This window comes from Streptomyces sp. NPDC043861, from assembly GCF_056435905.1.
In genome coordinates, this window is the sequence record NZ_JBWKDP010000016.1 from 112326 (window position 1) to 168404 (window position 56079).

Consider the following 56079-nt stretch of genomic DNA (forward strand, 5'->3'; position numbering starts at 1 on the left):
ACGGCGCGTTCGGCGGTGGCGGTCCAGAAGGCCGCACTCCACAAGTTAGTCATGTACGGGTCATACCCCGCCGGCTCTCCCGCTCGCACACCTGCATCCGGACACCGCCCCGGCGACCGGCGGGTGGCCGCCACGAAGGGACGACATACCGCGCGGTATGATTCGTCGGCCATGGAGATGAATGCTGCATACACCAGTCTTGTCGCGGTCGGCGACTCGTTCACCGAGGGCATGTCCGACCGGCAGCCCGACGGCTCGTACCGGGGCTGGGCCGATCTCCTCGCGGCACGCCTCGCTCGGCACACGCCCGGATTCCGCTACGCGAACCTCGCCGTGCGCGGCAAGCTCATGGGCCAGATAGTCGACGAGCAGGTGGACCGTGCGGCCGCGATGAAGGCGGATGTGGTGACGCTGGTCGGCGGGCTCAACGACACCCTGCGTCCGAAGTGCGACATGGGCCGGGTGCGAGGACTGCTGGACGAAGCCGTCGAGAAGCTCGCCCCCTCCTGCGAGCAGCTGGTCCTGATGCGCAGTCCGGGCCGCAACGGGCCGGTCATGGAGCGCTTCCGGCCGCGCATGGAGGAGCTCTTCGCCCATGTCGACACGCTCGCGGCGCGGCACGGTGCGCTGGTGGTGGACCTGTACGGCGCTCCGGTTCTCGCGGACCAGCGACTCTGGGACGCGGACCGGCTGCATCTGACCGCCGAGGGCCATCGCAGGGTCGCCGAGGCCGTATGGCAGACACTGGGGATGACCGCCGAGGACGACTGGCGGGCGCCGCTGCCGCCGGCGGTGCGTCCCGGATGGGCGGCCCGGCGGACGGCGGACGCGCGGTTCGCCCGGCGGCATCTGGCGCCCTGGATCGCGCGTCGGCTCACCGGGCGCTCGTCCGGTGACGGCCTGCCCGCGAAGCGCCCCGAGCTCCTGCCGTACGAAACCTCGGGAGAGAACCCGTACGAGGCCCCGCTCGCCGGGGGGCACTCGTAGCAAGGCACAAATCGGGGCGGGGCGCTGGCCTGCGCAAACCGCCAGTAGAATCCCTTCACGTGACTGCAAAGCCTCGCATCCCCAACGTCCTGGCCGGCCGCTACGCCTCCGCGGAGCTCGCCGTCCTGTGGTCCCCCGAGCAGAAGGTGAAGCTGGAGCGTCAGCTCTGGCTGGCCGTGCTGCGTGCCCAGAAGGACCTCGGGATCGAGGTGCCGGACACGGCGCTCGCCGACTACGAGCGCGTCCTCGACCAGGTCGACCTGGCCTCGATCGCGGAGCGCGAGAAGGTCACCCGTCACGATGTGAAGGCGCGCATCGAGGAGTTCAACGCACTCGCCGGTCACGAGCACGTGCACAAGGGCATGACCTCCCGTGATCTGACCGAGAACGTCGAGCAGTTGCAGATCCGCCTCTCGCTGGAGCTGGTGCGGGACCGTACGGTCGCGGCGCTGGCGCGCCTCGGGAAGCTCTCCGGGGAGTACGCGGAGCTGGTCATGGCCGGCCGTTCGCACAACGTCGCCGCGCAGGCCACCACGCTGGGCAAGCGTTTCGCGACGGCGGCCGACGAACTCCTGGTCGGGTACGGCCGACTGGAGGAGCTGCTGGGCCGCTACCCACTGCGCGGTATCAAGGGCCCGGTCGGCACCGCCCAGGACATGCTCGACCTGCTCGGCGGGGACGCGGCGAAGCTCGCCGAGCTGGAGCAGCGGATCGCGGGGCACCTGGGCTTCGCCCACGCCTTCACCTCGGTCGGCCAGGTCTATCCCCGGTCGCTGGACTACGACGTCGTCACGACGCTGGTGCAGCTCGCCGCGGCGCCGTCCTCGCTGGCGAAGACGATCCGGCTGATGGCCGGGCACGAGCTCGTCACCGAAGGCTTCAAGCCCGGCCAGGTCGGCTCTTCCGCGATGCCGCACAAGATGAACACCCGCTCCTGCGAGCGTGTCAACGGCCTGATGGTCATCCTCCGCGGCTACGCCTCGATGACCGGCGAGCTGGCGGGCGACCAGTGGAACGAGGGCGACGTCTCCTGCTCGGTGGTGCGCCGGGTCGCGCTCCCCGACGCCTTCTTCGCCTTCGACGGTCTGCTCGAGACCTTCCTGACGGTGCTGGACGAGTTCGGTGCGTTCCCCGCGGTCGTCGCGCGTGAACTCGACCGCTACCTGCCGTTCCTGGCCACCACCAAGGTCCTGATGGGCGCGGTGCGGGCCGGTGTCGGCCGCGAGGTGGCCCACGAGGCCATCAAGGAGAACGCCGTCGCCTCGGCCCTGGCGATGCGCGAGCAGGGCGCCGAGCGCAACGAGCTGCTGGACAAGCTCGCCGCCGACGACCGCATCCCGCTCGACCGGGGCCGGCTCGAAGCGCTGATGGCGGACAAGCTGTCCTTCACGGGCGCGGCGGGCGACCAGGTCGCGTCGGTGGTCGCCCGTATCGAGGAGATCACCAAGCAGCACCCGGTTGCCGCCGGATACGCACCGGGGTCGATCCTCTGACCCGGATCACCCCCGCCGAGCTGGAGGCCGCCCGCGACCGCCTCGTTCCCGATGTGGTCGCGGAAGGTCTCGCCGTCCTCTTCTGCGGTATCAACCCCGGCCTGATGACGGCCGCGACGGGCCACCACTTCGCACGCCCCGGGAACCGCTTCTGGCCGGTACTGCATCTGTCCGGGTTCACCCCGCGCCGGATGCAGCCGGCGGAGCAGGACGAGCTGCTGGAGTACGGGCTCGGCATCACCAATGTCGCTGCCCGGGCGACCGCCAGGGCCGACGAGCTCAGCGACGAGGAGTTCCGTGAAGGCGGCCGCATCCTCACCGAGAAGGTGGTGCGGCTCCGGCCCCGCTGGCTCGCCGTTGCCGGAGTCACGGCCTACCGGACGGCCTTCGGGGACCGGAAGGCACGCATAGGCCCGCAGGAGCGGACGATCGGCGGGACCCGGATCTGGGCGCTGCCCAATCCCAGCGGGCTCAACGCCCACTGGACGCTGCCGGCCATGGCCGAGGAGTACGGACGGCTCCGGACTGCCGCGGCGGTTGCCGAGCGGACCGGGAACCCCGGTACTGCGCGGGACCACGGCGCCTTCTGAGGCTCGGAGCGGTAGGCCCTGATCGGGGGTTTCCCCGCATACGCGGGATGCCTGCCACCGCGCACCCGTGGGCTGCTCACGGCGGATCCGTCTCGGTGACGACGGCCAACAACTGATACGGCAACTCGGTGTCCCACTTCGAGACTCCGAGCACCACCCAGAGGCCGTCCACCCGCCACAGATGTACGTCGGGAACCGAGTTGCTGAGCACAAGCCAGGGTTGCGGTATGTCCTCGCCGCCCTCGTGGCATCTGGTGAAGACCGGGAACAGGCTGAAGACCTGGGGTGCGCCCCACCGTTCGCTCAGCAGCAGCGCCAGGGCCTCACGCTCCGCGTCGTACTGTTCGCCGACGACCTCCATCCGCGACCGGTCGTCCCAGAAGTCCTCGCTCGTGCTCAGCTCGGCCGTGTGAAACCCCGGGCCGCTGTCACCCACGTCCGACCGGCCGGACTCCGCGGGGAAGGGCCGGGAGCGCAGCAGGTCGATGATCGCCAGGTGCCGTGCGAGGGTCATGGGTCCAGTAAACCTGCCGGCACTGACATGTGGCGTACCGTCAGACGAGCACCGGCGGTCCCGCGCATGCCCGCTCTCGCCGTGCCCCCCGGCATTGAGTACGATCCGGCAGACACGCGCACGAGCTGGAAGGACACACCGTGGGCCGGCTGACCGGCGGGGACCCGTCGCTGCTGCGGCGGATCAATTCCGCGGTGGTACTCCATGCGCTGCGGGGCGCCGGGTCGCGCACGCTCACCGATCTGACGCGCATCACGGGACTGTCCCGCCCCACCGTCGAGGGCGTCGTTGAGGGCCTGATCGAGGGTGGGCTCGTGAGGGAGAGCGAGCCCGAGGAGGGCGTGACCCGGCGGCAGGGGCGGCCTGCGCGGCGCTTCCGGTTCCGCGCGGAGGCGGGCCATCTGCTGGGGGTGGAGATCGGTCCGCACCGGGTGGCCGCGCTGCTCTCGGGCCTCGACGGCCGGATCATGGGCGCCGGGTCGCGCGAGGTGTCGGAGACCGCTTCCGCCGAGGAGCGGCTGGAGCGGGTCCGCGCCGTCGTCGCCGACGTGCTGCGCCGGTCGGGGGTGGCCCGTGGTTCGCTCCGGGCGGTCGGGGTGGGAACGCCCGGCATCGTGGAGGCCAATGGGACCGTACGGCTGGGCACGGCGTTGCCCGGCTGGACGGGGCTCGCCCTGGGCGAGCGGCTGAGGCGCTCCTTCCGCTGCCCGGTGCTGGTGGAGAACGACGCCAACGCGGCGGCGGTCGCCGAGCACTGGAAGGGCGCCGCGACGGATTCGGACGACATCGTCTTCGTGCTGGCGGGGCTGAGCCCCGGCGCGGGCTCGCTGATCGGCGGGCGGCTGCACCGGGGCTACGGCGGTGCGGCCGGGGAGATCGGTGCACTGCATCTGCTGGGCCGCGAGGACACCCCGGAGACGCTGCTGTCGACGACCGGAGAACCCCTGCATCCGCTGGACGAGCAGGCGGTCGCGGAGGTCTTCGCACGGGCACGCAGTGGCGACGCACAGGCCCGCGCGGCCGTCGACCGCTTCATCCAGCGCCTGGTGCACGACGTCGCGGCGCTGGTGCTTGCGCTCGATCCGGAGCTGGTGGTCGTCGGCGGCTGGGCGGCCGGTCTGGACGGCGTCCTCGATCCGCTGCGCGACGAGCTGTCGCGGTACTGCCTGCGGCCGCCCCGTGTGGCGCTCTCCATGCTCGGTGAGGCCGCCGTGGCGACGGGCGCGCTGCGGCTGGCGCTGGACCATGTGGAGGAGCAGCTGTTCGCGATCGAGGGAACGGTGACGGCCCGCCGCTGAACTCGGCGGGCCGCAGGTGCGGTCGGGACGGGTCGGCGCGCTCAGGAGGCGCGGCGGTGCTGTGCCTCGTGCCGTATCTCCAGATCGCCCGAGTCACCGAAGGTGAGCCTGCAGGTGTCCGCCCGGTAGGTCGCCACGGAGACGACCGCGGTACGGCCCGCGCTGAAGTAGCGCGTGGTGACCACGAGGACGGGCGCTCCCGGCAGCCGGTCCAGTTCCTTGGCGTCGTCCGCTCGCGCAGAGCCCAGCTCCACGGCACGGTCCTGGCCGTCGAGCGGCAGCTGCTGCAGCTCGCGCAGGACACCCCGGGCACGGGCCGTGCCGGAGGGGGCGTCGATCGCCGACAGCTCGGGCACGGAGCCGGCAGGAACGTAGAGCAGCTCCGCGGCGACCGGCTGGCCGTGCGTCTCCAGCATCCGGCGCACGGTGTGGACTTCCTCGTCGCCGTCCGTACCGAGCGCACGGGCCACGACGGCCGGCGGCAGGGCGACCGTGCAGTCCATGGGCTGCCAGGCGTCCGAGGGCGCACCGGGCCAGCCGTGCAGGGAGGTGGAGACGTCGACACCCATGCGGGGCGGGGCGACGGTGGTGCCGACGCCGCGGCGGCGCTGCAGCCGGCCCTCCAGCTCCAGTTGTTCAAGAGCCTGACGGAGAGTGGCACGGGCGACGCCGAAACGGGCTGCCAGCTCACGCTCGTTGGGCAGGATCTCACCGACCGAGAAGTCGGAGTCCAGCGCCTCGCCGATCACGGTCTTGAGGTGCCAGTACTTCGGCTCCGGCGCCGTATCGAGCTGCGTGGTCCCCACCCTGTCCTCCGCATCACCGTGTTCCCGGCGGATTTCCGTGCCCTTGTTTATTAAAGGTTCCTGCACTAACCCTGCGACCATAGGACTGCCCACAGTGTTGGTCAAGACCAATCCTGCCGTGCTGCGCCATGGAATCACCGTCTGCCACGACGCGTTCACAGAAGGTTCGTACGATGGCGGAAAAACAGTGGCCCCGTGTCCTCACGGACGCGGGGCCACGAGCGACGGCGGGACGGCGCCGCTATGCCTCGAGCGCGCTGAGCTTGTCGGGATTGCGTACGAGGTAGATGCACTGGATCCTGCCGTCCCTGACCTCGATCTGGACGACGGTGTCCGGCCGGCCGCCCGCGAGCACCAGCAGCGCCGGCGCTCCGTTGAGCTCCGTGACGCGGAACTCCGAGTCGGGCAGGGGCTCCTTGGCGACGGCGAACAGGAAGCGACCGACCTTGACAGCGGTCTCGATGACGCGGCGCGGTGCCTTCGACTTGCCTCCGCTGTCGCTCACCAGCTTCACGTCGGGGGCAAGGAGGCTCAGGAGCGAATCGAGGTCACCGCCCGACGCGGCGGCGAGGAACTGCTCGGTCAGGTCACGCCGTTCGGCAGGGTCGACGTCGTAGCGCGGCCTGCGCTCCTCGACATGGCGCCGGGCCCGCCCGGCCAGCTGCCGTACTGCGGACTCGCTGCGGTCGAGAGCGGTCGCGATCTCGGAATAGGGGAACCCGAAGGCCTCGCGGAGGACGAACACCGCCCGCTCCAGCGGCGAAAGCGATTCCATGACGACCAGAACCGCGAGCGACACCGACTCCCTGAGCACGGCACGCTCGGCGGTGTCGGGCACGGTGCGGTCGTAGTCGGTCGCGATCGGCTCCGGCAGCCAGGGCCCGACGTACGCCTCACGACGGGACTGTGCCTGCCGCAGGCGGTCGATCGCGAGCCGAGTGGTGATGCGTACCAGATAGCCGCGGGGCTCGCGCACATCGTCGCGCGCCTCCGCGGACCAGCGCAGCCAGGTGTCCTGGACCACGTCCTCGGCGTCGGCGAACCGTCCGAGCATGCGGTAGGCCACCCCCGTCAGCACGGGGCGGTGTGTTTCGAAGACGTCGGTCACGGTGTCGGCGGCCACGGTTCCATCCCAGCTCACGCGCACACGGATGTCCAGGCGATAAGCGTGCGTCGCTGGGCACACAGGCGTACCGCCTGCGCACAGAATGTGCAGGCGGCGGTCGCCCGTGGACGGCGGCCGGGAACTGGAGGCTTCTGTGCGGTACGCGGTGCTGGGTACGGGCGTGGTCGGGCGCACCCTCGCGGACGAGCTGGTGAAACTGGGCCACGAGGTACGGATGGGGTCGCGGGATCCGAACAATCCGGCGGCCGTGGAGTGGGCGGCGGCCAGGGGCCCGTCGGCGAGCCACGGCACGTTCGCCGATGCCTCCGCATACGGCGAGGCGGTGGTCTCGGCAGTCGGCGGCCAGGTGGCCCTCGCGGCCCTGCAGACCGTGGGCGAGGAGGCGCTCGCCGGCAAGCTGCTGATCGACGTCTCCAATCCGATCTCGTTCGACGACGGTCGACTGCGGCTGTCTCCCGTCGAGTCGGACAGCGTGGGCGAGCAGATCCAGCGGGCCTTCCCGAGGACCCGTGTGGTGAAATCCCTCAACACCGTCAACTGTGCGGTGATGGTGAATCCCGCGCTGGTGCCGGGCGGACATCAGATCTTCGTCTCCGGCGACGACGACCACGCCAAGGCGGAGGCGAGGGAGCTCCTGGGTGAGTTCGGGTGGCCGGCCGACCGGGTGGTCGATCTGGGCGGGATCGAGTCGGCGCGGGCGGTGGAGATGATGCTGCCCCTGTGGTTCGCGCTCTTCCGGAAGTTCGGGCATGCGGAGTTCAACTTCGAGGTGCGCAGGAGCCATTAGGCCGCGGACGGCCGAGACCGTGACAGCCAGCCCCTTGAACTCGATGCTACTGAGCGGTAATTGTTGCTGACAGGGCGTCTACACTCGGCGGGACGCCCTGTCAGGGCACGTCCATGGACCACGGCCGCCGGTACGGTCACAGAGCGCAGGGAGCAGCGGTATGGCCTCGAAGGTCTCGTTCACGTTCGATTCCCCGAGCGGAAGCCACACACTGTCCGTGGCGTACGAACGACGGGGCAGGGGCGAGCCGCTGCTGCTGCTCCACGGCATCGGTCACCACTGGCAGGCATGGGAACCCGTCCTTCCGCTCCTGGCCCCGGAGCGCGACGTCATCGCCGTCGATCTGCCCGGCTTCGGACTGTCCCCGGCACTGCCCGATGGCATGTCGTACGAGCTCTCGTCGGTCGCGCCGGCACTCGTCGCGTTCTGCGAGGCGCTCGGGGTCGAGCGCCCTCATGTCGCGGGCAACTCCCTCGGTGGGCTGCTCGCCCTGGAGTTGGGACGCGAGAAGCTCGTACGGTCGGTGACGGCACTGTCCCCCGCCGGCTTCTGGACGGAGGGCGAACGCCGGTACGCGTTCGGAACGCTGCTCGCGATGCGCCGCGGCGCCCGGATGCTGCCGTTGCCGGTGGTCGAGACGCTCTCGCGCACGGCGGCCGGGCGGGCGGCGCTGACCAGCACCATCTACGCACGTCCAGGACGCCGTTCACCCGAGGCGGTCGTCGCGGAGACGCTCGCGCTCCGTGACGCCGGCGGCTTCCACCAGACGCTCGGCGCCGGGCGGCAGGTCCTCTTCACCGACGACGTGCCCGGCCTTCCGGTCACCGTGGCCTGGGGCACCCGGGACCGGCTCCTGCTGCGCCGTCAGGGTGTCCGTGCCAAGCATGCGATCCCCGGCGCCCGTCTGGTGCGGCTGCCCGGTTGCGGACATGTGCCGATGAACGACGATCCCGCGCTCGTCGCCCGGGTCATTCTCGACGGCAGCCGCTGAATCCCCGTCGCCGGCCGTCGGGGACGGGCCGGCGCCGACGAGAACACTGGCCGACGCCTGCGCCGGACCGTACGCGCCGGTGCCGACGAGGGGTGCGGTGAGGGCGGCGGCGGAGACGGGGATCAGCCCGGAGAAGACGGTGGCCCGCTCGGCGCCGAACCGCTGTACGCCCATGCACCGGAGGATGAATGCGATCACCGTGGCGGTCACCGCCTGCCACCCCAGCGCCGGCGCCTCGGTGACGGAGGGCATCCGCAGGACCCACCGCCGTCGAGTACCGGCCCGGTGGCGGCCGATTGGAGCCCGGCGATCCCGCAGACCGCAGTGGACTGCAGCCCGGCCTCGACCCCGAGCGGGTCGTCCGGACGGGCTCGGTGAGGAAGTCGCCGGCTCCCCCAGCTGCGCCTGGGCCGGCTCGTCGCGTCCGAGGCCCTGACCGAGGAGATCGTGGCCCGTGAGCGGACGATGGACGTCGGCAATCCGGCGCTCGACCAGGCCCTGCCGGCCTACTTCGTGACGAGCGGGGCCTACGACCGTCGGCTGCGCCGCCGTCTGCGCGCCTACCGCGAGCGCCGTGACGCCCTCGTCTCGGCGCTCGCGGAGCACTTCCCCGGCACCGCGAGTCAGCGGAATCGCCGCCGGTCTGCACATCATCGCCCGGCTGCCCGGCCGTTACGGCCCCGAGCCCGCGCGGCTCGTACCGGGTCGCGCTGCGGCCGGTCGCGCACTGCACGGACCGTGGGACCGCGTATGCCGCCGACGACTGCGTACGGCTGGTTCTCGGCTGTGCGCATCTGTCCCCTGCGCAGTTCGAGGGCGGGGTGCGGCTCCCCGCCGACGCGGCGAGGGCCGCGGGGGGTAGCACCGGTCCCGGAGGCGGAGGACCGCCCGGCGGCCTTCGGGCGCCCGACCGCGTGCCCTCCCGCTCCGCACATGCCGGGCGAGGGGGCACGCTTCGCCGCAGGGACACGGGGCCACATCTCGCCGTGGCGGGTCGAGCCGCGCCACGAAGTCGTCGTCCGCTCCCGCGGTGCCGCGTTGTTCATGTGCGGTTCGTGTGCTCGCCGTCGCGGGGCACTAGGCAGGGGCGACGCACCCCTCCCCGTCCCTTTCCCGGAGGTCTTCCGATGTCGTACAACCGCCGCGCCCTGCTGCGCGGTTCACTCGCCGCGTCCGCGGCGCTCACTCTCGGGGCCGCCGCCCCGGCCCAGGCTCTGCGCGGCAGGCCGGGCGCAGCCTGGGGCGTCCAGGCGGGCGGTGTCACCTCGTCCTCCGGTCTGGTGTGGATCCGGTCCGACCGGCCGGCCAGGATGACGGTGGAGACCTCGGCGACCGAGTCGTTCCGCCGTGCGCACAGATGGCACGGTCCGCTCCTCGGCGCCGATACGGACTTCACCGGAAGGACGGCGCTGCGGGGCCTCCCGGCCGGAGAACAGATCCACTACCGGGTGACGCTCGCCGATCCCGACGACCCGCGTCGCACCGGAGAGCCGGTCTGCGGGACGTTCCGCACGGCGCCGTCGCACCGGAAGAAGGGGGTGCGCTTCCTGTGGTCGGGCGACATCGCCGGGCAGGGCTGGGGCATCAACCCCGATATCGGCGGGTTTCGCGCATACGAGGAGATGCGGCGGCTCGACCCGGACTTCTTCCTGTGCAGCGGTGACACGGTGTACGCGGACGGACCGATCGTCCCGAGCGTGCCCCTGCCCGACGGCCGGGTGTGGCGCAACATCACCACCGAGGAGAAGTCGAAGGTCGCCGAGACACTCGCCGAGTACCGGGGGAACTTCCGCTACAACCTGCTCGACGAGAACGTACGCCGGTTCAACGCTCAAGTGCCGACGGTGGTGCAGTGGGACGACCACGAGGTGCGCAACAACTGGTACCCGGGGCAGATCCTCGACGACGCGCGCTACACCGAGAAGGACGTGGACGTGCTGGCCGCCCGCGCGCTGCGGGCGTTCGGCGAGTACTTCCCCGTCCCCACCCTGCCGCCACGCGGCCGCGAGGGCCGGATGCACCGCGTGGTGCGCCACGGTCCGCTGCTCGACCTGTTCGTCCTCGACATGCGCTCCTACCGCAATGCCAACTCTCCCGGCCGGGGGGTCGATGATCCGGTCGGAATCCTGGGTGAGAAGCAACTGGCCTGGCTCAAGCGTGAGTTGTCACATTCGCGTGCGGTGTGGAAGGTGATCGCCTCGGACCTGCCGCTCGGTCTCGTCGTCGCCGACGGCGCCACGGACTTCGAGGCGGTCGCACAGGGCGACCCCGGTGCGCCCCTGGGGCGCGAGCTTCAGATCGCCGAACTGCTGCGGTTCGTCAAGCACCGGCGGATCCCGGGCACGCTGTGGTTGACCGCGGACGTCCACTACACATCGGCGCAGCACTACGCGCCGGAGCGGGCGGCCTTCAAGGACTTCGCCCCCTTCTGGGAGTTCGTGTCCGGACCGCTCGCAGCGGGCGGCTTCCCGGCCAACGCCCTGGACGGCACATTCGGGCCGGAGCGGGTCTTCGTGCGGGCGCCGGAGCGGGCCAATGTGTCGCCCATGGAGTGGCCGCAGCACTTCGGAGAGGTCGAGATCGACGGCGGAAGCGGCGAGTTGACCGTGCGGCTCCGGGCCGAGGGCGGAACGGTCCTGTTCAGCAAGGTCCTCCAGCCGGGACGGGTCGGCCAGTAACGCCGCTTCCCCTCCTGGGAGTTGCCTCGATGGCATTTACTTGCCATATTGGAAAGTAGATGCCGTCGAGGCCAACGGGGAGAAGACATGTCCGAACACATCGATGCCACCGAGGCATTGGGCCACACCGCACGCATGGAGACCGCCGCACGCCGTCGCAGCAGCTGGTACACGGCCTATCTGTCGGTCTTCGCGGCGATCCAGCTCGTGCTGATCCCGACCGTCCTGCTGCTGCACGGCACGGTCGTCACGCCGATCTCGCTCGTCGTGTACGTCGTGGCGGTGTCGGGCCTGAGCGTGTACGCGGCACGGCAGCGGGCCGTGCGGCGCGGCTTCGGCATCCGGCACACCGTCACGATCCTGGCCTGGGGCGTGCTCTACGCTCTCACGATCGTGCTGGGGTTCACGGCCTTCCGTGACAGCACCGCGTTCGCCGCGGCCGCGGCCGCGGTGTGCACCGTGCCGCTCGCGGTGGGCGCCTGGCTGGAGCGGAGGCAGGACGCATGACCGGGACCGCTCCCGGCAGCCATCCCCGCCACGCCCTGGAACCGCTGCTGACCTCTCCGGTGCGGCTCTCGGTCATGGCGGCCCTCGCTCCGCTGGACAAGGCCGAGTTCGCCTTTGTGCGCGACCTCGTCGAGGTCACCGACTCGGCCCTGTCCAAACAGGTGGCGGCGCTCGAGGAGGCGGGCCTCGTCTCGGTGAGCAAGGGCCGGGTGGGCCGCCGTACCCGCACCTGGCTGGTTCTGACCGCCCGGGGACGCACGGTCTACCGGCGTCACCTCGATGCACTGAGGGCCATCGCGGGGAACTGAACACCGATGCCCTCCCGCATCCCCCGGCAGGTCGGGAGGACGATGCGGGAGGGCGTTGTCAGTGGCGGGCCCTACGGTCCTTCACATGACGCGATCCGTACAGGCATTCGCCTATGCACGGCCGTCCGCCCTCGAGTCGTCAGGGGGCGGCCGACTGCTCGGCCTGGAGACCGCCGGTGGGCTGACGCCCTCCGGACCCGAGGCCCGTCCCCGGTTCTTCTCCGGCTTTCTGACCTCGCCGCAGACCGCGGCCCGTGGACTGCTCGCGGTCGCCGACGTGGCGGCGGCGCGCTACTACCAGCGCGATCTGCGGGCCTCGCTCGACCCGGTGGTGACGGGCAACGGGGACCGGCTGCGCTTCGAGTCGTTCTCCGGGTGCTGCGGGGTGTACGCACGCCTCGATGTGCTCCAGGAGGGACTCGACGGCGCGGAAACCGGTCACGGCACGACGAATGTCGATGTCAACAACCCGCTCCGGGAGGCTCTTTCACGGCTTGCCGGAGACGATCCGCTGCATCTGCGGGTCGGGCCGGACGAGCTCTCGGTGACCACGCTCGACGGGCCCGTGGTGGAGAAGAAGGTGCCGCTCCCGGACCGCTGGCTGCGCGGTTTCGCGGAGGCTCAGGTGGTCTCCGCCGGATTCGATCTGCGGGCCGAACTGACGGCCACCGAGACGGTGCGGTTCCTGCGTTCCCTGCCCCGCTCCTCGGGCCGTGCCTCGCGGGGCGCGATGTGGGTCGTGCCGGCGGGCGGGACCCTGCGCCCGACGACGCGGCCGGTCCCCGGTGCCGTCTGTCTGCCCGGCCCCGAGCGGCTGTCGGCGCTGCAGCGGGTGCTGCGCCCGGCGACGGGGCTGCGGGTGTACGGGCCCCCGGTGACGGGCGGCGCCCCCACGGCGAGCGCCTGGGAGGTGACACTGCCGGGCTTGCGGCTGACCCTCACGCTGTCTCCCGAGAAGGCGCGCGGGTTCTCGGGCGAGGGCGGGGTGCTGGAGGCGCTCGCCACGGACGAGGCCGCGGCGGACGCGGAGCTGGTGTCGGTGCTGCTGGCGTGGGAACCGAGGATCGACCCGGCCGACCTCGCGGAGCAGTCCGGGCTGCCGGTGGAGCGGGTCCGGGCCGCGCTCACCCGGCTCGGCACCGCCGGCCGCGTGGGGTACGACATCGCGGATGCGGCGTATTTCCACCGGGAGCTGCCGTACGACGCGGACCGGACCGAGCGGCACAACCCGCGCCTGGTCGCCGCCGGGAACCTGGTCGCCCTCGGCGCGGTTCGGATCGATGGCGACACCGCGACCGTCGTGTCGGGCGAACAGCACTACCAGGTTCGCGACTCGGGCGGGGCACTCAGCTGCACCTGCCAGTGGTGGGCCGACTACCGGGGCAGCCGTGGGCCGTGCAAGCACGCACTGGCCGTCCGGATGACGAGGCGTGGCCGGACGGAGCACGGCACGACAGAGAGCAACGCGCCACGGAGCGCTGCCACGACCACGGGTGGAGGTGCACCGTGAAGGAGCTCGTCGACGCCGTACGGGCGGGCAGGGACGCCGCGGTGCCGGGCCTGGTGAAGCGGATGACGAGGGCCGAACGCCGGGCGGCCCTCGCCGAGTTGAAGGAGCTACGCCGCGACGTCCGCGGCTGGGGCGGGAACCGCCGGCGGGAGCAGGGTGCCGCCCGGCGCGCACTGCTCGTCGCGGGAACCGGCTGCCACACGGGCGCGGCGGCCACGGCAACCTGGATCGGCGCGCGGGAGCTTCGCGACTGGCGGCCGCTCCCGGTCACGGTCCTGCTCGACCTGCTCGCCGACCGGGACCCGGCGTGGCTGGGCGATCTTGCGCACCGGCTCGCGGGAAGGGCCGCCACCGCCGCGGAGGACTACCCGTTCATCGCGGAACTGGTGCGTACCGCACAGTGCCCCGTTCCGACGAGCGACGCCTTCGTGCACGGCTGGGCCGAATCCCTGATCTCGGCCAGGCCCTCGCACGCCTCCCGCGCCACGCTCCCCCTGGCACTGCGCAACGACCCGCATGTGAGGGAGCTGGTACCACGGCTGTTCGAGACCGTGGAGCCTGCCCCGACACTGTCCTGGTACGCCGACCCGCTGGCGCCGGACCACTGGCCCTCGGCCCTTGCCGCGCTGGCCGAGGAAGGCGTGCTGGACCGTTCGGTACTGGTGGACGGGTGCGTGGCACGGCTGCTGCGCGGGGGCCGCCCGGGACAGCTGAGGTTCTTCCTGATACTGCTCGACCGGCTGGCACTGACGCCGGCCGAGGAGCGGGAACGCGTGGCGGACTGGACGGCGATGGCGGCGGACGGACCCTCGGCCCTGGCCGGTCGCGCCCAGGACGTCCTGGGCAGGATGGCCGGGGCCGGTAAACTGCCCACGGCACAGCTGGCGGAGATGTCCGGCGCCGTTCTGTTCCGCCCCGAGAAGAAGCTTGTGCGGGGCCAACTGGTGCTGCTCGGCAAGGTGCTGCGGCGTGACCCGGCAGCCGCGGACGCGCTGCTGCCGGTGATCGCCGAGGCGTTCGGGCACGCGGACACCGATATCCAGGAACGGGCGCTGAAGCTGGTGGCCCGGCACATCGGAGCCGGTCGGGGCAGTCACCGCAGCAGCGAAGCCCTCCGCTCCGAACTCGCCGGCTTCACCGAGCTGTTGAGTCCGGTGCACCGGGCTCGCGCGGCCGAGGTGTTCGGCGGGGCGATGCGGCCGGCCACGCGCACACCGTATGCGGAGACGCTCCCACCGGTGCCGGTCCCGATGCGGCTCGCGCCTGCGCCGGACACGGTCGCCGAGACCGTCGAGCTGGTGGCGGCCGTGGTCAAGTCGGGTTCGTCGACGGTCCCGGAGTTCGAACGGGCCCTGGACGGTCTGGTGCGGCACGCCCGTCTGGACCGGGCGGCGCTGGCCGGCGCGCTGCGGCAAGCGCTCGCCGGCAGTTGGTGGCTCGAGGCCGGCGCCGGCCGGGCGGAAGTCGACCGGCTGCACGGGTTGGAGACCGTCGCCGCCGCTGTTCTGGACCGGGTCCGGGCAACGCGTCCGCGCAGCATCCGCTCCCGCACGGACGGAGCGACGCGCTGCGCCCACACGGCGCTGGACGGTGTTCCGGCCGCACGGGTGGGCGAGGCCGCGTACCACGTCCAGACCCGCCCCCTGCCGTTCCTCCTTGCCACTCCGACCTGGGAGAACGGCACACTGGACCCAGACGTGCTGATCGAGGGGCTGCGCAGCTATCAGCGACAGTGCGCGACCCCCGCATCCATCGACTTCGCGCAGGCGTTGCTGCGAGTCCGCCGTGACCCCGCGGCGGCGGCCGCGGCTGCCGCCCTCGGCACCCGGGAGGGTGCGCGGCTCGCTGCCTGGCTCACCTCAGAGGGCGATGCGGTGCGTCCGCAGCGCCGCATCGAGGAACCGCCGCACGACCTGTCGCGGCTCCACTGGTGGCAGCGGGACCGGGCTTCCGTGCGCCGCATCGTGCTGGAGGGTACGGAGCGCCCGGCCGTCCGGCGCGACTTCCCTCCTGAGTTCCAGCTGCTCAACCACCCCGGCACGGTCTCGCGCTGCTACCACTGGACCGAGCCGGACCCGCTCTGGCCGGCGGTGCTGCCGGAGGACCGAGAGGCCCTGGCCCTCTTGCTGCTGCCCGACATGACGGCCTGTGCCACTGCGGAGGAGCGCGGCCATGCGGGGCTGCTGCCCCGGTTGGCCGAGTCGGGCGGGACCGCCGGGGAGGCACTGCATCTGTCGTTGGCGTACGCGCTCGCCGCACGACACCCGGAGGACCGGCTCGCGGCGGTCGACGCGCTGCTCGTCCTCGCGGCGCGCGGTGAGCTGGAAGGGGCACGGCTGGGCCGTGAACTGTCAGAGCTGGTACGGCTCGGCACCGTCAAGCCCAACCGGCTTGCGGATGCGGTCCGCACCGCCGCGGCGACCGGTGCCTGGGCGACGACGTGGTCGGTGCTCGGAGCGGCGCTGCCCGGTCTGCTGGACGCCGGTGATCCGCCGCGCGGGACGGGTGAACTGCTGTCGGTGGCAGCCGACTGCGTCGAACGGTGCGGGGCGGAGGTGCCGGAACCGGGCGGTGTCCGAAAGGTCCCCGGGCTCGCCGGGCTCGCCGCACGAGGCGGGTCCTCCCGGCTCGTCGCTCAGGCCGGGCGGCTGCTGAACGCGATACGCCAGAGCCTTGATCAGCCGAGGACACAAGATGACGAAAGCGGGCGATAGTCAGCCAGATCGATGCTTAACCAGCCAGTCACAAAGCGTTCGTGATCACGCAACACCACTTCGTCACAGTGAAGGCATGACTGAACTGACTTCCGCGAAGCGTGCCCGCCGCCCTCAACGCCACCACCACTGGCGGCGGGACCTCGTCGAGCTGGCCGCGCTGTTCACGGCCGTCGCCGTCGCCGACGCCGTGGCGAACATGATCGCGCACGGTCCCGACGGCCCGTATCTGCTCGTCGCCTCGGCCGTCGCACTCATCGCCACGGCCGCCTTCCACACGTGGTGGGCACGCCGCCACGGCCATGCACCGCCGAGCTCCGATACCGGCGGTCCCGGGGCCACGGGTTCCGGGACCGTCGACGTCGCGGCGGGCGAGCCGGGGCATCCGCGTGAGACGGCACTGTGGCGGATGCGTACGACCGTGCGGGACCAGCCCGGCAGCCTCGCCGCCCTGTGCACCGCACTCGCCCGGCACCAGGTGGACATCCTCACCCTTCAGACGCACCCGCTGGCCGACGGAACGGTGGACGAATTCCTGCTGAGGGCGCCCGCCGGGCTCCCGGCGCAGCACATCACCAGGGAGGTCTCCGCCGCGGGCGGCAGCAGCACCTGGATCGAGCGCGCGGATGCCCATGACCTGGTGGACACCCCGACCCGGCTGCTGGGCCTCGCCACGCGCACCGCGCTCGATGCCGCGGAACTTCCCCTTGCCCTGCGCCAGTTGCTCGGCCGTTGCACCATCCATTCACTGCCCGCCGTCACCCTCGGCGGCCGGCCGACCGGTGAGTCCGTGCCCGTCGAGGGCGTGCTCGACGAGACCATGATGCGGCTGCGCGATCCGAGCGGCGGCACGATCACGGTCGAGCGGCCGTATCTACCGTTCACACCGACCGAGTTCGCCCGCGCCCGCGCACTCGTCGAGCTGGATGCCCGGCTCGGCCCTCGCATTCCGCGCAGCCAGGACGTGCTGACGCTGCCCGAGGGCAACGAGATCACCGTACGCCGCGCCGACCGGAGCGACGTCCCGGCCGCCCGCGCGATGCACGACCGCTGCTCCGCGCGCACTCTGAGCCTGCGCTACCACGGGCCGGTCGGCGACGCCGACCGCTATCTGAACCATCTGCTCAGCCCGCGCTTCGGCCGCACGCTCGCGGTGGAGACGGCTTCCGGCCGACTGGTCGCACTCGGTCATCTGCTCTGGGACGGCGACGAGACGGAGGTCGCCCTGCTCGTCGAGGACGACTGGCAGCGCCGCGGCATCGGCTCCGAACTGCTGGGACGGCTGGTCTCGATGGCCGTCGAGGCGGGATGCGAGAGCGTGTACGCCGTCACGCAGGCGTCCAACACCGGCATGGTCGCCGCCATGCGCGGGCTCGGCCTCCCGCTCGACTACCAGATCGAGGAGGGCACCCTGGTGATCACCGCCCGGCTGGACGGGGCTCCCGTACCGTCCCTGCTTCCGCTCGAGGTGCCGGACGCGCTGCCGCGACTCCGGCACGGACGGCCCGAGCGGGGGTAGCACTCAGCGCCCCGCACAGATCCGCCCACAGGTCCTCGACGTCCTCGAGCCCGACGGACATGCGCAGCAGCCGGTCACTGACGCCTGCGGCACGCCGGTCCCCTTCGGCCACGATGCGGTGGCTGATGGACGCCGGGTGCTGGATCAGCGTGTCCACGCTGCCCAGGCTGACGGCGGGCGTGATCAGCCTGACACCTGCGATCACCTCGCGCGCGTCGCCGTAGACCTCGAACGCGACCATGGCGCCCCCCACCTGCGGATAGTGGACCCGTGCGACACGCGGGTCCGCCGCGAGCCGCCTGGCGAGATCGGCGGCGGTCACCGATGCCGCCCGTATCCGCACCGGCAGCGTGGAAAGGCCACGCAGGAGCAGGTATCCGGCCATCGGATGAAGCACCCCGCCGGTGGCGAAGCGCACCTGGCGCAGCGCGGCGGCGAACTCCTCGTCGCAGGCGACGACACCGCCCATCACATCGCCGTGCCCGCCCAGGTACTTGGTCGCGCTGTGCAGCACGATCCGTGCCCCCTGCTCCACGGGACGCTGCAGGACCGGCGTGGCGAAGGTGTTGTCGACCAGCAGCGGCACCGAGCCGCAGGAATGGGCGAGCGCTCTGATGTCGGCCTCGGCGAGCGTGGGGTTGGCGGGGGTCTCGACCATCACCAGTCCGGTGTCCGGGCGGATCGCGGCGGCGACGCCCGCCGGGTCGGTCCAGGTCACCTCGGTGCCGAGCAGCCCGCCGTCGAGCAGATGATCGCTGCAGCCGTACAGCGGCCGGACCGCGACGACATGGCGCAGCCCCATCGACGCCCTGACCAGCAGGACCGCGGTCAGGGCGGCCATCCCGCTGGCGAAGGCCACCGCGTCGTCGGTCCCTTCCAGCCGGGCCAGCGCGGTCTCGAAGCGGGATGTGGTCGGGTTGTCGAGCCGGGCATAGACCGGGGGACCGTCGAGCCGCCCGCCGGTCGACGCGAACGCGTCGATGCGCGCCGCCTCTGCTGCCACGTCGTGCGAGGGGTAGGTGGTGGACAGGTCGATCGGTGCGGCGTGCAGACCGAGCGCAACGAGGTCCTCGCGGCCGGCATGCACGGCTTCGGTGGCGAGCGCCCTGGGGGTGGGGACGGGGGCGGTCGAGGAGGCGTAGTCCATGGCGGCACTCTGAACAGTTACCCGGTAGTAGGACGATAGCTCCGTGTTACGTTCGGGCCATGGCTGAATCCGTCGTACTGGACCCGGTGGATCTCCACATACTGCGCGTTCTGCAGAACGACGCCCGGACCACGTATCGGGAGGTGGCCGCCGAGGTGGGCGTCGCACCGTCGACCTGTCTGGATCGGGTGGCCAGATTGCGCCGCAGCGGCGTGATCCTCGGCCATCAGCTCCGTATCGATCCGGCCAAACTCGGCAGGGGGCTCGAAGCCCTTCTCTCCGTACAGGTGCGCCCCCACCGGCGGGATCTGATCGGCCCCTTCGTCGAACGCATCCGGGCGCTGCCCGAATCACGCGCGCTGTTCCATCTGACGGGCCCGGACGACTATCTGGTGCACGTTGCCGTCGCTGACACGGCGGATCTCCAGCGGCTCGTTCTCGACGAGTTCACCTCGCGGCCCGAAGTCGCCCGCGTGGAAACCCGGCTGATCTTCCAGCACTGGGACTGCGGACCGCTGCTTCCTCCGGCTCCGGATGCCTCCTCCCAGGCTCGTTTGTCAGCCGACTGAGATCGAACAGCGGTGACGCAGGGCCGTGTACGTACCAGGATGAGCACATGCCAGAGACACCGAGCAGCGCGCTGCCGCGCCAGGTCGCCGACGCATACGTCGACGCACTCATCGACCTCGATCCGATCACCGGTACCTACCTGGGAGTGCCGGAGAGCGCGAGCCGCCTCCCCGACTTCTCCCCGGCCGGCCAGGAGGCCGTGGCCGCACTCGCCCGCACGACACTGGTCCGGCTCGACGAGGCCGAGCGTCTGCCCGGTGCCGAAACGGAAGCCGAGCAGCGCTGCGGGCGTTTGCTCCGCGAGCGGCTCACAGCGGAACTGGCCGTGCACGAGGCGGATGAGGGGCTGCGGCAGATCAGCAATCTGCGCTCCCCCGCGCACGCGGTGCGCGGGGTGTTCACGGTGATGCCGACCGATTCGAAGGCCGACTGGGGCGCGATCGCCGAGCGGCTGCGTGCGGTGCCCGACGCGCTGGAGGGGTACCGGGCGTCGCTCGAGCTCGGGCTCGAGCGTGAACTCCCCGCGGGTCCCCGCGCCACGGCGGCCTTCATCGGACAGCTGGACGAGTGGGTGGGGGATTCCGGTACGACGGACGGAGGCGGGACGGAGCAGCAGGAGCCGAGCGGGCGGAGCTGGTTCGCCCAGTTCGTCGCGTCGGGTCCGGACGAGCTGCGCCCCGAGCTGGACAGCGCCGCAGAAGTGGCCGCTGCGGCGGTCACCGGCCTGCGCGACTGGATGCGCGAGGTGTACGCCCCCGCGGTCGCATCCGCCCCCGACACGGTGGGCCGCGAGCGCTATGCACGCTGGGCCCGGTTCTTCCTCGGCGCCGATCTCGACCCGGAGGAGGCCTACGCCTACGGCTGGGCCGAGTACCACCGGCTGCTGGGCGAGATGAGGGCCGAGGCCGACCGGATCCTGCCCGGTTCGGGCCCCTGGGAGGCACTTGCCCACCTCGATGACCACGGCTCGCACATCGAGGGCGTCGAAGAGGTCCGGGTCTGGCTGCAGAAGCTGATGGACGAGGCGGTCGAGGCACTCGACGGGACCCACTTCGAGCTCGCCGAACGGGTGCGGAAGGTGGAGTCCCGTATCGCCCCGCCCGGCAGTGCGGCCGCCCCCTACTACACCGGTCCGTCCGAGGACTTCTCGCGGCCGGGCCAGACCTGGCTGCCGACGATGGGCGAGAAGCGCTTCCCGGTCTACGACCTGGTGTCCACCTGGTACCACGAAGGAGTCCCGGGCCACCATCTGCAGATCGCGCAGTGGGCGCACGTCGCCGAACGGCTCTCCCGCTACCAGGCGACCGTCGGCAGCGTCAGTGCCAATTGCGAGGGCTGGGCACTGTACGCGGAGCGGCTCATGGACGAACTCGGTTTCATGCCCGACGCCGAGCGCCGGCTCGGCTACCTGGACGCGCAGATGATGCGGGCCTGCCGGGTCATCGTCGACATCGGTATGCACCTTCAGCTGGAGATCCCGGCCGACTCCCCCTTCCACCCCGGCGAGCGCTGGACGCCTGCCCTGGCCCAGGAGTTCTTCGGCAGCCACAGCGGCCGTCCCGCCGAGTTCGTCGAGAGCGAACTGACCCGCTACCTCTCCGTACCGGCCCAGGCCATCGGGTACAAACTGGGCGAACGTGCCTGGCTCCAGGGCCGGGCCAACGCCCGTGCGGCACACGGCGACGCCTTTGACGCCAAGGCCTGGCACATGGCGGCTCTGTCCCAGGGGCCGTTGGGCCTCGACGACCTGGTCGAGGAGATCTCCAAGCTCTGAAGCCCCGTCGTACGGGGGTCATGGGGCCCGGCCTCGCGCAGGTCCGCGCAGGCCGGGCCCGCCCATGCACAGCACCGCGGCCGCGCGGCGTCCCGGTGCGCACATCCGCAATTCCGGGTGCGAGGGACGGCCAGTACGGTCCGGACCCGCCCGGGCCGTGGCACTGGGGCCCGGGCCGGCCTCACGTCGGCGGCCGGGCCCTGCACGGGAGCGGACGGTCAGTACGGTCCGGAACGGGCCCGGTGGGCCCACCGGGTGCCCCGACCCGGAGGCGTCAGCAGCCGCAGTCCTCCGCATCGACCGGTGCGGTCAGCGGATCGGCCGCACGGTGGCCCTCGCCCTCCCACGTTTCGTACGCGAACCCTTCCCGTACCCAGTACTCGAACCCGCCGAGCATCTCCTTGACCCGGTAGCCCAGTTCGGCGAGGGCGAGCGCCGCACGGGTCGCGCCGTTGCAGCCCGGCCCCCAGCAGTAGGTGACCACCGGCACGGACCTGTCGAGCAGCCGCTCCGCCTGATCGGGGATCAACGCGGTGGGCAGGTGGACGGCGCCGGGGATGTGGCCCTGGTCCCAGGACTCGGTGGAACGGGAGTCAACGACGACGAATCCGGGATCACCGTCACCGGCCAGAGCTGCGGCCACATCGGAGACATCGGTGTGGAACACGAGGGACGCGGAGAAATGGGCGGCGGCTGCGGCCGGGGATGCAGGGGCGACGCGGAGGACGGGGTTCACGGCGGACCGGGTCAATGTCATGCCAAGAATCTATGGTGGGGAATCGCCCGGCTGAAGTGGAATTCCGCGCCACAAGCCTTGATCGGCCGTGGATTTCCCTGCAGTCTTTTGGGCATGACGGGATATTCACCGGATGCCACGGACTGGCGCATCCTCGACGCGCTGCAGAGCCGGGGCCGGGCCAGCTTCGCCGAACTGGCAAGGACGGTGTCGATGTCGCCCAGTGCGGTGACCGAGCGGATCCACAGGCTGGAGCAGGCCGGGGTGATCTCCGGGTACACCGCGGTGGTGGACCACGAGCGGATCGGGCTGCCGATCCTCGCGTTCGTCCGCCTGCGCTACCCGAACGGCAACTACAAGCCGTTCCACGACCTGCTGGCGACGACGCCCGAAGTCCTCGAGGCGCACCATGTCACGGGCGACGACTGTTTCGTACTGAAGGTCGCCGCCCGGTCGATGAGCCATCTGGAGGAGGTGTCCGGGCGGATCGGCACGCTGGGATCGGTGACGACGAGCGTCGTGTACTCGTCGCCCCTGCCCCGCCGGGCCATCAGCCGCTGAGCGGAACCGCGCGCTGGCGCACCGCGGAGCCGTGCCGTTCCTTGACGACCTCGAGCTGGGCCGGGATCCGGCGGCGCAGATCTGCGACATGACTGACGATGCCGACGCTCCGGTCGCGCTCGCGCAGCGAGTCCAGGACGTCGAGGACCTCGTCGAGGGTCTGGTCGTCGAGACTGCCGAAGCCCTCGTCGATGAAGAGGGTGTCCAGTCGTACGCCACCGGCCTCGTCGGTGACGACATCGGCGAGGCCGAGCGCGAGCGCGAGCGAGGCGAAGAACGTCTCGCCGCCGGAGAGCGTCGCGGTGTCCCGCTCCCGTCCGGTCCAGGCGTCGACCACGTGCAGACCGAGTCCGGCCCGCTTGCCGCCGGCGCGCGCATCCGAGTGGATCAGGGTGTAGCGGCCCCCTGACATGCGGTGCAGGCGGACGCTTGCGGCGGCCGCGACCTGCTCGAGGCGCGCCGCAAGAACATAGGACTCCAGCCGCATCCTGCGTTCGTTGTCGGCGGAGGTGCCCGCGGTGAGGCCGGCGAGCCGGGCGACCCGGTCGTACTCGTCGCGGAGCGGCCCGAGCCGGCGCACCTCGGCGGCGGCCTCGCGGGAGAGCCGGGTGAGTTCGGCACAGCGTTCGCGGCAGGCGGCGAGTGCGGTTGCGGCGCCGCGCAGGGCTCCTTCTGCGGCGTCGTGCACCTGCTGTGCGGCACACGGGTCCGCGGGAGACCGCTCGGCTGCGGCAAGGGTCTCCTGCTCGGCGAGCCGGTCGGCGACCGCAGCGGCCTCACGCTCCCAGGCGTCGAGCCGGTGCCGGAGATCGCGCTGCCCGGCGTCGCCCAGCAGCGCGTCGGCGGCTTCCGACGGTGTGTCGTACCCGGCCCGGAACGCGGCGTCGGCGAGCCGGTCGTCCGCCTCCTTCAGCCGTCGTGCCGTGTCCTCGGCCGCACGCACGGCTTCGGCGCCGGAGGCGAGCAGCCCGATCCGTCGCTCCAGCAGCGCGGCCCGCTCCGCGACCGTGCCGGTTCCGCCGGTCGCGCGGTGCACCTCGGCGTCCAACACTGTCTGCTCGCGGTCGAGCGCCTCCCGGCGGGAGGTCCGGGCGGCTGCTCGCCGCTCGGCTTCCTGCCGCGTGGCGAGCCGCTCCTCGTGCTCCCGCCCGGCACGGTCCAGCGCCTCTCGCGCCGCGTGCATCCCGGCGGCGAGCGCACGCGCCTCTTGGTGCTCGCGCTCGAGCCGCTCGACCTCTGCGGCGAGCTCCCGTGCGTCGGGGTCGGCTTCGTCCTGTGCGCCGGATTCATGAGCGCCGCCGGCCACCGTGTCGAGTGTGCGGGGCCCCGGGAGACGGGTGCCTGAGCGGTGGCCGCTCACACCGGAGCCGCTCACCGCACCCTCGCCGTCACCCCCGGCACCGACCACGGCGGCCTGCCCGTCCGCCTCCGCCTCCGGCCCCGGCTCGGACCGGCCGGCGACACCGGTGCGCGCTGCACCGTCGTCGGCCTCGGAAGCGGCCGCGGCACCGTGGGCGCTCCCGACAACGGTTCCGCCGGGCCGCCCGGACCCCGCACGGCCTTCGGCCGACGGACGATGGCCGGCCGCACTCGAGTGGGCTGCGGTCGGGGCCAGGTCGCGTCCGGTCTGAGCCGGGATGCCGGGGGGCGGCTGATCCTCGCCGGATTCGGCAACGGACTGTCCCTGCGGCAGTTCGCGGGCGGCCTGCCGTGCCTGGGTGAACGACTCCTCCACGACCGCCAGTTCGCGCTCCGCATCGGCCCTGGCCGTGTCCGCCGTGCTGTAGGTGTCATAGGCGGCGTCCTCACGTGCGCGGTCGACGTGGTCCACGCCGGCGGCAGCCGGTGCGGGGTGCTCCGGCGAACCGCAGACCGTGCAGGCTTCGCCCGGCACGAGGACGGAGGCCAGTTCGGCGGCGATGCCGCGCAGACGCCGCTCCTTGAGGTCGAGCCAGGTCTCCCGGGCGGCACTCGCGTGATCGCGTGCCGTGCGAAGCGTCTCCCCCAACTCGGTGGCGCGTTGCGCGAGTTCGTCGCGCCGCCGGGCGGCCGTCGCCCGGCGGCGGGCCGGTTCGAGACGGCCCGCCAGGTGCTCGGCACGGGTCGCCGCCTCCTGGGCGGCCTCGATGCCGTCCTGGAGCCCGCGGCGTACGGTGTCCCATCCCGCCAGCCATGTGTCCGCGTCGTGGAGGAGCTCCTCGTCGGCGCCTGCCTGGCGGTCCAGGTCCGCGCGCTCACGGGCGAGCTCCGAGCCCCGCTGTTCGGCACGACGGGCGGCGCCGAGGCCGCCGAGCTCCTGGCGGAGGTCGCGTTCCAGCGCGGCGAGCTGCTCCGCGCCCGCGTCCACGAGCGTCGACGGCAAGGATCCCCGCAGCCGCTCCCACGCGTCGCGCGCCCGGCGGTGTTCCCGCTCCCCCTCCTCGCGCAACTGCAGTGCCGGGCGGACCATTTCGGCCTTGCGAGCCCTCTCCAGGTGCGCCTGGACACGGTCACGCTCCTCCCGCCCGGCCTCCAGCTCCGCCGAGCGCCGCTCCGTCTCCCGGTGGCGCGCCTGCAGCCTCTCCAGCTCCCGCTCGGCGTCCAGGGCGCGCCGGGCCGCGGTCTGCCGGCTCTCCGCCGCGGAGAGGGCGCATTCGGCGATGTCGTACGCCTCCCCCGCACCGGCGCGGGCCACCGCTGCCCACTCCAGAACGGCCCCGGCGAGCCCCGGGTCCCCGGGGCGGGCCCCGGGGACGGGCCAGTCCTGCGCCGCACCGGCCGCCGCCTGGGCCATTCGATGCGCGACGGCCAGCAGCTTCTCGTCGCCTTCGCGCACCTGCTGCTCCGCGCCGCGCCGGAGTTCCGCGAGCCGTTCCTCGACCGCGGCGAAGCGCCGTGTGTCGAAGAGCCGGCCGAGCAGTTTGCCCCGCGCCTCGGCGTCGGCCCGCATGAACCGGGCGAAGTCGCCCTGCGGCAGCAGGACCACCTGGCAGAACTGCTCCCTGCTCATGCCGAGGAGCTGGGTGATCTCCTCGCCGATTTCCTGGTGGGAGCGGCTGAGCGCCTTCCATTCGCCGCGCCCGGAATCGAACTCGCGCAGCAGGCTCTGTGCCTTCTCCGTCGTGAAGCCGGTGCCCTTCTTCTTGGGGCGTGGCTGCGCGGGCCGCCGGGTGATCTCCAGCCGCCGTCCGGCGACCGTGAGCTCGAGGGTCACCTCGGTGTGCGTACCGGGCGCCGCATGGTCGCTGCGCAGTGATGCGCCAGGACTCTGCCGGGCGCCCGGCACCGCCCCGTAGAGCGCGTAGCACACCGCGTCGAGGACCGAGGTCTTGCCCGCACCGGTCGGGCCGTGCAGCAGGAACAGCCCGGCGGTGGAAAGGGCGTCGAAATCGACGTCCTGCCGCCCTCCGAAGGGCCCGAAGGCGGTCATGCCCAGTCGGTGCAGCCTCATCCGGCCACCTCGCGCACCGCCACGTCCACACGTACGTCGTCGAACGCGCCGCGCAGCACCACCCGTTCCCGCTCGTCGGGGCCCGCGCCGCCGCGCACATGGGCGACGAAGTCCTCGGCGATCTGGTGGTCGTCGCGGTCGCGCAGCCGCTCGGCGTAGGAGGCGAGCGGGTCCTCCTCGGTCCGCTCCGGGGCGAAGACCAGGCTCAGGGTGTGCGGGAAGCGTTCGCTGAGCCGGGCCATGGGGTCAGGGGGACGTACCGGATCGGTGAGGGTCGCCTCGATCCAGGACTGTTCGTGGTGCTCCAGCCCGGGATCGCCCAGCAGTTCTTCGAGCCGTCCCCGGATACGGGCGAGCGGCCGCGGCACGGGGCAGTCCAGCCGCTCGGCCTCGATCGTCCCGTCCGGCCCGATGTCGACGAGCCACATGGTCTTGCGGTGGTCGGCCTCGGAGAAGGAGTACGCGAGCGGTGAACCCGAGTACCGGACTCGGTCGCTGACGGTCTGGCAGCCGTGGAGGTGCCCGAGGGCGGCGTAGTCGACACCGTCGAAGATCCCCACGGGCACGGCGGCGACCCCGCCGACGGTGATGTCGCGTTCGCTGTCGCTCGGCCGGCCACCCACGACGAACGCGTGCGCGAGGACGACGGACCTGGTGCCGGGGGCCCGCCGAGCCAGGTCGGTCCGGACGCGCTCCATCGCGGCACCGAGGACCGCTTCGTGCCCGGCGGCCGACGCCTGCAGCGTGTTCCGCACGAGGGACGGCTCCAGATAGGGCAGTCCGTAGAAGGCGACGTCCCCGTGGGTGTCGGTGAGCACGACGGGGGTTCCGCAGCCGGCCGGGTCGGTGCGCAGATGGATCCCGGCCCGGTCGATCAGCCCGGCGCCGACGCCGAGGCGCCGCGCCGAGTCATGGTTCCCGGAGATCAGGACCGTCGGAACCCCGGCGTCGGCGAGGCGGTGCAGTACCTCGTCGAAGAGCTCCACGGCTGCGAGCGGCGGCACCGCCCGGTCGTACACGTCCCCCGCCACCAGTACCGCGTCCACCTCGCGCTCGATGGCCGTGGCCACCAGACGGCGGAGAAACGCGGCCTGTGCGTCGAGCAGGCTCACCCGGTGGAACGACCGCCCCAAATGCCAGTCCGAGGTGTGCAGAATCCTCAAGATACTGCTCCGACCTGCATGTTTTCCCTTCTCCGCCCCCAGAACCAGCACCGGAACGGTGCGGGACCCACGATCACCACCGACCACGCTAGCGCCGGCCGGCACCCGGTCCGTCAAGGACCTCGGTTTTCCCAGGGTCGTGCCTTCCCTGGTTCTCCCTCGTCGTCCCCCGGCACGCCCGTGCGGAACGGCACATGCGGCTCGGGGGAATGGTCAGACGTCCCCGTACGCCTCCGCGCCCAGGTCCAGTTCGGCAGTGCCGGCGGTCGTGTCGGCGAGCCATGCGCGGAAGGCGTCGACGTCCGCGTCCGGCAGACCGATCTCGATCGTCACCACTTCGCCGTACCGCACGTCCCGTACGGCCCGGCCGGTCGCCCTGAGGTCGTTCTCCAGCCTGCCTGCACGCTGATGGTCGACCGTGACCGTGGCGAGCCGGAAACGCTGCCGGGTGAGGGTGCCGACCGCGTCCAGAGCCTCGCCGACCGCGCCCCCGTACGCGCGAATCAGCCCGCCCGCGCCGAGTTTGACGCCACCGTAGTAGCGGGTGACGACGGCGACGACATAGCGCAGCTCGCGCCGCATCAGCATCTGCAGCATCGGCACCCCCGCCGTGCCGCCCGGCTCGCCGTCGTCGCTCGCCTTCTGGACCGCCGCGTCGGCACCGACGACATAGGCGAAGCAGTTGTGGGTGGCGGTCGGGTGTTCCTTGCGGATGCGTGCGACGAAGTCCTGCGCCTCCTGCTCGGTTGCCGCGGGGGCGAGCGCGCAGATGAAGCGCGATCGGCTGATCTCGGTCTCGTGCACGCCCTCGCGGGCGACCGTCCGGTACTGCTCCTGCATCGGGCCAGCCTATGCCCGGCGCGGGAATGCTCCGCGCGGGCGACCCGTTGAGCGGGCATGTACGCAGACGCAGAGACAATCCGGAAGATCCTCACCGGGTCGGGCGACACCTGGGCCGTGGTCGGCCTGTCGAACAACGAGTCCAGGGCCGCCCACGGGGTCGCCAGGGTCCTGCAGCACTACGGCAAGCGGATCGTGCCCGTGCACCCGAAGGCTGAGACGGTCCACGGGGAGCGGGGGTACTCCTCGCTCGCCGAGATCCCTTTCGCCGTCGACGTCGTGGACGTGTTCGTCAACAGCGAACACGCAGGGGCGGTGGCCGACGATGCCGTGGCCAAGGGCGCGAAGGCGGTCTGGTTCCAGCTCGGTGTGATCGACGAGGATGCGTACGACAGGACCCGGGGCGCCGGGCTCGACATGGTGATGGACCGCTGCCCCGCGATCGAGATCCCTCTCCTGGACTGATGTGTGCCACGCGCCGGCGACCGCCGGCCGACCGCGCCCGCGTCGGGATCCGGGTCTCAGCCGATTCCGAGACCCTCCACCACCAGCGCGCCCGGGAGGCCGGCGAACACCTTGCCGGGCACGATGAGCTTGCCGCGGCGACGACCACTGCCGATCAGCACCCACTCCGAGTCGACCACGGCGGGGTCGACGAGCAGGGGCCAGCCGGCCGGGAGCCCGATGGGCGTGATGCCTCCGTATTCCATGCCGGTCTCACCGGTGGCGATGTCCATCGAGGCGAACGAGGCCTTGCGCACACCCAGTTGCTTGCGTACGACACCGTTGACGTCCACGCGGGTGCGGGAGAGGACGAGGCAGGCGGCGAGGCCGGACTCGCCACCGCGCTTGCCGGCCACGACGACGCAGTTGGCGGATACGTCATGCAGCCCGGCGCCGTAGTGCGCCACGAAGGCCGCGGTGTCGGCGATCGCCGGGTCGGTGTCGACGTAGACGAGCTGCTCGACGGGAACATTCCCGCTCCAGGCACGCACCGCGTCGGCGACGGGCCCCGTGAGTTCGTCGATGCAGTCGCAGGCCGGCCCGGCGTTGTCGAAGCTTCCGATGGGCGCGCGCATACACCTCACGCTAACAGCCGCGGGGCGGGCCGCGATTGGGCGTCTCAGCGGGCGGGCGGCACCGCGACGGTCATGGTCATCTCAACCGTCTCGGCGCCGTCGTTCCGGTAGGTGTGCGGCACATTGGCCTCGAAGCTCGCCGAGGTCCCGGCCGGTACGGAGTGCGGCGTGCCGTCGATGACCAGGGTGAGCTCACCGGCGGAGACATGGAGCAGCTCGACGGTGCCGTCGGGGTGGGGGTCGGAGGGGCTTTCGTCGCCGGGCATGAGTGTCCACGCCCACATTTCGAGCGGGCCGCGGGCGTCGGCCCCGACCAGCAGGGTGGTGGAGCTGCCCGCGGGGGTGGACCACATACGGACCGCCTGCTCCCGGGGCACGAGACGCACCTGCGGGCCCTGCTCGTAGTCGAGGAGCGTGGTGATGCTGACGCCCAGGGCGTCGGCGAGCTTCACCGTGGTGCCGACGCTCGGGTTGGTGCGGGCCTGCTCGATCTGGATGATCATGCCGCGGCTGACCCCCGAGCGGGCTGCGAGTGCGTCGAGTGTGAACCCCCGTTCGCCGCGCCAGCGCTTGAGGTTACGGGCGAGCGACTGCGTGAGCTGGTCGAGGTCCGACACATTCCGTCCAATATTTTGAATGATAGGGTCCAGTGCATTGCACTACGCTGGGCTGCACCCCAGCGTTCATCAAACTGTACTGCGAGGCTCCCATGACCGTGCTGTTCGCCCTGGCAACCAGCCTGCTCTGGGGGCTGGCCGACTTCGGCGGCGGCCTGCTCACCCGACGGATCCCGGCACTCACTGTGGTCGTGGTGTCACAGTCGATCGCGGTGGTCGTGCTGGGCGCGGCCGTGCTGGCCACCGGCGGCCTCTCCGAGGCGGGCCCGCAGCTCTGGTACGCGGTGGCGGCCGGAGTCGTGGGCCCCGTCGCGATGCTCAGCTTCTACAAGGCGCTGGCGCTCGGCCCGATGGGAGTGGTGTCGCCGCTCGGCTCCCTCGGCGTCGTCGTGCCGGTCTCGGTGGGTCTGCTGCTGGGCGACCGGCCCGGGCTGGTGCAGTTCGCGGGGATCGGCGTGGCCGTGGTCGGCATCCTGCTCGCCGGCGGGCCCGAGCTGCGCGGGGCCCCCGTGCAGCGGCAGGCGATCCTGCTGACGCTGCTCGCGGCCTTCGGATTCGGGGCCGTGATGGCACTGATCGCCGAGGCGTCGACCACCCTCACCGGACTGTTCCTGGCGCTGTTCGTCCAGCGGGTCACCAATGTCGCGGTGGGCGGTGCTGCGCTGATCGTGTCCGTGCAGCGCGGCGGGCGGGCCCTGCCGGAGGAGGGCGGCATGCGGGCCATCGGGAGTGCGCTGCCCGCACTCGCCTTCGTCGGCCTCGCGGACGTGGCGGCCAACGGCACCTACTCGATCGCCGCCCAGAACGGTCCGGTGACCATCGCCGCGGTGCTCGCATCGCTCTACCCCGTGGTGACGGCACTGGCCGCGCGCGGCGTCCTGAAGGAGCGGCTGCGGGCCGTGCAGGCCGCCGGAGCCGGACTCGCCCTGGTCGGCACGGTGCTGCTGGCGAGCGGCTGATCAGCTCTCGTCGGGCTCCAGCTCCGCGAGAGCCCGCAGGACCTCCGGAGTCACGCCCTCCGGGATCGGCACCGGGGCGGGTGTCCGCAGCGGCGGCTGCCAGCCCGACTCGGCGTCCCAGCGGCGTACGACCTTGGCGGGGGCCCCGGCCACCACGGCGTGATCCGGCACCTCACCGCGTACGACGGCACCGGCAGCGACCACCACATTGCGGCCCAGCCGGGCACCGGGCAGGATCACCGCGCCCGTGCCGAGCCAGCAGCCGGGACCGATCTCGACCGGCTCGGCCCGGGGCCACTGCCTGCCGACGGGCTGGTGCGGATCGTCGTAGCTGTGGTTCGTCGAGGTGATGTAGACGTACGGGCCGCAGTAGGTGTCGGAGCCGATCGTCACGGTGGTGTCGGCGATGACATGGCTGCCTCGCCCGAGAACCACTCCGTTGCCGAGGGTCAGGATCGGGTCGGGCCCGAGGTCGAGGTCCGGCATCATGCCCGCGGTCAGGGTCACCTGCTCCCCGATGATGCAGTGGTCACCCAGCTCGATCCACGCTTCACCGAACACGGTGCCCTGCGGAAACGCCAGCCGGGTGCCGGTCCCGATGCTGCGGAAGCGCAGCGGGCCCGGTGACTCCGCGGTGACCGCACCGGCGTTCTGCACCCAGCGCCAACCACGGTGGACGACGGCCGCGAGAACGCGGCGCCGCCGGGCGGTCAGCGAGGAGAACGTGTTTCTGTCCTTGGGCACCCCGACACGGTAGTGGGCGCGGGCACCGCTGATCAGGGCGGCAGGCTGTGATCTTCGCCCCAGGCCCGCGGCCGGGAGGATCGGGCGGCGTCCAACGCCCCGTGCGGACCCGACCCATGACGGCTCGGCAGCGTCGTGTGCGGCAGCGGAATTGCGGCCGGCGGCGCAGGCGGCAGTCTGGGAGTGGAACGAGCTCGTACATCCCCACGACTCGCGGACACCGACAGGCCCACAGCCCACCACCCACGGTGCCGGCGGGAGAGGAAGAGGGTGGCCGTAGCCAGGGAACCATTGCGCAATCTCGTACGGCGTCACAATGAACCGGCCGTCGTCCAGACGGTGCGTTCCACCGCCGCTGCGGTCATCTCGTACGTCATCGCCCTCCAGCTCAGCAGCGAGCCACTGCCGCTCACCGCACCGCTCACCGCTCTTCTGGTCGTACAGGTCACCCTGTACTCGACCCTGACGACCGGGATCCGGCGGGTGAACTCGGTCGTCGCCGGTGTGCTGATCGCCATCGGCTTCAGCGCGCTGGTGGGTCTGAGCTGGTGGAGTCTCGGACTGGTCATCCTGGCGTCGCTGGTGATCGGGCGGTTCGTCAAGGTCGGCGAGTTCGTGCCGGAGGTGGCGATCAGCGCGATGCTCGTGCTGGGGGTGACCCAGGTGACCGCGACGGCCTGGGACCGCGTGCTCGAGACCCTGATCGGCGCGGTCGTGGGACTGCTGTTCAATGTGCTGTTCGTGCCACCCGTGTGGGTGAGCGACGCAAGCGCGGCGATCACCGACCTTGCGGCCAGGATGCGGGGACTGCTCGCGCACATCGCCGATCAGCTGGGCGAGCACACGCCGGTCGAGAAGGCCGCGGCACGGCTCCACGAAGCCCGGCGCCTCGACCACGACATCGTGCAGGTGGACGCGGCCCTGCGGCAGGCGGAGGACAGTCTGCGACTCAATCCCCGGGTCAAGGAGCCGCTGCTCTCCCGGCTGGTGCTGCGCACGGGCCTGGACGCGCTGGAGATCTCCGCGGTGATCCTGCGCGTCTCCTGCCGCACCCTCACCGACCTCGCCAGGACACAGACCTCGGGAACGCTCTTCCCCCCGCCCCTGACCGCCGCTCTGCAGGAGCTCTTCGGGCATCTGTCCGGAGCGATCGGCAGTTTCGCCGTGCTGATCACCGCGCAGGCCACGGCGAACGCCGAGGAGGCGGAGGAACGCCTCTCGGCGGAGCTCGCCGAGGGCAGACGGTGCCGGGAGCGGGTCGCTCTCCTTCTCCTGGACGGCATCCGTGAGAAGCCGGAGCACTGGCAGCTGCACGGGGCCCTGCTGGCGGAGGCGGACCGGATTCTGGACGAGCTGGACGTGGAGAAGCGCAGCGAGCGGCTGATCGAGGAGCTGGACCGGCACTCCAGCTCGCGCCCCACGGGATGGCAGTGGCTGGACGACGTGAAGCACCGGGTGCGCAACAGTGTGCGGCGCGGTGGGGGCGCGGACGGCTGAGACCAGTGGCCACCGGCCTGCGGACGAGCGCCGGACCTCCGCGGACCAGGGCCGGACCGCCCGCGGACCGGGGGCCGACCGTGCAGGCGGCGTACGCGGAGGCGGCCGCCCCCGTCGGTCACGGGGTGCGGCCGCCTCAGTCAGGACGTGGAGTCCGGCGGGACTACCGTCCGGACTTCTTCATCCGTTCGGACGCGTTCTCCGCGGCCTCCTGGGCCTTGCCTGCCATCTGCTCGCCGCGACCCTCGGCCTGCATGCCGCTGTCGCCCATGGCGCGGCCCGCGGTTTCCTTCATCTTGCCCTTGACCTGCTTCGTCTTCGCCTTTGCCTTACCCATGACGGCTGTCCCTTCGGTGGGGGTGGACTGGCGTAATCCACCTTGCGCCGTTCACTCAGGGTCCGCAATCGGTGACGCAAAGCACATGGTCAGTCGGGTGGTTCGGGCACCGGACGGGTGCCCGGTCCGGGACCGGAGGGCGGCTCGTGGTCCGGCTCCGGGGCCGGCTCGGGCGGCTCGGGCGGCTGCGGATCGCGTGGTACGGGATCGGGCCCGCTGGGTACGGGTTCCGGACCGTCGGGGGGCGGCTGCGTAGTACTCATGGCCGGACCTTTCGGATGCCTGTGGTCGTCCCCCCGTGCGCTGCAGGTACCCCATGGCCCGGAGGCCAATCAGCCGTCGTGCGCGGCCCGGTGCTCCTTCACGAGCTCCAGGTACATGATCGCGTTGAGCTTGATGCCCTCGCGTTCCTCGTCGGTCAGTTCGCGCTTGACCTTGGCGGGCACTCCGGCGACGAGCGACCCCGGGGGCACCCGCATCCCCTGTGGGACGAGCGCCTGCGCGGCGATGAGGGAGCCGGCGCCGATGTGCGCACCGTTCAGGACGGTTGCCCCCATGCCGACGAGTACGTCGTCCTCGACCGTGCAGCCGTGCAGGACGGCGTTGTGTCCGACGGAGACGCGCTCACCGATGGTCACCGGGAAGCCGGGGTCGACGTGCACGGTGCAGTTGTCCTGGATGTTGCTGTCCGCGCCGAGAACGATCGGGCCGCAGTCGGCTCGCAGCACCGCGTGGTACCACACGCTGGCACCGGGGGCCATCGTGACCTCGCCGATCACGACCGAGGTGGGGGCGGCGAACGCCTCGGAGGCGATCCGCGGCTCCTTCCCTCCGACTCCCGAGATCAGTGCCCGATCGCTTCCTGCCATGGCTCTCTCCTCATCACGGCTTCTGTGCCACACCCACAGGCACAGTAGGCGAGGCCTCGTCGGCGCCCGCCTCGGGGGCCGGGGCAGCGTTCTCGGCGCGAGCGGCCGCCTTCTTGGCCCGGCTCTTGAGGACGAGCATCGAGGTGAGGCCGAAGAGCACCGCGAGGACGAGACCCAGCCAGGAGAAGCGCTTGAGCCATGCCTCGGCCACGACGCCGACCGAGTAGATGACCGCGGTCGTGCCGCCCGCCCAGAGGATGCCACCGAAGACATTGGCGATGAGGAACTTCCAGTAGGGCATGCGCAGGACGCCGGCGAGTGGTCCGGCGAAGATCCGCAGGAGCGCCACGAAGCGGCCGAAGAAGACCGCCCACATGCCCCACTTCTCGAAGGACCGCTCGGCCATCGCGATGTTGGCCTCGCTGAAGTGCTTGGGGAACTTCCCGCCGCACCAGGTGAGCAGCGGGCGGCCGCCCTTGCGCCCGATGGCGTAGCCGATCGAGTCCCCGACGATCGCGCCCGCGGTGGCGCAGATGCCGAGCACCCACGGGTTGATGTCGCCGTGCTGGGAGGCGAGGAGGGCGGAACTGACGAGAACGATCTCACCGGGCAGCGGGATACCGAGACTCTCCAGTCCGATGACCACCCCCACCAGGATGTAGATGCTGACCGCGGGGACGGTCTCGAGCCACTCCTGGACGTGCAACGCCGGTTCCTCCCGTTGTCGTAGGTCCCGGCCCGTGGTCGTGGGGCGCGTGGACCCGTGTCGTCGGGCCCGGACCTGTTTCGTCGGGCCTGGCTGCCCGGGTGTGCACGTCCTGCGGCGCACACCCGGGCAGCCTACCTGGTCACGCCACCGGGGCCGCGGAGTCCGGCGGCGGCGGACCCGGGCCCGCGACGAGAGACGGCCGCCCGCCCGGCCGAGGACCGAGCAGGCGACGGCGCTCGGAAGTCATGGATGACATGAAGGAGCGGAGACGGCGCATCCGAACGGCGGGCACAGTAGAGCCGCCCCTGGGTCCGGGTCCGGATCCAGGGGCGGCCGGCTGCTGCGGGCGACTCCGGAACGGGGGCCGCTCGAGTGCTGCGGCGGCCCGCGGCGCCGCGCGTCCACCAGGTGCTGCGAACCCTCGGGTCCGCGAGCCTCAGGAGTTCGGGCGCAGCGTCCAGACGACGGTCATCTCGCCGGTCACGGCACCGTCGGCGCGCGTGATGGCGATGTCGACGGGGAACTCGGGCCGCTCGCCCGCATCGAGTTCCGCGACGACCTCGGCGATGGTCCGGCCCAGCGTGGCAGTGGCCGTGACCACGCCCATCGCGAGCTTCTTGTAGCCGATTTCGGCCTTGACGGCGAGGGGCACGGCGCGGCTCAGCTGGTCACCGAAGGCGGCGAGCACGATCGCACCGCTGGCGGATTCGGCGAGGGTGAACATCGCTCCGGCGTGCGGGCCGCCGACGTGGTTGTGGTAGTCGGCCTGGTCCGGCATACGGACCACGGCCCGGTCGGCAGTGGTCTCCAGGAACTCCAGATTGAGGGTCCTGGCCATGGGAACCGTGGCGGCGAGCATCTCGCCGACGGACATCTGGTCTGCGCTCATGCCACGGATGTTACCCACGAGTAGCCCTGCTTGGCCATCCCCTCCGGGGGCGGGCATGGCAGCGGGAACCCGCCACCTCTATGGTTACTGGCCATGTGGCCAGGACAGCAGCCGCCCGGGGGCGAGCAGAACCCGCAGGACCAGAACCCGTACACACAGCCGGGGTACCAGCAGCCGAATCCGTATGCGCAGCCGGGATACCAGGAGCAGCCCGGGTACCAGCAGCAGCCGGGGTACCCGCAGCAGCAGCCCGGGTACCCGCAGCCGAATCCGTACCAGCAGCAGAGTGGGCAGCAGTACTCGGTTCCGGGCCCGCCGCAGCCGGGTGGACAGGGCCCGTCGTCGGACCGGAGGAAGACCGCGATCGTCGCGATCGTCGCGGCCACGGCGGTCGTTGCCGCCGCCGTCATCACCGGTGTCGTGGTGCTGAGGGACGGCGGCGAGGAGGGACCGGACCGGGCCGACGGCAAGAAGCCCGCGACGTCGGCGAGTCCGTCCGACCAGACCCCCTCCCCCGCCGACAACCCCCGGGACGGTTCGAACAACGCCAAGGCGACAATCGCGGGCTGGAAGGTCGTCACCAATCCCAAGTACGGCACGCAGTTCGACGTGCCCCCGGAGTGGGAGGTGGCGGGAACGGGCGTGGGCTCGGGGTTCGAGGACCGCGAGAAGGGCGACGGGTCCGCCTTGATCATGATGTCGGCGCCCGCCTACTACAAGAGCAAGTGGTGCTCCGTCGATTCGGACAAGGACGGGGACATGGAGGACTCGGGCCTCGGAGGGACCGGCACCAAGGGCGGCCAGGGAGCCACGGACACGGCGAGCAGCTCCCGGAGCGAAGCGGGGACCTGGGTGTGGGCTGCCTACGCCCAGCAGATGCCGAAGAGCATCGTCAAGATCACCAAGCCGGTGCCGTACACGACGAAGTCCGGACTCAGCGGGCACTTCGCGACAGCCACCGCGGTCGGTGTGAAGAAGGAGAACAAGTGCGACACCGACGGAAAGTCGATCGCCTTCACGTTCAAGACCGCAAACGGTGACTTCTCCTCCTGGGTCCTGTACGCCAGCAAGGGTGTGAAGGAGGAGCTGCCGGACACGACGATCAAGCAGATCCTCAGCACCGTGCGGCTCACGGACGCTTCCGCTTCCTGACCGCAATCGGGCCGGACGCGACAATCCGGTCGGGCGTGGAAAACCGGTTTGGCACGGGCGGCCGACGGGAGCGATAGTCCCGTGGTGAACAGTCCCGCCGCCGCCCCGAGGCGCATGCCCCGCCCCCGCCGCCCCGAATGGGCGGGCCGCAACTACACACTGCTGACCGCCGCGGCGATCGTCACCAATCTGGGTGCCCATGGTGCGCTGATCGCCGGGGCGTTCGCCGTGCTGGAGTCCGGCGGTGACGGGGGCGACGTGGGGCTCGTCGCGGCGGCGCGGACTCTGCCGCTCGTACTCTTCCTGCTGATCGGCGGGGCGATCGCGGACCGCCTGCCGCGGCACCGGGTGATGGTCGCCGCCAACGCCCTCAACTGTCTCTCGCAGGCTGCCTTCGCAGCACTCGTGCTGGCCGGGGACGCGCAGCTGTGGCAGATGATGCTGCTGACGGCGCTCTGCGGGACCGGGCAGGCCTTCTTCAACCCCGCCGCCGAAGGCATGCTGATGTCCAGCGTCGACGGGGAGCAGGCGAGCCGTGCCTTCGCCCTCTTCCGGATGGCGATGCACGGGGCCGGTATCGGGGGCGCGGCGCTCGGTGGTGCGATGATCGCGGCAGTGGGCCCCGGCTGGGTGCTCGCGATCGACGCGGCCGCCTTCGCGCTGGCCGGGGCCCTCCGTGCGTTCCTCGATGTGAGCCACATCCCGGAGCGGGCGCGCGAAGGCGGGCTGCTCGCCGATCTGCGGGACGGATGGACGGAGTTCGTCGGGCGTCCCTGGCTGTGGTCCATCGTGGCTCAGTTCTCCGTGGTGGTCGCGGTGGTGGGCGCCGCCGATGCGGTCTACGGACCCCTGGTCGCGGAGGAGTCACTGGGCGGCGCACGGCCGTGGGGCCTGGCGTTGGCCGCGTTCGGTGCCGGCACGCTCGGCGGTGCGCTGCTGATGATGCGTTGGAAGCCGAGGCGGATGCTGCTGGTGGGCACGCTGTGCGTGTTCCCGCTGGCCCTGCCGTCGGCGGCGCTCGCCGTGCCGCTGCCGTTCGGACCGCTGGCCGTGGTGATGTTCATCAGCGGCGTGTCGATCGAGGTGTTCGGCGTCGCGTGGATGACCACGCTCCATCAGGAGATCCCGGAGGAGAAGCTGTCCCGGGTCGCCGCGTACGACTGGTTCGGTTCGACGGCATTGCTTCCGCTGGCCCTCGCGCTGGCCGGGCCCGCCGAGGGTCTGGTCGGCCGGGAGCACGCACTGTGGGGCTGCGCGGCGCTGATCGTCCTGGTGACGGCACTGGTGCTGCTGGTGCCCGATGTGCGGAATCTGACGAGGCGTACGAAGCGGGTTGCCGGTCATGTCACCGCACCGGTCGTGGCCTCAGCCGATGCCGAAGGCACCGCCGGGCGGCTCGGGTGAGTCGACGGCGTCCCGGTCGCCCACCGGCCGGGCGTCACCGGTGAAGGTCCGCAGGGCTTCGCCGTGCACGACGCGCGCCGGGAAGGCGTCGGAGGCCGTGCGGCGGGAGAGCGCTGCGGTGTCGATCCCGGTGTGCGAGGCGAGAAGGACGGCATTGCCGAACCGGCGGCCCCGCAGCACGGCGGGTTCGGCGATGAGTGCCACGTTCTCGAACTCGGCGGCGAAAGTGGCCAGCTGCGAGCGGAGGAAGCCGAAGGGGGCTCCGTCGGCGAGGTTCGCGGCATAGAGACCGCCGGGGCGCAGGACACGCTCCGCGGCCCGTGCGTACTCCCGTGACGTGAGATGTGCGGGCACCCTGGAGCCGCCGAACACATCGGCGACGAGGACGTCGGCCGAGCGGGCCGGAGCCCCCTCCAGCCATCGTCGGGCGTCCGCACAGTGCACGGTGATCGCGGTGTCCTCGGGGACCGGAAGATGCTCGGCCACCAGCGAGAGGAGCCCTTCGTCCGCTTCCACGACGTCCTGCCGCGAGCCGGGCCGGGTCGCCGCCGCATAGCGCGGCAGGGTGAGCGCTCCGCCGCCGAGGTGCAGCACGTCGAGCGGCGTTCCGGCGTCGGCCGCGCAGTCGATGACATGGGCGAGCCGGCGCGCGTATTCGAACTCGAGGTGTGTGGGCTCGTCCAGGTCGACGTACGACTGCGGCGCCCCGTCCACGGTCAGCAGCCACGCCCGCTCGCGGTCGATGTCCGGCATGAGTTTGGCGGTGCCGTGGTCGACGGCGCGGATGACGGGTATGGCCTCGTTCACCCGCCCATTGTGCGCCTGCCCGCTCCACCGTCCGGGTTCGACCGTCGGCCGCGGGCCTGGCTCTCCCGCCCGCAGGCTCCCCCGCCGGGCGCGCCGTGGACTAGCCCTGCCAGATCGTCCGGACCGCCTTGGCGTGCGCCGCCGCCTGAGCGAGACCCGCCCGCGCCGAGGGAGCCCGGCGGGCCGGGTCCAGGACGTTGCGCCCGAAAGCCCTGCGTGCGCCGCGGTCGGGGGTGATCAGGACGACGTGCGCGCCCGATGCGGTGAGACGCGCGGCCAGCGTGCGGGCCGAGGCGACGGGACCGCCGCCGACGGCGATCGGGGCGACGACGACGACCGTGCCGTAGCCCAGTGCGAGGTCCGCGTTGGTGGAGGAGCGGACTCCGCCGTCGATGAAACGCCGCCCGTCGATGGTGACGGGCGGCCATACGCCGGGCACGGCGCAGCTTGCTCCGACCGCGTCGATCAGCTCCACTCCGCTGTCCCGGTCGAACGCCCTGAACTCGCCGGTCAGGGCGTCGACGGCGGTGATGACCAGTCGCCGTGCGCTCGGCCAGGAGTGAGTGAGGAGCCGCTCGGCGAAGACGGCCCGCCGAACCGCTTCCGGCTCGGTGCGGGTGGCGAGCGCCAGTCGGCCCATACGGGCGCCGTAGGCCTCGGTGTCGCGGGACCACAGGACGCCCCACAGATAGCGGGCGAGCACGGATGCGCCCATCCCGGCGGGCACCTCCCCGTCGGGATCGGCGAGCTGACGCTCGTACAACTGGGGCAGGGTGAGGAGCCCCGAGGCGAGCTGCGCGCCGACGACCGACCCCGCCGACGTGCCGACGATCAGGTCGGCGCCGGTCGGGTCGGCGCCTTCCTGGGCCAGACCGTGCAGGATGCCGATCTCCCAGCCGATACCGGCGAGCCCGCCACCGCCCAGCACGAGGGCCGTACGGTGCTTGTTCGCCGCGCTCCCGGCCGCGTCGTCCTTGTCCGCCATGGCAGCAGTGTGGCCTCTGGGCGACGGCTCCGCCCCCCGCATGGGCCGGGAGGCGGAACCTTCGATTCCAGGGTGCTGCTCAGAGCAGTCCGGTCACCGTGCCGGCACCGACCGTTCGGCCGCCCTCCCGGATCGCGAAGCCGAGGCCCGGCTCGAGCGGCATGTCACGGCCGAGCTCCACGGTCATGGCGACCGTGTCGCCGGGGCGCGCGACGGCCGTCGCGCCGAGGTCGACGTCCCCGACGACGTCCGCGGTCCGGATGTAGAACTGCGGCCGGTATCCGGTGCCGATCGGGGTCGTACGTCCGCCCTCACGGCCGGAGAGTACGTACACCTGTGCGGTGAAGCGGCGGCTCGGTGTGACGCTGCCCGGCGCTGCGACGACATGGCCGCGGCGTACGGCGTCACGTGGCACACCGCGGAGCAGGAGCGCCACGTTGTCACCGGCCTCGGCGGACTCCATGGGCTTGCCGAAGGTCTCCAGGCCGGTGACGACAGTGGTGACGTCCGCACCGAGCACCGCCACCTGGTCGCCGACGCGAACGGTGCCGCGCTCGACGGCGCCGGTGACGACGGTGCCGCGCCCGGTGATGGTGAGCACGTTCTCCACCGGCAGCAGGAACGGAGCGTCCGTGTAGCGGACGGGCATCGGCACATAGGTGTCGACCGCGTCGAGGAGGGCCTCGACGGCTGCCGTCCAGCGTGGGTCGCCCTCCAGGGCCTTCAGCCCGGAGACCCGCACCACGGGTACCGATTCCCCGCCGTATCCGTGTGCGGTGAGCAGTTCGCGGACCTCGAGCTCGACCAGGTCGGTGAGCTCGCAGTCCCCCGCGTCGGCCTTGTTCAGCGCGACGACGATGTGGTCGACGCCGACCTGACGGGCCAGCAGGACGTGCTCGGCGGTCTGAGGCATGATCCCGTCGAGCGCGGAGACGACGAGGATGGCCCCGTCGAGTTGCGCGGCGCCGGTGACCATGTTCTTGATGTAGTCGGCGTGCCCCGGCATGTCGACATGGGCGTAGTGCCGGGTGTCGGTCTCGTACTCGACGTGCGCGATGTTGATGGTGATCCCGCGGGCGGCCTCCTCCGGCGCACGGTCGATGCGGTCGAACGACACGTACTGGGTGCTGCCGCCGGCACCACGCTCGCTGAGGACCTTCGTGATGGCGGCGGTGAGGGTGGTCTTGCCGTGGTCGACATGGCCCATGGTGCCGATGTTGAGGTGCGGCTTGGTGCGCACGTATGCCGTCTTGGGCATGGCTGTTGCAGTTCCTTCCCGGAACGTGAAGCGTGAACTCCCTGCGGAGGGGGACCCCTGGGCCGGACCGACCCTCCCCCTGCGGGGTCCGCCGGACGTTCCGGGGAGGGTCAGCTTCGGGCGCCGTCGAAGGTCGCCGCGGCGGCTGCGGCAGCCAGGGCTGCGACAGCCGCGACGGCAGCTGCGGTCGCGGCCGCGTCGAGCACGGCGGCGGCGAGGAATTCGGCAGCCTTCGGCGCGTCCGCGACTGCGGACGGCGCTACGGGGAAGGCGTGCCGGAACATGCGTCGATGATCGCCCGTGCCCGCGGGCCACGTCGAATGGTTTTCAGGGAGCCGTGGCGTGAGGTGCGGGCCGGACGTCCCGCTGCCGTCAGACCCTCTCGTCCCTGACGAAGACGAAGCTCTCCGAGTTGTAGTAGTTGGGCAGTTGGGCGAGGTACGAGCCCTTCCTCGGCGGGTTCTCGTGCCACCAGTCCTCCGGTCCCAGCAGGTGCGAGGAGTAGTCGCTCGCGGGGACGGACGGGACGAAGTAGAGCCGGAAGGCGGCGGTGCCCGCCTCCGGGGCGATCGTCCACAGCTGTGCGGCGCGCAGGGCGGAGGTTCTGTCTCGGCAGTCGTTCTGGACGACCCGTACGACATTGCCGCCGTTGCCGGTGCCGTCGAGGCACTCGTGTGTACCGGTGTTGCGCAGCTGGTAGGTGCCCTGTCCGGCGTCGACGGTCTCCCAGCGCTGCCGTGGGGCCGCAGTGCAGTCCTCCAGACGCAGCATCGCCCCGTTGCCCTCGCCTTCGACCCCGACGCACAGCCCGGTGCTCCGGTTGACGAGCCGGAAGCCGACGGGTCGGGTGGGCGATGGCGCTTGGACCGCTGCTGCGGCGGCGGTGGCCGTCGGTCGGGCGGAGCGGGCCGGGGTGTGCGTGGGGCGCGCGGGCGGCGCGGGCGGCGCGGAGGTGGTGGCGGGCGTGGGCGTCGGCGCCGGGTCGGCCGGGAGCGCGAGTCTGGGGGGCGTGGCGGAGGTGCGGGACGGGAGTGTACGGCTGTCGTGGACCGGGTCGGTCGCGGTGACGACGAGGACGGTCGCCGCGAGCGCGGTGACCACCACCCCCGCAAGGGCCGCGGCACCGACCGGTGACGCCGCGACGACACCGCGGAGCCTGCGTTTCCGGGTCGGCAGGGAATGGGGGCCGGGCGACGTGCGGGCGGTCACGTCCGGTGGGGCCACGACGTGGCCGAAGCCGTCGCCCGTCGGCTCGCCGGTGGCCCCCGCAGTGCCGGGGAGCAGCAGCCCGGCGAGGGCCGCCGCCGTTCCGTTGTGGATGGCGGTGAGTTCGGCGCGGACCAGGGCGCAGCTGCGGCAGGCGCCGGTGTGCCGGTCGAGCTCGTCCGAGCGTTTGGAGAGGCCGCCTCGCACCGTGTCGTCCATGACGGCGGTGAGGTGGCGGCAGGCACGGCCGGGAGCTTCTGCGGCGTAGGCGCGCAGATACGCCTCGCCCAGCTGTCGGCGGGCGAGCACGAGGGACGTGCCCTCAGTGCCCGCCGGGGGATCGGCTCGGAATGCGGATGCGGGGGCGGCAGGTCCGCCCTCGTCCGCCGGCACGTCCGCGGTTCCCGGCATGTCCACGTATCCGGGCGCGCTGGTGTCCGCGGGCGCATCGGTGTCCGCGGGCTCGTCGGCCGGTTCGGGGCGCAGGGCCGCTTGCGAAGACGGATCCAGGGTCCGGAAGGCGCGCAGGATCAGCGGTTCGCCGTCGGCGGTCGGGGTCACGGTGGTGCTCCTCGTACATGTTGCTCAAGGGTTGTGCGTGTTCGGGAGCGGACGTCTCATGGCCCCGTGGGAACGGAATAGTGCTGGTGTGTGACCTGTGGAGTCAAGTGTTCCGGCACCTGGGTCAGTTGGACCGGCGAGAGGTCGTTCTCCCCTCTCCTGACCAGCGATTCAGTGGCCGGCCCGCGATGCCGTGCCCGTGCGGGGGCGGCGGCGGTCCGCACCTTCCTCAACTCCCCCGGTATCCCTGCGTCCTGGCCCCTCAGAGGTTCTTGAGCGCTTCCCGCACGGACAGCGGGGCGAGCCGGTCGCGCGCGCCGTCGACGAAGGCGCGTACCGCGTCGGGGTCGGTCTTGGCGTACTCGCGCAGGCTCCAGCCGATGGCCTTGCGGATGAAGAAGTCGGTGTGGCCCGACTGGCGCAGGCAGTAGCGGAAGAGCCGTTCGCCGTCGGTGGCGTTCTTGTACCGGAGTTGGTGCAGGAGGGCGGTGCGGGCGATCCAGAGGTTCTCGTCCTCGATCCACCCGTCCATGGCGGCGACCAGTTCCGGGTCGGCGGCGACGAGCGGGCCGACCACATGGGCGGCGAGGGTGTCCACCGTGTCCCACCAGGAGACCGTGGTGATCAGGTACCGGACCACGGGCAGGAGGCCGGAGGAGCAGCGTCCGGCGTGGCGGCGCAGATAGTCCGCGGCGAAGTAGTGGTACTCGCGCTCGGGCAGGTTCCAGCAACGCAGGGCGATGGCCGCGCAGTCCTCCTCCGCCGGGCGTGCGGTGCCTGCGAGGACGGTGCGGGACAGGGTGCGGCGCTCCGGTGTACGGATCCCGAGGAAGGGCGCCACGCCCTTCATGTACGCGGCGGCCTCCGCGGCCCGCACCGGGTCGGCGGCGGCGGGGTAGAGCACCGTGAGCCGCTCCATCACGGTGTCGGCGACGTCGCTGTGCGGCACGGCCGGAGGAGTCATGCGGCACAGATTACGGCGATCAGGTGGATTCGTCGGTTAGTCTCCCCGGATGCTCGACCCCGTCCCCGGGCCGCGCGACGGCCTCGCTCTCCGCTGTGGCCGGGCGATCCTGTCGCCCTGGTCCCGGCTGGCGCTGCTCCTGCTGCTGCTCGTGTGCGCCGCCTCCGCGGTGGTGTGGTACGAACCTCAGCGACTGCTGGCGTCTGGCTGGCCGCCGCAGGTCAGCGGTGGCGCCGCCGTGGTCCTCTTCGGCGTGGCGTACGGCCTGTGTACGGCGGCCTTCGTACCGCGGCCGCTGCTGAACCTGGCGGCGGGCGCGCTCTTCGGCTCCCAGGCAGGCCTGGCGGCAGCGATCGCCGGGACGGTTCTCGGTGCGGGGATCTCGTTCACCCTGGGCCGGGTGCTGGGCCAGGACGCGCTGCGCCCGCTGCTCCGCGGACGATGGCTGAAGGCCGCCGACGGCCAGCTCAGCCGCCATGGCTTCCGCTCGATGCTGGCCGTCCGGCTGTTCCCCGGCGTTCCGTTCGCCGCGGCCAACTACTGCGCCGCGGTCTCCCGTATGGGCTACGCCCCTTTTCTTCTGGCCACGGCCATCGGTTCGGTCCCCAACACGGCGGCGTACGTCATCGCGGGCAGCAGTGCCGCGTCGCCGACCTCGCCCGTGTTCCTGGCGGCGATGGGCTTCATCGTGCTGTCGGCCCTGGCTGCGGCCGTGGTGGCTTGGCGCAGGCGTCATCGACTGCCCGTCGCATGACCTGCGACGGCCGGGCCGCATGACGTGCTCGCCCGCGCGCGGCTCGACCGGGTGCGGCGCCATGGTGCAGGGACCGCGGCCGCAGATATCACGCAGCGTGCGTCGGGCCCGAGCACCGGTCAGCAGCCCGGGTGCCCGTCCGACCGCAGACCTCGTCGCACCCATGGGGTGAGAGGCTCACACCTGTCGTCGTTGTGCGTCCTGCGTGGTGAGGCGGCGCCCGGGACCCCGACCCCCACGTCCACGCGCCGGGCTGGACGGTCACCGGCCCGGCAGTGGTCTGCGCCCGCGAACGCCGCCCACCGGTGCGACGGTTGGCGCGGCGCCCTCCCGGACGGCCGCCCGACCCGTCCTCGGGCTGCCGGGAACCCGGACCCAAGGGCCGCCGGGGTACCGGGCAGGAGCCCGCCCGCAGGCCGGGAATCCGTTGACGCTACGCTGCCAGGCGAGGACGCATGATCGCGGCCGCACCGTACGTTCCGACCTGACCAGTACTTGGATGGCTTAGCTTTCATGTCGTGGTTCGAATCGTTCATCCTCGGACTCGTCCAGGGGCTGACGGAATTCCTGCCCATTTCGTCCAGCGCGCATCTGCGCCTCACGGCCGCGTTCGCCGGCTGGCACGACCCGGGCGCGGCCTTCACCGCGATCACCCAGATCGGCACGGAGACAGCCGTCCTGATCTATTTCCGCAAGGACATCGTCCGGATCGTCTCGGCGTGGTTCCGCTCGCTCACGGACAAGGCGATGCGCAGTGACCACGACGCCCAGATGGGCTGGCTCGTCATTGTCGGCTCGATCCCGATCGGCGTGCTCGGCATCACCCTCAAGGATCAGATCGAAGGACCCTTCCGGGATCTCCGGCTGATCGCCACCACCCTGATCGTGATGGGCATCGTGCTCGGTATCGCCGACCGCCTGGCGGCCCGCGACGAGGACGGCGGAAAGCACCGCGCCGTCAAGCACCGCAAGACGCTGCAGGAGCTGAGCGTCAAGGACGGCCTGATCTACGGCATCTGCCAGGCGATGGCCCTGGTCCCCGGCGTCTCCCGGTCGGGTGCGACCATCAGCGGTGGTCTGCTGATGGGCTACACCCGCGAGGCCGCGGCCCGCTATTCGTTCCTGCTCGCCATCCCGGCCGTGCTCGCCTCGGGCCTGTTCGAGCTGAAGGACGCGGGCGAGGGGCATGTGTCCTGGGGGCCGACGATCTTCGCGACGATCATCGCCTTCGGTGTCGGATACGCCGTCATCGCCTGGTTCATGAAGTTCATCACCACCAAGAGCTTCATGCCGTTCGTCGTCTACCGGATCATTCTCGGCATCGTCATCTTCATTCTCGTCGGCACGGACACGCTGAGCCCGCACGCGGGCGAGTCGGGCGGCTGACCCAGGCCCGACGCCGCGCCCCCTGCACAAGACCCCCAGGACGTCAGGAGCTGCCGCCCCGGGCCCCGCCGGTGACCGGAGGGGCCCCGGGCGGGTGCGGTGGGGCGCCTCCGCGCTCGTGCGTGTGCGGGCCGATCCGAGTGTGCGCCCGCCCGGCGCGGCGGGCCGCGGCCGCGCGGGGTGCGGCGCATACGCTCACGCCGTGTTCAACGTGACGGCGCTTCTGAAACGGCTGGTCATCGGGCGTGCGCTGCGCAGCGAGGAGCTGGGCGGGACGCTTCTGCCCAAGCGGCTGGCTCTTCCGATCTTCGCCTCTGACCCGCTCTCGTCGGTCGCGTACGCCACGCAGGAGATCCTGCTGGTCCTCACCCTCGGCGGGCTGGCCTATCTGCACTTCACACCCTGGATCGCGGCTGCGGTCGTGCTGCTGATGACGGTCGTGGTGCTCTCGTACCGCCAGGTGGTGCACGCGTATCCGACCGGTGGCGGCTCGTACGAGGTGGCCTCCACCAATCTGGGCGCGTCCGCGGGTCTGGTCGTCGCCGCCGCGCTGATGGTCGACTATGTGATGACCGTGGCGGTGTCGGTGGCCTCCGGCGTGGACAACATCATCTCGGCGATCCCGGAACTGGCCGAGTACCGGGTGCTGATGGCGCTCCTCTTCGTCGCCCTGCTCACCGCGATGAATCTGCGTGGAGTGCGCGAGTCGGGCCGGGCGTTCGCCGCGCCCACCTATCTGTTCATCGCAGGCGTACTGATCATGTGTGCCACGGGGCTGATCCGCTATCTGCTCGGCGACGCCCCCGTCGCCGAGACGGCCCGCTACGGCATCGCCGCGGTCCCCGCGGACGCCGGCCTCATGGGACTGGCGCTGGTCATGCTCGTCCTGCGCGCATTCTCCAGCGGCTGCACCGCGCTGACCGGGGTCGAGGCGATCTCCAACGGAGTGCCGGCCTTCCGCAGGCCGAAGGCGCGGAACGCCGCGACCACCATGGCCGCGATGGGCCTCATCGCCGTCACGATGTTCGTCGGGGTCACCACCCTCGCGATCGTTGCGAAGGTGCACATCGCCGCGGACGCCTGCAGTCTGACGGGGCTGGCGGACTGCGAGAACTACACCCAGCGCACCGTCATCGCGCAGCTGGCCGCGTCGGTGTTCGGCGGCGAGAACAGCATCGGCTTCTACTACGTCCAGGCCGCCACGGCGCTCGTACTGATCCTCGCCGCGAACACCGCGTTCAACGGCTTCCCCCTGCTGGCCTCGATCCTTGCCCAGCACCGCTATCTGCCGCGCCAGTTGCACAACCGTGGTGACCGGCTCGCCTTCTCCAACGGCATCCTGGCCCTCGCGGTCGTGGCGGGCCTCCTGCTGTGGGCGTACCGGGCGAATGTCACCAGCCTCATCCACCTCTACATCCTGGGCGTGTTCACCTCCTTCACCCTCTCCCAGACCGGCATGGTCCGTCACTGGAACCGGGAACTGCGCACGGCGAGGGACCCCGTCGTCCGTCGGCGCCACCACACGTCCCGGCTCATCAACGCGACAGGTGCGGTGGTCACCTGTCTGGTACTGGTCATCGTGCTGCTCACCAAGTTCACCCAGGGTGCCTGGCTGGCGGTGCTCGCCGCGCTGGTGCTGTGGGTGACGATGCGGGGTATCCGCCGCCACTACGACACCACGTCCGCCGAACTGGCCGTGACCGATCCGCGCAGCGAACTCGCCCCGCCTTCGAGGGTCTTCGCGATCGTGCTGGTCTCCACCGTGCACAAGCCCACGCTGCGGGCGCTGTCGTACGCCCGCGCGTTCCGGCCCGACCGGCTGGAGGCCCTGACCGTCGCAGTCGACCGGGAAGCAGCGGCGGAGCTGGAGCGGCAGTGGCAGCAGTTCGACATCGAAGTGCCGCTGAAGGTCCTGGACTCCCCGTACCGGGAGATCACCAGTTCCGTCCTGGGCTATGTGCGCTCCATCGTGCGCGAGAGTCCGCGGGACGTGATCGCGGTGTTCATTCCGGAGTACGTCGTCGGACACTGGTGGGAGAACGTGCTGCACAACCAGTCGGCGCTGTGGCTGAAGAGCCGGCTGCTGTTCACGCCGGGGGTGGTGGTGACCAGCGTGCCCTGGCAACTGAGCTCGTCCGCCCATGCCGACCACCCGGCTGCTCGCGCGCCCGGTGCGGTGCGGCGGGGCGAGCCGGCCCGCCGGTCGCGGCGCTGAACCCGCACGGGCTCTTGGCGGGGCGCTGTGGCTGACCGACACTTGGCCGATGACACAGCGCGTGGATCTCGCGACGGTGATGGACCGGCTTGCCATCGACGAACTGGTCACCGGTTACGCGGTGGCCGTGGACGACGCCGACTGGGCCGGCTACCGGTCCCTGTTCGCCCCGGGCGGCCGGGCCGACTACCGCGGCGCGGGCGGTATCGAAGGTCCTGCGGCGGAGGTCGCGGGCTGGCTGGCGGAAACGATGCGGCTGTTTCCCATGCGCCAGCACCTGATCGTCAACCGGCGGGTGCGCATCCAGGACCTCGGGGGCTATCCGGGCGACGGGGCCGAGGTGCTGGCCGACTACGTCAATCCGATGCGGCTGGAGTCGGGTGACGGCTTCGTCTCCGGCGGGCGTTATGCGTTCACGCTGGCGCGCACGGACGGTGGCTGGAGGCTGCGGACGGTGACCGTGGAGGAGAAGTGGCGGCATGCGCCGTTCCTCGCTCCGGCGGCTCCCGGCGGGAATCCGCCCGCCGAATGATCGTTTCGTGACCTGTCGGGGGCCGCACCGCTCCTTCACACTGGAGTCAGACACTGCTCTCGGGGAGGCTCGGCATGCAGATCCCGGTCGGCCGGCGGGAGCAGCTGACGAAGCTGTTGTCGTCGCCCTGGTGGCGTGGCGTGGCCGTGCTCGTGGCGGGTGCGCTGCCCGCGCTCGCCTTCCCTGCCCCGGGGCTGTGGTGGTTCGCCTGCCTCGCCCTCGTCCCCTGGCTGCTGCTGATCCGTTCGGCCCGGACGGCCCGTCGTGCGGCATTTGACGGCTGGATCGGGGGCACCGGATTCGTGCTGGCCGTGCATCACTGGCTGCTGCCGAATCTGCATGTGTTCATCCTGCTGCTCGCGGCGCTGCTCGCGCTGCTGTGGGCACCCTGGGGATGGCTGGTCCGGCTGATGCTGGGCGGAAGCCCGTCGGCCGCCCGGGCCGCCGCGGCGGTCGTGGTGGTTCCCTCGGGCTGGCTGATGGTGGAACTGGTCAGGTCCTGGGAGGGGTTGGGCGGCCCATGGGGGCTGCTGGGGGCGAGCCAGTGGGAGGTCGCCCCCGCACTGCGGCTCGCGTCGGTGGGCGGGGTGTGGCTGGTGAGCCTGCTGCTGGTCGCGGTGAACACCGCCGTGACGGTGCTGCTGTCCGTCCCCGAGGCACGTGTTGTCGCGGTGGCGGGTCTCTGCGCCTGTGCGGTGGCCGTGGGTGCGGTGTGGGTGTGGTCGCCGCAGCCGGTGCGGGACGGCGACACTGTCCGCGTCGCGGTCGTCCAGCCGGGGGTCATCAACGGGGTCGGCGGCGCCGAGCGGCGGTTCGCCCGCAGCGAGGAGCTGACCCGGCAGCTGGCCGGCCGGGACGTGGATCTCGTGGTGTGGGGTGAGAGCAGCGTCGGTCTGGATCTGGACGCACGACCCGGCCTCACGGCACGGATCGCTGCACTGTCGCGTGCGGTGGGGGCCGATGTTCTGGTCAATGTCGACGCCCGTCGCCCGGAGCTGTCCACGAGCTCCTCCGGCGGTGCGAACGGCAGGATCTTCAAGAGCAGTGTGCTGGTGGGACCCGAAGGTCTCACCGGGGAACGCTACGACAAGATGCGTCTGGTGCCCTTCGGCGAGTACGTTCCGGCCCGGGCGCTGCTGGGATGGGCCACGTCGGTGGGCAGGGCCGCGGGGGAGGACCGGATGCGGGGCAGCCGTCAGGTGGTGATGACGGTGCCGCGTGAGGGGCCCGGCTCCGCGCTGCGGGTGGGGCCCGTGGTCTGCTTCGAGTCGGCGTTCCCCGACATGAGCCGCCGGCTCGCCAGGAGCGGCGCCCAGCTGCTGATCGCACAGTCCGCCACCTCGACGTTCCAGGACAGCTGGGCACCCGCCCAACACGCGTCGTTGGCGGCGCTGCGGGCGGCGGAGACGGGCCGCCCGATGGTGCATGCCACGCTCACGGGTGTGAGTGCGGTCCACGGTCCGGACGGCGAGCGCATCGGCGGCCGGCTGGGGACCGGTACCAGCGCCGCGGCCGTCTACGAGATCCCGCTCGCCCGCGGCACCACCCCGTATGTGCGGCTCGGCGACTGGCCGGTGTACGGAGCTCTCGCGGTGCTCGCGGCGCTCTGCGCGGTCGAGGGGTTCCGGGCGCTCAGGAGGCCTGCTCCAGAGCCTCCCGAACCACCCTCTCGCACAGCTCATGGGTCAGCAGTGCGTCCTGGGCGCTGAGGAACTTCCCCGCGCGTACGGCGTCGAGGAAGGCGTGGACGGTCTGCTCGATACCGCGCTGTCGCGCCACGGGGACCCAGTCGCCGCGCCGGCGCACGGTGGGCTGGCCCTTGTGGTCGATGACCTCCGCGAGGTTGACGACTTCCCGCTTGGTGTCCTGTCCCGCGACTTCGAGGATCTCCTCGGTGGAGCCGTTGAGCCGGTTCATCATCCCGATCGCGGTGAACCCGTCACCGGAGAGCTGCAGGACGACGTGATGCATGAGGCCGTCACGGATCCTGGCCCGTACGGCGGTGTACTGGACCGGGCCGGGGAGAAGGAAGCGGAGGGTGTCGACGACATGGATGAAGTCGTCGAGAACGAGGGTGCGCGGGTCCTCGGGAAGTCCGACGCGGTTCTTGCGCATCAGGATGAGCTCGCGCGGGTGCTCGATGCACTGGGCATAGCCGGGGGCGAAGCGGCGGTTGAAGCCGACGGCGAGGCTGGTCCCGGTCCGCTCGGACAGCTCCACCAACCGGACCGAGTCGGCCAGTTCGTAGGCGAGCGGTTTGTCGACGTACGTCGGCACACCGGCCTCGAGAAGCCGCCCCACGATCTCGGGGTGGGCGGGCGTCGACGCATGGACGAAGGCGGCGTCGGGGCCTTGCGCGAGGAGGGAGTCCAGAGAAGTGTGGCAGTGGGCCCCGGGGATGTGGTGCGCCGCGGCGACCCGGTCGAGGGTCGCCGGGGTCCTGGTGTGCAGATGCAGTTCGACATCCGGCCGGGTGGTGAGCACCGGCAAATACGCCTTCTGCGCGATGTCCCCGAGACCGATGCAGCCGACCTTCACCCTGGCCTCCCTCTCGCGTCATCGCGTCACCGGCGCATCTTCGCCGTTCCGGCAGCATACGTGTGCTGGGGCGGGCGCCAGTCCGCGATGCCGTCGAAGCTGCGCAGGACGAGGCCCGGGCCGAGGCGGGAGACCGCCGCGACGAGTGCGTCGCGTACGGCGACGGCCGCGGCGCCGTGTGCCATCGCCATCCGGGCCGTCCGGGTGGCCTGTCGCACGATCGCCATGGTGCGCGGCAGCCTCTCGCTCGTGTACGCGGCGAGGCCCGGTCCAACGTCCGCTCCCCGGCCCACGTGGTGGGCGAGCACGATCGCGTCCTCGATGGCCTGGTTGCCGCCCTGGCCGAGGGTGGGCGGCATGGCATGGGCCGCATCGCCCACGAGGGCCACACGCCCCTGGTGGTAGGCGGGCAGGGGCTCGGCCATGTGGTGCACGTCGTGGCGCAGCACGGTACCGGGCACGGCAGCCGCGATGATCCCGGGGATCGGGTCGTGCCAGTCGCCGAAGCGGCGAAGGAGCTCGGCCTGCTCGGAGTCCGGGGCCTGCTCCCCCGCGGGTGCCAGGGCGGCGGCGTAGGCGTAGATGCGACCGTCCTTCAGCGGCTGGGTGCCCCAGATGCGGCCGCGGCCCCAGGTCTCGTGCGGTGCGAAGGACCGGCCGGATGCGGGAACGACGACCCGCCAGGTGGTGAACCCGGAGTAGCGGGGCCCCGGGTGGCTGGGCATCAGCGCCCTGCGCGTCGTGGAGTTGATGCCGTCCGCCGCGACGACCAGATCGGCTTCGAGGTCCCCACCGGGGGTGGTGACCACGGCGGGGCGCAGGTCGTCACCCGGGTCGGCGACGGCGCCGGCGACAGCGGTGCGTACGGCACCTTCGGGCAGCGCGGCGACCAGGATGTCGACGAGGGTCGCGCGGTGCAACAGGACGAGGGGGCCGCCGAAGCGCTCGGCGGCGGCCACGCTGTCGGTGCGGTTCAGCCAGCGGCCCCTGGGGGTGCACAGCCCGCCGTCCCCCTGCCAGGCGGCGAGCGACCTGACCCGCTCACCGAGGCCGATGACGTCGAGGGCGCGCTGGGAGTTGGGCGCGAGCCCGATACCGGCACCGACGGGGGTGAGGGCGCAGGCGCGTTCGAGAACGGTGGTGTCCCAGCCTTGCTGATGCAGGGCGACGGCGGCAGTGAGCCCCCCTATGCCGGCCCCGACGACAACGGCTCGCGGTGTCCTGTGGTGCCTCATGACCCCTCCTGAACTACAACCGTAGTGAGATGCTCACCGTACTACATCCGTAGTGGCGACGGTAGGTTGTCCCCATGACTGCACGCACCACCGGTTCCGCAGCCCGCTCCGAGCTGATCGCAGACACCGCCCTGACCCTGCTCGCGGAACGCGGGATGCGCGGACTCACCCACCGGGCGGTCGACGAGCTGGCCGGACTCCCCCAGGGCTCGACGTCCAATCACGCCCGCACCCGGCAGGCGCTGCTCGAGGCCGCCGTACGCCGCCTCGCCGAGCGCGAGGCACAGGTGCTCGCACCGCAGGAGATGCCGGCGCCGCACGGAGGCGTGGACGAACTGCTGGACGCCTTGACGTCGGCCCTGCACCGCTATCTCACCGGCTACCGGACCCTGCTGGTCTGCCGTTACGAACTGGCCCTGGAGGCCACCCGGCGGCCGGAGCTGAGGGAGTACTACGACCGGACGGGCGCGGCCTTCCGCGACCCTCTGGTCGCACTGATGCGGGGCGCCGGGTCGGCAGAGCCGGAGCGGCATGCCCTCTCGCTGGTGGCCTGGTGCGAAGGGCTGATGTTCTCCTGCGCGGTCGGCTCGTACCACTCCCGCGTACCGACCGCGGACGAGCTGCGGAAGGGCTTCGGCGAGCTGCTCGGCGGCATGCTCGGTCCGTGAACTCCCCGTTCTGCACGCGGCGCGCCGCCGAGGACGGGGATCATGGCCCACTGGGCCCCTGCGGCACCTGGCCGGCGCCGTACGGCACTGTCCTCCGCCGTGTCCGCGCCCCGGAGGAGGCAACTCCGCTCTCCTGGGACACGGTGGATCCGGACGGCGAGTCCCGTCTCACCGACGCGGACCTGTGAGGCGTCGCACGACCTGGAGGGCCGAGATCGCACGCGCCCGCGCGCATCGGCACGGTCCCCCGCCGGTCGGGCCGACGGTACTGACAGTCGACAGCCGGCGAAGGGTTCAATCTGCACCGGATCCAGGTCCGGATGATCAAGGAGTGCGCCCGACAAGCGAGGAGTACGCCCGCCGCAGTGGCCACGCCGGTCCGCTCCGTGAGCGGAGCGACGGCACGACCGGTGCACGACCCCGCCGTGTCAGTAGCCCGACAACTTCCGGTCGAGCCGCGCGATCGCCGCCCTCACTCCGTGCCCGTACCCGTCGTCGCCCAGGGCGTCCGACGCCGCACGCGCACGGTCGAGATGGGCGCGCGCGGCTTCCGGCCGGTGGAGCTTCACATAGTCGGCGGCGAGGTTGAGATGGAGCGAGGGGTACATCCCGCGCACCGCGACCGCCGAGCGGGGCCCGGCCGGGCATTCGCCGGAGACGCCCTCCGCCGCCGACAGCGCACGCAGGTCCCAGGCCAGCTCGTCGCCGGGGTCGTCCTGGGTGTCGGCCATGTAGTGCGCGAGGGTGCATCGGTGCAGCGGGTCGCCGTACTCCCCGATCTGCGCCCACAACTCCCCGAAGCGGTTGCGCGCCTCTTCACGGTCCCCTGCGTGAAGCAGCATGGCCGCCTGCCCGATCCTGGTCATGACGGCGTCCTCGGACGTCTCCTGCTGCTCCATACCTGGCCTCCAGCGCCTTGACGGGATGATCCCGACGCTAAAGGCTGTCCCGTAATCTCTGGTGGATCAGCGCGCGGCGTCAGATGCATGGGGTCTCCCCTGGCCCGCCAGGGTCGAGGGGAAGCATCGTAAGGCGGAGGGGTGTCCTCATACTGGGCGTATTCGGGCACTCCGACAACGCAGCGTGGGGGTGGCTCCCAGCGGCAGCTGGGGGAGTGCCGTAGCTGTCGTCGTGCGCCCGCCGGGGATTACGGGACAGCCCTTAGCCGCCACCGGTGATGATCCGGCACAGGCTCGGAACGGGGCCCGAGCCTGTCAGCCAGGTGCGGGAACCGTCAGCCGAGGTCGGCGATGCGCCAGTCGATCGCCTCGTGGCCCTGGGCCGCCACGGCCGCATCGATCTGCGTGAACGGACGCGACCCGAAGAATTTCTTCGCGGAGAGCGGCGAGGGATGGGCGCCCTTCACCACCACATGACGGCTCTCGTCGATCAGCGGCAGCTTCTTCTGGGCGTAATTGCCCCACAGGACGAAGACCGCGGGGTCGGGCCGCGAGGCCACGGCGGTGATCACCGCGTCCGTGAACTTCTCCCAGCCCCTCCCCTTGTGGGAGTTGGCCTCGCCCGCCCGGACCGTCAGCACCGCGTTGAGCAGGAGGACGCCCTGCTCGGCCCAGGGCATCAGATAGCCGTTGTCCGGCACCGGGTGCCCCAGCTCCGCCTGCATCTCCTTGTAGATGTTCCGGAGGGAGGGCGGGGTCTTGACGCCCGGGCGCACCGAGAAGCACAGACCGTGCCCCTGGCCCTCGCCGTGATACGGGTCCTGGCCGAGGACCAGCACCTTGACCCGGTCGAAGGGCGTGGCGTCCAGCGCCGCGAAGACCTCGTCGCGCGGCGGGTACACCGGCCCCTTGGCCCGCTCGTCCTCGACGAAGTCGACGAGCTCCTTGAAGTAGGGCTTCTGGAGCTCCTCGCCGAGGACGCCGCGCCAGGACTCGGGCAGCATGTCGGTGTCGGTCACGTCAACAACCTCCGGTGTGCGATCAGTTCTCGGTCCAGAACCTACCGGTGGCCACTGACAGTCGCGGCTGCCGGCCGGGCGCGGGGCCCGGCCGGGGCCGTCTACCAGCTGGTCTTCCGCTCGAGCACCCACACCTGCATGATCGTCTGCGGGTCGAGTGCACGTTCGCAGCCGGCGATCTCCTCGCTGGCCGCGATGTGCAGCTTGCCCTGCCACAGCGGCAGCAGCCTGACGTCCTGCACGAGGACCTCCTGGGCCACCTCGAACTGCCCGGACACGGCTCCGCGGTCGCTCTCCTTGCGGGACAGCGTGAGCTGCTCGGCGATCTCCTTGCTGTCGTACGGGGTGCCGAGCGCGTTCTCCTTGCCGACGAACGGCGCGACGAAGTTGTCCGGGTCCGGGAAGTCGGGGAACCAGCCTCGGCCGAAGACCGGGTACTTCCCTTCCTTGTAGCCCTCCTGGAACTCCTTCCAGGGCTTGCTCTGCAACGAGATCTTGAACAGGCCGGAGGCATCCAGCTGGCGCTTCAGCTCGGCGAACTCGGGTGCCGTGGAGGAGCCGTAGCGGTCCGTGGTGAACCAGAAGGTCAGATCGACAGGGGTGCTGATCCCTGCTTCCTCGAGGATCTCGCGGGCCTTGTTCACATCCGGCTCACCGAACGTGTCGAAGAAGCTGGTGGTGTGCCCGGCGATGCCCTTCGGGATCATCGAGTAGAGCGGTTCGGCGGTGCCCTGGTAGACCTTCCCG

General features: G+C 71.6%; 54 protein-coding genes and 1 pseudogene (2 of these 55 running past the window's edge). 28 read left to right on the forward strand and 27 right to left on the reverse strand.

The features are described from left to right. Positions 1-53 carry the start of a holin gene (locus AC068D_RS29995; RefSeq protein ID WP_478826234.1) on the reverse strand. 205 nt of this gene lie to the left of the window's left edge, so only the first 53 of its 258 coding nucleotides appear in the window; it begins with the start codon at positions 51-53; the stop codon falls past the left edge of the window. A gap of 118 nt (positions 54-171) precedes the next feature. Here AC068D_RS29995 and AC068D_RS30000 point away from each other — a divergent pair, with 118 nt between their 5' ends. From AC068D_RS30000 to mug, 3 genes are read left to right on the forward strand one after another with little or no spacing between them, the layout of a single operon-like run. Next, on the forward strand, positions 172-987 hold the full coding sequence (locus tag AC068D_RS30000) for an SGNH/GDSL hydrolase family protein (protein WP_478826235.1): 816 nt from the start codon (positions 172-174) through the stop codon (positions 985-987). A 59-nt stretch (positions 988-1046) separates the two neighbouring features. Then, complete coding sequence (gene purB / locus AC068D_RS30005) at positions 1047-2480, forward strand: adenylosuccinate lyase (RefSeq protein WP_478826236.1); 1434 nt, start codon at positions 1047-1049, stop codon at positions 2478-2480. Beyond that, entirely contained in the window at positions 2477-3070 is a 594-nt protein-coding gene (mug, locus tag AC068D_RS30010) for a G/U mismatch-specific DNA glycosylase (RefSeq protein WP_478826321.1), read from the forward strand. Before purB ends, mug begins: the two co-directional genes overlap by 4 nt. A 76-nt stretch (positions 3071-3146) precedes the next feature. Here the strand turns inward: mug and AC068D_RS30015 are convergent, their stop codons facing one another. After that, entirely contained in the window at positions 3147-3584 is a 438-nt protein-coding gene (locus AC068D_RS30015; RefSeq protein WP_478826237.1) for a hypothetical protein, read from the reverse strand. Positions 3585-3724: 140 nt separating this feature from the next. Here AC068D_RS30015 and AC068D_RS30020 point away from each other — a divergent pair, with 140 nt between their 5' ends. Beyond that, positions 3725-4882: an ROK family transcriptional regulator gene (locus tag AC068D_RS30020; protein ID WP_478826238.1), complete on the forward strand. Its 1158-nt coding sequence runs from the start codon at positions 3725-3727 to the stop codon at positions 4880-4882. Between the two features lie 41 nt (positions 4883-4923). Here the strand turns inward: AC068D_RS30020 and AC068D_RS30025 are convergent, their stop codons facing one another. Both AC068D_RS30025 and AC068D_RS30030 read right to left on the reverse strand, forming a co-directional pair. Next, positions 4924-5688 carry a GntR family transcriptional regulator gene (locus AC068D_RS30025; protein WP_478826322.1) on the reverse strand — a complete coding sequence of 255 codons (765 nt, stop codon included), beginning with the start codon at positions 5686-5688 and terminating at the stop codon, positions 4924-4926. Positions 5689-5929: 241 nt separating this feature from the next. Beyond that, positions 5930-6811: an RNA polymerase sigma-70 factor gene (locus tag AC068D_RS30030; RefSeq protein WP_478826323.1), complete on the reverse strand. Its 882-nt coding sequence runs from the start codon at positions 6809-6811 to the stop codon at positions 5930-5932. A gap of 136 nt (positions 6812-6947) precedes the next feature. Here AC068D_RS30030 and AC068D_RS30035 point away from each other — a divergent pair, with 136 nt between their 5' ends. The 9 genes and pseudogenes from AC068D_RS30035 (at position 6948) to AC068D_RS30075 (ending at position 17828) form a co-directional block, all read left to right on the forward strand. Then, a complete protein-coding gene (locus AC068D_RS30035) occupies positions 6948-7601 on the forward strand; it encodes an NADPH-dependent F420 reductase (protein WP_478826239.1) in 654 nt (217 codons plus the stop codon). Between the two features lie 160 nt (positions 7602-7761). Beyond that, the gene (locus AC068D_RS30040; RefSeq protein WP_478826240.1) at positions 7762-8592 is read left to right on the forward strand and encodes an alpha/beta fold hydrolase; all 831 of its coding nucleotides are present in this window, start codon (positions 7762-7764) and stop codon (positions 8590-8592) included. Between the two features lie 326 nt (positions 8593-8918). Continuing rightward, positions 8919-9455 (forward strand): annotated as a pseudogene (locus AC068D_RS30045) (MocR-like pyridoxine biosynthesis transcription factor PdxR); the annotation flags it as partial. A gap of 264 nt (positions 9456-9719) precedes the next feature. After that, on the forward strand, positions 9720-11270 hold the full coding sequence (locus AC068D_RS30050) for an alkaline phosphatase D family protein (protein ID WP_478826324.1): 1551 nt from the start codon (positions 9720-9722) through the stop codon (positions 11268-11270). Positions 11271-11357: 87 nt separating this feature from the next. Continuing rightward, positions 11358-11777, forward strand: coding sequence for a hypothetical protein (locus AC068D_RS30055; protein ID WP_478826241.1), 420 nt, complete (start codon positions 11358-11360; stop codon positions 11775-11777). Further along, on the forward strand, positions 11774-12085 hold the full coding sequence (locus AC068D_RS30060) for a transcriptional regulator (RefSeq protein WP_478826242.1): 312 nt from the start codon (positions 11774-11776) through the stop codon (positions 12083-12085). Before AC068D_RS30055 ends, AC068D_RS30060 begins: the two co-directional genes overlap by 4 nt. 85 nt (positions 12086-12170) lie before the next feature. Continuing rightward, a complete protein-coding gene (locus AC068D_RS30065) occupies positions 12171-13595 on the forward strand; it encodes an SWIM zinc finger family protein (protein ID WP_478826243.1) in 1425 nt (474 codons plus the stop codon). After that, the gene (locus tag AC068D_RS30070) at positions 13592-16309 is read left to right on the forward strand and encodes a DUF7824 domain-containing protein (protein WP_478826244.1); all 2718 of its coding nucleotides are present in this window, start codon (positions 13592-13594) and stop codon (positions 16307-16309) included. Before AC068D_RS30065 ends, AC068D_RS30070 begins: the two co-directional genes overlap by 4 nt. A gap of 76 nt (positions 16310-16385) precedes the next feature. Beyond that, positions 16386-17828 (forward strand): GNAT family N-acetyltransferase, encoded by a 1443-nt coding sequence (locus AC068D_RS30075; RefSeq protein ID WP_478826245.1) that lies wholly within the window; start codon positions 16386-16388, stop codon positions 17826-17828. Here AC068D_RS30075 and AC068D_RS30080 read toward each other — a convergent pair. Then, positions 17728-18975: a trans-sulfuration enzyme family protein gene (locus tag AC068D_RS30080; RefSeq protein ID WP_478826246.1), complete on the reverse strand. Its 1248-nt coding sequence runs from the start codon at positions 18973-18975 to the stop codon at positions 17728-17730. The two genes, AC068D_RS30075 and AC068D_RS30080, sit on opposite strands and share 101 nt — an antisense overlap. A 59-nt stretch (positions 18976-19034) precedes the next feature. Here AC068D_RS30080 and AC068D_RS30085 point away from each other — a divergent pair, with 59 nt between their 5' ends. Beyond that, positions 19035-19544, forward strand: coding sequence for an Lrp/AsnC family transcriptional regulator (locus AC068D_RS30085; RefSeq protein WP_478826247.1), 510 nt, complete (start codon positions 19035-19037; stop codon positions 19542-19544). A 47-nt stretch (positions 19545-19591) separates the two neighbouring features. Continuing rightward, complete coding sequence (locus AC068D_RS30090) at positions 19592-21319, forward strand: DUF885 domain-containing protein (RefSeq protein ID WP_478826248.1); 1728 nt, start codon at positions 19592-19594, stop codon at positions 21317-21319. 274 nt (positions 21320-21593) lie between these two features. On the opposite strand, the gene AC068D_RS30095 is transcribed toward AC068D_RS30090, so the two are convergent. Continuing rightward, positions 21594-22076: a rhodanese-like domain-containing protein gene (locus AC068D_RS30095; RefSeq protein WP_478826249.1), complete on the reverse strand. Its 483-nt coding sequence runs from the start codon at positions 22074-22076 to the stop codon at positions 21594-21596. Positions 22077-22169: 93 nt separating this feature from the next. Here AC068D_RS30095 and AC068D_RS30100 point away from each other — a divergent pair, with 93 nt between their 5' ends. Beyond that, positions 22170-22616, forward strand: a complete 447-nt coding sequence (locus AC068D_RS30100; RefSeq protein ID WP_478826250.1) for an Lrp/AsnC family transcriptional regulator — start codon at positions 22170-22172, stop codon at positions 22614-22616. Here AC068D_RS30100 and AC068D_RS30105 read toward each other — a convergent pair. The 3 genes from AC068D_RS30105 to AC068D_RS30115 all read right to left on the reverse strand — a co-directional run bounded on the left by AC068D_RS30105 (position 22606) and on the right by AC068D_RS30115 (position 28049). Continuing rightward, positions 22606-26046 carry an AAA family ATPase gene (locus AC068D_RS30105; protein WP_478826251.1) on the reverse strand — a complete coding sequence of 1147 codons (3441 nt, stop codon included), beginning with the start codon at positions 26044-26046 and terminating at the stop codon, positions 22606-22608. The two genes, AC068D_RS30100 and AC068D_RS30105, sit on opposite strands and share 11 nt — an antisense overlap. Then, positions 26043-27209 carry an exonuclease SbcCD subunit D gene (locus tag AC068D_RS30110; RefSeq protein ID WP_478826252.1) on the reverse strand — a complete coding sequence of 389 codons (1167 nt, stop codon included), beginning with the start codon at positions 27207-27209 and terminating at the stop codon, positions 26043-26045. Before AC068D_RS30110 ends, AC068D_RS30105 begins: the two co-directional genes overlap by 4 nt. Positions 27210-27422: 213 nt before the next feature. Continuing rightward, on the reverse strand, positions 27423-28049 hold the full coding sequence (locus AC068D_RS30115) for a YigZ family protein (RefSeq protein WP_478826253.1): 627 nt from the start codon (positions 28047-28049) through the stop codon (positions 27423-27425). A gap of 57 nt (positions 28050-28106) precedes the next feature. Between AC068D_RS30115 and AC068D_RS30120 the strand changes: the two genes are divergently transcribed. Further along, positions 28107-28514, forward strand: a complete 408-nt coding sequence (locus AC068D_RS30120) for a CoA-binding protein (RefSeq protein ID WP_478826254.1) — start codon at positions 28107-28109, stop codon at positions 28512-28514. Positions 28515-28570: 56 nt separating this feature from the next. On the opposite strand, the gene AC068D_RS30125 is transcribed toward AC068D_RS30120, so the two are convergent. Beyond that, on the reverse strand, positions 28571-29128 hold the full coding sequence (locus tag AC068D_RS30125) for a YbaK/EbsC family protein (RefSeq protein ID WP_478826255.1): 558 nt from the start codon (positions 29126-29128) through the stop codon (positions 28571-28573). Between the two features lie 44 nt (positions 29129-29172). Next, a complete protein-coding gene (locus AC068D_RS30130; RefSeq protein WP_478826256.1) occupies positions 29173-29745 on the reverse strand; it encodes a helix-turn-helix domain-containing protein in 573 nt (190 codons plus the stop codon). Between the two features lie 92 nt (positions 29746-29837). On the opposite strand from AC068D_RS30130, the gene AC068D_RS30135 reads away from it, so the two are divergent. Beyond that, positions 29838-30704, forward strand: a complete 867-nt coding sequence (locus AC068D_RS30135; protein WP_478826257.1) for an EamA family transporter — start codon at positions 29838-29840, stop codon at positions 30702-30704. On the opposite strand, the gene AC068D_RS30140 is transcribed toward AC068D_RS30135, so the two are convergent. Next, positions 30705-31448, reverse strand: a complete 744-nt coding sequence (locus AC068D_RS30140) for an acyltransferase (protein WP_478826258.1) — start codon at positions 31446-31448, stop codon at positions 30705-30707. Positions 31449-31718: 270 nt separating this feature from the next. Here AC068D_RS30140 and AC068D_RS30145 point away from each other — a divergent pair, with 270 nt between their 5' ends. Then, on the forward strand, positions 31719-32945 hold the full coding sequence (locus AC068D_RS30145; protein WP_478826259.1) for an FUSC family protein: 1227 nt from the start codon (positions 31719-31721) through the stop codon (positions 32943-32945). Between the two features lie 163 nt (positions 32946-33108). Here AC068D_RS30145 and AC068D_RS30150 read toward each other — a convergent pair whose 3' ends face one another. The 4 genes from AC068D_RS30150 to AC068D_RS30165 form a co-directional block, all read right to left on the reverse strand. Next, positions 33109-33282, reverse strand: a complete 174-nt coding sequence (locus tag AC068D_RS30150) for a CsbD family protein (RefSeq protein WP_478826260.1) — start codon at positions 33280-33282, stop codon at positions 33109-33111. A gap of 332 nt (positions 33283-33614) precedes the next feature. Further along, complete coding sequence (locus AC068D_RS30155; RefSeq protein WP_478826261.1) at positions 33615-34151, reverse strand: gamma carbonic anhydrase family protein; 537 nt, start codon at positions 34149-34151, stop codon at positions 33615-33617. 13 nt (positions 34152-34164) lie between these two features. Further along, positions 34165-34857, reverse strand: coding sequence for a DedA family protein (locus AC068D_RS30160; protein WP_478826262.1), 693 nt, complete (start codon positions 34855-34857; stop codon positions 34165-34167). Between the two features lie 439 nt (positions 34858-35296). After that, entirely contained in the window at positions 35297-35734 is a 438-nt protein-coding gene (locus tag AC068D_RS30165; protein WP_478826325.1) for a DUF4442 domain-containing protein, read from the reverse strand. A gap of 108 nt (positions 35735-35842) precedes the next feature. On the opposite strand from AC068D_RS30165, the gene AC068D_RS30170 reads away from it, so the two are divergent. After that, positions 35843-36901 carry a DUF8017 domain-containing protein gene (locus AC068D_RS30170; RefSeq protein ID WP_478826263.1) on the forward strand — a complete coding sequence of 353 codons (1059 nt, stop codon included), beginning with the start codon at positions 35843-35845 and terminating at the stop codon, positions 36899-36901. A gap of 114 nt (positions 36902-37015) precedes the next feature. Beyond that, positions 37016-38305, forward strand: coding sequence for an MFS transporter (locus AC068D_RS30175; protein WP_478826326.1), 1290 nt, complete (start codon positions 37016-37018; stop codon positions 38303-38305). Here AC068D_RS30175 and AC068D_RS30180 read toward each other — a convergent pair. The 6 genes from AC068D_RS30180 to AC068D_RS30205 all read right to left on the reverse strand — a co-directional run bounded on the left by AC068D_RS30180 (position 38267) and on the right by AC068D_RS30205 (position 44086). After that, the gene (locus AC068D_RS30180) at positions 38267-39112 is read right to left on the reverse strand and encodes a spermidine synthase (RefSeq protein WP_478826264.1); all 846 of its coding nucleotides are present in this window, start codon (positions 39110-39112) and stop codon (positions 38267-38269) included. The two genes, AC068D_RS30175 and AC068D_RS30180, sit on opposite strands and share 39 nt — an antisense overlap. A 100-nt stretch (positions 39113-39212) precedes the next feature. Then, complete coding sequence (locus tag AC068D_RS30185) at positions 39213-40097, reverse strand: patatin-like phospholipase family protein (protein ID WP_478826265.1); 885 nt, start codon at positions 40095-40097, stop codon at positions 39213-39215. Between the two features lie 79 nt (positions 40098-40176). Further along, positions 40177-41355 (reverse strand): elongation factor Tu, encoded by a 1179-nt coding sequence (gene tuf / locus AC068D_RS30190; protein WP_478826266.1) that lies wholly within the window; start codon positions 41353-41355, stop codon positions 40177-40179. A 110-nt stretch (positions 41356-41465) separates the two neighbouring features. Further along, on the reverse strand, positions 41466-41639 hold the full coding sequence (locus tag AC068D_RS30195) for a hypothetical protein (RefSeq protein WP_478826267.1): 174 nt from the start codon (positions 41637-41639) through the stop codon (positions 41466-41468). 88 nt (positions 41640-41727) lie between these two features. Then, positions 41728-43122, reverse strand: coding sequence for an RICIN domain-containing protein (locus tag AC068D_RS30200; protein ID WP_478826268.1), 1395 nt, complete (start codon positions 43120-43122; stop codon positions 41728-41730). Positions 43123-43384: 262 nt separating this feature from the next. Continuing rightward, positions 43385-44086 carry a DNA alkylation repair protein gene (locus AC068D_RS30205; RefSeq protein ID WP_478826269.1) on the reverse strand — a complete coding sequence of 234 codons (702 nt, stop codon included), beginning with the start codon at positions 44084-44086 and terminating at the stop codon, positions 43385-43387. 49 nt (positions 44087-44135) lie between these two features. Here AC068D_RS30205 and AC068D_RS30210 point away from each other — a divergent pair, with 49 nt between their 5' ends. The 5 genes from AC068D_RS30210 (at position 44136) to lnt (ending at position 50682) form a co-directional block, all read left to right on the forward strand. Further along, positions 44136-44840 (forward strand): TVP38/TMEM64 family protein, encoded by a 705-nt coding sequence (locus AC068D_RS30210; RefSeq protein ID WP_478826270.1) that lies wholly within the window; start codon positions 44136-44138, stop codon positions 44838-44840. Between the two features lie 513 nt (positions 44841-45353). Further along, on the forward strand, positions 45354-46226 hold the full coding sequence (locus AC068D_RS30215; protein WP_478826271.1) for an undecaprenyl-diphosphate phosphatase: 873 nt from the start codon (positions 45354-45356) through the stop codon (positions 46224-46226). A gap of 202 nt (positions 46227-46428) precedes the next feature. Further along, positions 46429-48441 carry an APC family permease gene (locus AC068D_RS30220; protein WP_478826272.1) on the forward strand — a complete coding sequence of 671 codons (2013 nt, stop codon included), beginning with the start codon at positions 46429-46431 and terminating at the stop codon, positions 48439-48441. Positions 48442-48490: 49 nt separating this feature from the next. Next, positions 48491-48973 (forward strand): nuclear transport factor 2 family protein, encoded by a 483-nt coding sequence (locus AC068D_RS30225; protein ID WP_478826273.1) that lies wholly within the window; start codon positions 48491-48493, stop codon positions 48971-48973. Positions 48974-49047: 74 nt separating this feature from the next. After that, entirely contained in the window at positions 49048-50682 is a 1635-nt protein-coding gene (gene lnt, locus AC068D_RS30230) for an apolipoprotein N-acyltransferase (RefSeq protein WP_478826274.1), read from the forward strand. On the opposite strand, the gene AC068D_RS30235 is transcribed toward lnt, so the two are convergent. Further along, the gene (locus AC068D_RS30235) at positions 50606-51511 is read right to left on the reverse strand and encodes a Gfo/Idh/MocA family protein (protein ID WP_478826275.1); all 906 of its coding nucleotides are present in this window, start codon (positions 51509-51511) and stop codon (positions 50606-50608) included. The genes lnt and AC068D_RS30235 overlap by 77 nt on opposite strands. Before the next feature lie 26 nt (positions 51512-51537). Next, positions 51538-52746, reverse strand: coding sequence for an FAD-dependent monooxygenase (locus AC068D_RS30240; RefSeq protein ID WP_478826276.1), 1209 nt, complete (start codon positions 52744-52746; stop codon positions 51538-51540). A 74-nt stretch (positions 52747-52820) separates the two neighbouring features. Between AC068D_RS30240 and AC068D_RS30245 the strand changes: the two genes are divergently transcribed. Further along, on the forward strand, positions 52821-53414 hold the full coding sequence (locus AC068D_RS30245) for a TetR/AcrR family transcriptional regulator (RefSeq protein ID WP_478826277.1): 594 nt from the start codon (positions 52821-52823) through the stop codon (positions 53412-53414). After that, the gene (locus AC068D_RS30250) at positions 53411-53602 is read left to right on the forward strand and encodes a hypothetical protein (RefSeq protein ID WP_478826278.1); all 192 of its coding nucleotides are present in this window, start codon (positions 53411-53413) and stop codon (positions 53600-53602) included. Before AC068D_RS30245 ends, AC068D_RS30250 begins: the two co-directional genes overlap by 4 nt. A gap of 240 nt (positions 53603-53842) precedes the next feature. On the opposite strand, the gene AC068D_RS30255 is transcribed toward AC068D_RS30250, so the two are convergent. From AC068D_RS30255 to AC068D_RS30265, 3 genes are all read right to left on the reverse strand, one after another. Continuing rightward, entirely contained in the window at positions 53843-54313 is a 471-nt protein-coding gene (locus AC068D_RS30255) for a hypothetical protein (RefSeq protein WP_478826279.1), read from the reverse strand. A 335-nt stretch (positions 54314-54648) separates the two neighbouring features. Further along, a complete protein-coding gene (gene ung / locus AC068D_RS30260) occupies positions 54649-55332 on the reverse strand; it encodes a uracil-DNA glycosylase (RefSeq protein ID WP_478826280.1) in 684 nt (227 codons plus the stop codon). A 101-nt stretch (positions 55333-55433) separates the two neighbouring features. Continuing rightward, positions 55434-56079, reverse strand: the end of a protein-coding gene (locus AC068D_RS30265) for an ABC transporter substrate-binding protein (protein WP_478826281.1). The gene runs 932 nt beyond the window's last position; 646 of the gene's 1578 nt are visible here — the last part of the coding sequence; its start codon lies off the right edge, out of view; the stop codon is at positions 55434-55436.

Excerpts from the sequence above, each read along its gene's own strand:
- AC068D_RS30000 (WP_478826235.1), top strand. The coding sequence starts at position 172 with ATGGAGATGAATGCTGCATACACCAGTCTTGTCGCGGTCGGCGACTCG.
- AC068D_RS30015 (WP_478826237.1), bottom strand. The coding sequence starts at position 3,584 with ATGACCCTCGCACGGCACCTGGCGATCATCGACCTGCTGCGCTCCCGG.
- AC068D_RS30040 (WP_478826240.1), top strand. The coding sequence starts at position 7,762 with ATGGCCTCGAAGGTCTCGTTCACGTTCGATTCCCCGAGCGGAAGCCAC.
- AC068D_RS30050 (WP_478826324.1), top strand. The coding sequence starts at position 9,720 with ATGTCGTACAACCGCCGCGCCCTGCTGCGCGGTTCACTCGCCGCGTCC.
- AC068D_RS30055 (WP_478826241.1), top strand. The coding sequence starts at position 11,358 with ATGTCCGAACACATCGATGCCACCGAGGCATTGGGCCACACCGCACGC.
- AC068D_RS30060 (WP_478826242.1), top strand. The coding sequence starts at position 11,774 with ATGACCGGGACCGCTCCCGGCAGCCATCCCCGCCACGCCCTGGAACCG.
- AC068D_RS30065 (WP_478826243.1), top strand. The coding sequence starts at position 12,171 with ATGACGCGATCCGTACAGGCATTCGCCTATGCACGGCCGTCCGCCCTC.
- AC068D_RS30075 (WP_478826245.1), top strand. The coding sequence starts at position 16,386 with ATGACTGAACTGACTTCCGCGAAGCGTGCCCGCCGCCCTCAACGCCAC.
- AC068D_RS30080 (WP_478826246.1), bottom strand. The coding sequence starts at position 18,975 with ATGGACTACGCCTCCTCGACCGCCCCCGTCCCCACCCCCAGGGCGCTC.
- AC068D_RS30085 (WP_478826247.1), top strand. The coding sequence starts at position 19,035 with ATGGCTGAATCCGTCGTACTGGACCCGGTGGATCTCCACATACTGCGC.
- AC068D_RS30090 (WP_478826248.1), top strand. The coding sequence starts at position 19,592 with ATGCCAGAGACACCGAGCAGCGCGCTGCCGCGCCAGGTCGCCGACGCA.
- AC068D_RS30095 (WP_478826249.1), bottom strand. The coding sequence starts at position 22,076 with ATGACATTGACCCGGTCCGCCGTGAACCCCGTCCTCCGCGTCGCCCCT.
- AC068D_RS30100 (WP_478826250.1), top strand. The coding sequence starts at position 22,170 with ATGACGGGATATTCACCGGATGCCACGGACTGGCGCATCCTCGACGCG.
- AC068D_RS30105 (WP_478826251.1), bottom strand. The coding sequence starts at position 26,046 with ATGAGGCTGCACCGACTGGGCATGACCGCCTTCGGGCCCTTCGGAGGG.
- AC068D_RS30115 (WP_478826253.1), bottom strand. The coding sequence starts at position 28,049 with ATGCAGGAGCAGTACCGGACGGTCGCCCGCGAGGGCGTGCACGAGACC.
- AC068D_RS30120 (WP_478826254.1), top strand. The coding sequence starts at position 28,107 with ATGTACGCAGACGCAGAGACAATCCGGAAGATCCTCACCGGGTCGGGC.
- AC068D_RS30125 (WP_478826255.1), bottom strand. The coding sequence starts at position 29,128 with ATGCGCGCGCCCATCGGAAGCTTCGACAACGCCGGGCCGGCCTGCGAC.
- AC068D_RS30135 (WP_478826257.1), top strand. The coding sequence starts at position 29,838 with ATGACCGTGCTGTTCGCCCTGGCAACCAGCCTGCTCTGGGGGCTGGCC.
- AC068D_RS30150 (WP_478826260.1), bottom strand. The coding sequence starts at position 33,282 with ATGGGTAAGGCAAAGGCGAAGACGAAGCAGGTCAAGGGCAAGATGAAG.
- AC068D_RS30155 (WP_478826261.1), bottom strand. The coding sequence starts at position 34,151 with ATGGCAGGAAGCGATCGGGCACTGATCTCGGGAGTCGGAGGGAAGGAG.
- AC068D_RS30165 (WP_478826325.1), bottom strand. The coding sequence starts at position 35,734 with ATGTCCGTCGGCGAGATGCTCGCCGCCACGGTTCCCATGGCCAGGACC.
- AC068D_RS30170 (WP_478826263.1), top strand. The coding sequence starts at position 35,843 with ATGTGGCCAGGACAGCAGCCGCCCGGGGGCGAGCAGAACCCGCAGGAC.
- AC068D_RS30175 (WP_478826326.1), top strand. The coding sequence starts at position 37,016 with ATGCCCCGCCCCCGCCGCCCCGAATGGGCGGGCCGCAACTACACACTG.
- AC068D_RS30185 (WP_478826265.1), bottom strand. The coding sequence starts at position 40,097 with ATGGCGGACAAGGACGACGCGGCCGGGAGCGCGGCGAACAAGCACCGT.
- tuf (WP_478826266.1), bottom strand. The coding sequence starts at position 41,355 with ATGCCCAAGACGGCATACGTGCGCACCAAGCCGCACCTCAACATCGGC.
- AC068D_RS30195 (WP_478826267.1), bottom strand. The coding sequence starts at position 41,639 with ATGTTCCGGCACGCCTTCCCCGTAGCGCCGTCCGCAGTCGCGGACGCG.
- AC068D_RS30205 (WP_478826269.1), bottom strand. The coding sequence starts at position 44,086 with ATGACTCCTCCGGCCGTGCCGCACAGCGACGTCGCCGACACCGTGATG.
- AC068D_RS30210 (WP_478826270.1), top strand. The coding sequence starts at position 44,136 with ATGCTCGACCCCGTCCCCGGGCCGCGCGACGGCCTCGCTCTCCGCTGT.
- AC068D_RS30215 (WP_478826271.1), top strand. The coding sequence starts at position 45,354 with ATGTCGTGGTTCGAATCGTTCATCCTCGGACTCGTCCAGGGGCTGACG.
- AC068D_RS30225 (WP_478826273.1), top strand. The coding sequence starts at position 48,491 with ATGACACAGCGCGTGGATCTCGCGACGGTGATGGACCGGCTTGCCATC.
- lnt (WP_478826274.1), top strand. The coding sequence starts at position 49,048 with ATGCAGATCCCGGTCGGCCGGCGGGAGCAGCTGACGAAGCTGTTGTCG.
- AC068D_RS30240 (WP_478826276.1), bottom strand. The coding sequence starts at position 52,746 with ATGAGGCACCACAGGACACCGCGAGCCGTTGTCGTCGGGGCCGGCATA.
- AC068D_RS30245 (WP_478826277.1), top strand. The coding sequence starts at position 52,821 with ATGACTGCACGCACCACCGGTTCCGCAGCCCGCTCCGAGCTGATCGCA.
- AC068D_RS30255 (WP_478826279.1), bottom strand. The coding sequence starts at position 54,313 with ATGGAGCAGCAGGAGACGTCCGAGGACGCCGTCATGACCAGGATCGGG.